Here is a 57,671-nt window from a genome sequence, read left to right on the forward strand (position 1 = left end):
CCTCGTTCTCGCTTAATGATACATACTTTTCATCATAGCGGAGCACTATTGATATCTGCCTGATAAGCTTGAATATAACATCCTCAAGTATCATGGATATGTTGTTTCTTACCGTATATACCCTGAAGCTGCGGTTGCGGAAATATCCGGGAAAAACTATACGTCTGAGAGCTTCGATAATTTCAACGATATCGTCATTATCGGGATGATCGAAGGTCTTTACTTCATCTATGGTTCTGTTGTTCTCATAATCCGAAAGGATATTTTTAGTGAGCGAGTTGATACTTTCTTCAAGCTTATGCATTTGCTTCACCTCATTATATATTGTTTATGCGTCTGCTAAGAACTTCATATTAATTATACTGTATTTTTCATACATAGTCAATAGGCTTTATATGTAACTTGTTAAAAATCACTCTGTCTTCTTGACATTATGAGCTTTTCGCTGTATATTTAATATATAATATGCACAGAGTGAGGATCGTTATGAACAGCAGCATAGATAATTCAATCACAGGCGGATTCAGCAAATGTATATGGTCGAAATTCCGCAAAGGCATTGAGGAATACAAGCTCATTGAAAACGGCGACAGGATAGCCGTATGTATCTCCGGCGGCAAGGACTCAATGCTAATGGCAAAGTGCATACAAAGGCTCCGGAAATACAGCGAAATAATCTTTTCCGCCGAATACATCGTTATGGATCCGGGATATGCTCCCGAAAACAGAGAAAAAATAATCAGTAATGCCGAAGAGCTCGGGCTTCCGATACAAATATACGATACACGAATATTCGAGTCAGCTGCGAAAGAAAAAAAGAACCCATGTTTCCTTTGTGCAAGGTTAAGACGAGGCTGGCTGTACAAAAAAGCCGAAGAACTCGGCTGCAACAAGATAGCTCTCGGACATCATTTTGACGATGTCATAGAAACTATTCTAATGGGGATGCTATACGGCTCGCAGATACAGACAATGATGCCGAAGCTTCACAGTGAGAATTATAAAGTCCAGCTTATACGCCCTCTTTATCTTATAAGAGAGAACGATATCATCAGTTGGACTGAGTACAATAAGCTTTCCTTCATACAATGCGCCTGCCAAACCACGAAAGCAGAAGGCAGCTCAAAGCGTGCTGAGATAAAGCAGCTTCTAAAACAGCTGCGTCTGACCAATCCCGCAGTTGATATGAACATTTTCAGGAGCGTTGAAAATGTAAATCTACAGACTCTCATCTCTTACCACAGAGGAGAAAGCTCCCACCATTTCCTGGATGATTTCGATGAGGGGCTAAGTATAAAGGGGACAAACAGGTTCTCAGACAAAAAAGCAGACATATTTTAAAAAAGAAGACCTGCGGCGGCAAATACGCTGTCACAGGTCGTTTCTTATTTATCAGACATTGTAGATTATCTCGGAATATGCAGGTATCGGCCACTTGGCTGACGGCATATTGAGCTCTATCTCATCGGCAATGCTTCTCATTATATCCATTTCAGCAAGAACCACATCATGGAAGAACTCAGCCTGCTTCTGAATGCCCGAAACTGCATTCGCTTCTGTAACGCGGGCTTCAAGGCGCTCGATAGACTCGTAGAAGCGGTCTGAAAGCTCATTGAGCTTCTTTGCTATCTTTTCATCTGTGTTGCAGGTAAAGCCTATCTGCTTCTTTGTAGCTATAGCCTCGCAAAGGGACTGAACATAATCCATTGCTGCGGGAAGGAGCTGCTTTCTTGCCATTTCTATCATGGTACGTGCCTCGATACGAACTGTCTTCGAGTACTTTTCAAGATGTATCTCTTTTCTTGCGGCTACCTCATTCTGATTGTATATCTCAAACTTGCGGAATATGCGTACATTCTTTTCGTCTGTGTAGTGCGGCATACAGTCAACTGTTGAAGCATAGTTGGGAAGACCTCTTCTTTCTGCCTCCTTTACCCACTCCTCGGAATAGCCGTCACCGTTGAAGATGATCCTTCTGTGCTCCTTGATAACAGTCTTGAGAAGCTTTCTTACCTCGGCATCAAAGTTGTCCTTGCCCTTGAAAGGCTCAAGTATCTCGGTAAACTGACTGAGCTCCTCACACATGATGGCATTGAGCAGAACATTCGGGCAGGCAATATTATCGGAAGAGCCCACCATTCTGAACTCAAAACGGTTTCCTGTAAAAGCAAAAGGCGATGTCCTGTTTCTGTCGGTGGAATCCTTGGGGAATGACGGCAGCGCATCAACACCGATCTTGAAAGCACGTGCCTTTGTCTTGTAGACAGCATCATCCTCGATAGCCTGCAAAACAGCTTCAAGCTCTTCGCCGAGGAACATCGAAACGATAGCAGGCGGAGCTTCATCAGCGCCAAGTCTGTGATCGTTGCCTGCGGAAGCGGCTGAAAGTCTCATAAGATCTGCATACTCGTCAACGCCCTTGATAAGAGCGCAGAGTATTGTAAGGAACTGGAGATTATCCATAGGAGTATCGCCGGGATCAAGAAGATTCTGACCGTCATTCGTAGACATAGACCAGTTATTGTGCTTGCCCGAACCGTTAACGCCCTCAAAAGGCTTCTCGTGAAGCAGGCATACAAGACCGTGCTTAAGTGCGACCTTTTCCATTACCTCCATCGCAAGCTCGTTCTGATCCGTTCCGAGGTTGGATGTAGTGAATATAGGAGCCATTTCATGCTGTGCGGGAGCTACCTCGTTATGCTTTGTCTTTGAATAGATGCCCAGCTTCCAAAGCTCCTCGTCGAGATCTGCCATATATGCAGCGATCCTCGGACGGAGATTTGCAAAATACTGATCGTCCAGATCCTGACCCTTCGGAGGCTTTGCACCGAAAAGAGTTCTGCCTGTAAGGATAAGATCCTCACGCTGATCATACATTTTTTTATCTATAAGAAAATATTCCTGTTCAGCTCCAACTGTTGAAGTAACTCTTGTTACCCTGTCGTTTCCGAAAAGCTTGAGGAAACGAACAGCGGTCTTGCTGAGTGCCTGCATCGAACGTAAAAGAGGAGTCTTTTTATCAAGGACTTCTCCTGTATATGATACAAAGACCGTAGGGATATAAAGGCTTCCCTCTTTAACAAAGCAATAGGATGTCGGATCCCATGCTGTATATCCCCTTGCGGAGCTTGTTCTTCTGAGGCCTCCCGAAGGGAAGGATGAAGCGTCAGGTTCACCCTTTACAAGAGCTTTGCCTGAAAATTCCATGATAGCCATACCGTTTGGCGCGGGACTGATAAAACAGTCATGCTTTTCTGCTGTTGAACCGGTCATAGGCTGGAACCAGTGAGTATAATGGGTCGCGCCTCTTTCTATAGCCCATTCTTTAATAGTATTAGCTACAACATCAGCGGTCTCCATATCTGCTAAGGGCTCGTTGTTCTGCATAGTTCTCTTGAGAGCTCTGTAGACATTCTTCGGAAGTTTTGTCTTCATGACATCTTCATTGAACACATTGCAGGCAAAAATCTCGGGAATATTTACTGACATATATTTTCCTCCTCAGAGCTTATAAGCTCATATATACAATACTCCATCATAATTCAAAATTATACCACTGTGCTGATGTTTTGTCAATATAAACCCATTCACGCAAAATGCATTTTTCATCTTGATACAAAATAAAGCATTTATGGTCGGGAAAAAGGTATATTCTGACAATAACAGATATAAAACAGCTGCCGTTCAGATGAACGGCAGCCGACCGATATTCATATATGTTTCTATCATCAAGCGGACTCGACAACACTTTCAAGCTTCTCATTCTTGAGCTCCTTGCTGTTGAATTCATCGGGAGTTGTGAATGTCGGGACCATTGAATGAAGTGCAAATACAGCAAGCTCTTCATCATTTTTAAGTGCAGCGTTGCGAAGAGCATCAAGGCGCATCGGGAATGTTGCTTCGTCTATCTCTATCTGTTTACCGATAAAGATGAGCTTATTTGATGTCTTCTGAAGTCCTTCTTCATTCATAAGAAGCTCTTCCTTTATTTTTTCACCCGGACGAAGTCCTGTAAACTTGATCTCAACATCCTTGTACGGCTCCTTACCGTACATACGTATGAGATTTTCGGCAAGAGTCACTATCTTAACAGGCTCGCCCATATCAAGAACGAATATCTCACCGCCGTTTGCGATAGCAGCAGCCTCCATTACAAGATTGACTGCTTCGGGGATCGTCATGAAGTAGCGGATTATATCAGGATGAGTAACAGTTACAGGCTTTCCCTGCTCTATCTGCCTCTTGAAAAGCGGTATTACAGAACCGTTGGAGCCGAGAACATTTCCGAAACGGGTAGTAACGAACTCTGTTCTGCCCTCATTCTGCTGTGCAAGATACTGAACGATCATTTCACAGCATCTCTTTGATGCTCCCATAACATTAGTCGGGTTTACAGCCTTATCGGTCGATATCATCACGAACTTTTCAGCATTGTGGAACTGTGCAAGAGACGCAACATTGAAGGTGCCGATGATATTGTTCTTTATAGCTTCCATAGGCGAGGACTCCATAAGAGGAACGTGCTTATGAGCAGCTGCGTGGAAAACTACATCGGGCTTATATGTATCAAATATCTGATTCATTCGGAAATAATCTCTTACAGAAGCAATAAGAGTTACCAGTGAAAGCTCATCACCATACTCCATTCTGAGTTCCTGCTCGATATCATATGCGTTATTCTCGTAAATATCAACAATAATGATACGGCTCGGATCGTACTTTGCAATCTGTCTTACAAGCTCTGAGCCTATGCTTCCGCCGCCGCCTGTGACCATACATACTTTTCCGCTGATAAAGCTCCTTATTTCAGTATTGTCAAATCTGATAGGATCACGGCCAAGCAGATCCTCGACCTTTATGTCGCGAATCTGATTAATGATAGTCTTGTTTTCGTCATCGAATACAAGATTTCCGATGAAAGGAACAACCTTTACGGGAACGTCTGTTTCCGTGCATATATCAAGAATCCTCTTGCGTTCGTCTTCAAGGCATGACGGGATAGCAAACAATATCTGCTCGATCCTTTTCTCTTTGACGAATTTACCGATCTCAGCGGTAGTTCCTATGACCTCAACGCCTTCGATCTCGCTGCCTATCTTGTCGCTGTCATCGTCAATGATACAGACAGGATCAAATGCGGTGACCTGCTTATCATCGGAATAAGGAGAATGTTTTGCGTTATAGATCTCTTTAAGGATAGTCTTGCAGGCCTGTCCGCCGCCAATGACCATTGTGCGCTTGCCGTTAAGGGATACGCTTTCCGATATGGTTATCATAGTAGTCTTGAACAGATAGCGGAACAAGCAGACAGAACATATGAGGATGATCATATGCAAAACAGAAAAAGCAGGATATAATGAATTATCAATAATGTATACTATTGCAGATGAAGCTGCGATACCTATTATTACGCCGTATACACAGCTGAGGTAATCCTTTCTGTTGAAATACCTCCAGAGCTTGCTGTATGCACCCGCAATTATAAGGCCGCCGATACAGCACATAGAGCTCACAGCTATAAGAATGACCAGTGTTGATTCATCGACGCCATGGCTTCGGAATGAAAGCAAAAAATTGGCAATAAGTGCCGAAACCCCAACAAAAAACAAGTCAGCTCCTGCAAGAATAACCTTTCTGATCTTAAAAATACCCAAAAGATTCTTCATAGTATAATCCCTCCGAAATCACAAAAATAAGTGATAAATAATACTTCGTACCGTGGAACGATCATAGCTACAAACAGAACTAAAATTATAATAAATATACGAAATATTTTATGCGTATATAACGCCCTTCTATGTTTATATGATTTTATTATACTTACTGTTCCTTTAAAAATCAATACAAAAAAAACAATCAATAAAAATCACAAACAAAAATCAGCAGAATTAACAAAACGAATACATCATTTAAGTTGTTTATGCATTAATATGTTCTGTCACAATTTTATCACAAGTATAACACGTTTAATTTATTACGTTCGGTTAATGTTTAAAAGGAAATCATAAAGTATTTAAATTGCTTAAAGCTTTTTATGTATAGCTAAACTATATCATCTATTTACTATTATACTGCCTTAAATGACTTTTTTCAATATATATCGTTCATTTGGCTGAAACTTCCATAAGGCGCCCCCACAAAAAAAGTGACAAATGTCACTGTGAAAGTGACGAAACTCACCTTACAATCCTTCGGATAAAATGCTATGATGTAATCAAAGAAAAACCAGCATAATCATTCAGAAAGGATGAAATATATGTTAAGAATAACCCTTTTGATCACTTTTCTTATCGCTGTTCCTTTTGCAGTCCCGTTCATTGTTATCGGACTTGTAAAGCAGTCAGATCTGAAAAAAGACGGGCAGAACGGCGGGAATGCCGTTCCTATCGTACCGAAACAATGTCCCAAGCACGATATGACAGTTTCAAATGTACTGTTCCTGATAGGTACTATCTTTGTAGTTCTTTCGGGACTTGCATTCGGAGTTGCAAGCTGGGTGCACACTTCTCACACAGGCAGAGCAGCAATTATCGCTGCCGCAGCTGCTATATCATACATACTGAGCTGTGTTATCGGAAAATTCCTCAGGCTCTCGGGAACTTCCATATCGTTTTTTATGCTCGGTACGGGATTTACCGCAACGATGATACTCACGGCAGGATATTACAAGCTTATGGGCGATTGGTTATCATTCAGCGGCGGCGGTCTCTATGCACTTCTTGCAATAGCGTCACTTGTCACAGCTGCACTTCTTTTTGTGAGCTGCGTTATCTTCAGAAAGATCGGTCTTGTTTATGCCGCACTTTCCGCAGCAGCATACACGGTTTACTGCACAGTTTTCCAGTTCTGCGGCACATCAGAGAGCAGAGGCATGGCTTTTATTATCATTTCCTCAGCGATACTTGCATTTATCAACGAAACTAAAATGCTGAACGGAATAAAATACGAGCTTCCCGTTAAAGTGATAGGCTATATATCAGCGTCTGTTTTCAGCTCGATATCTGTAATATATGTCTTTTCAAGCCTGCATCACCCAACAATAGCAAGCTTCTCTATAGTCGTTATAATAATTGCACAGCTCATTATCTACGGTTTCAAATACAATAATATAGTTCTTATTGCCAGCGAATCCATCACATCTGTATTATTTGCTTATATGATAACCATGAGTGTGCTTGAAACAGCCGATGACAGATACGGCGCAATAGTTTTCGGTATCCTTTCCGTGACCATCTATCTCATTCACCGCTTTGCAAAGCCATTAAACAATATCGCAGCAGAAATAATCACTCTTGCAAACATGATAATCGCTGCTCTGATCGCAGTTTTCTCATTATCAAGAGAGGGCTTTATCCCCGAGATCGCCATAGGGATTATTGTATCACTCCTTATCACAGACTATGTCCTTCACAGCAATAAAACTATACAGATCATCTCCGGCATAGCAGCACCCGTACTCCCCTGCTGTATAGCTTTTTCAGTCCTGAATATCATGCCGTCAGACTCAGATCACTCGGAAACCATCGTATTCTCAGTATTCATTTCTATCATTTTGGCAGTTACAGCTCTATTCATCTTCCTTCCCAAAATAGCGTTCGGTTTTCACGCAAAATACCTGCGCAGAAGCGATGCTGTACTTTACGCTAATCTCATAATATCAGGAATTTTCCTCATTGCGGCGGCATCAAACGATACGCTCCTTATCCTGCCTGTTATTCTTTGCATTTTACATTTTGCACTTTCAAACAGAGTAAAAAACAATATGACTGCTCTTATTTCCGCAATAACAGTAATAATCTCGGTTTATGAAAAGCTCTCGGCTAACTTTGAAAAGAACAGTCTTTCATTCATACTTTGCATGACAGCATTAACAGTAGCTTATCTTGCAGTTTCAAGATTTATCTACCACGACGGTGTCGGAGTACAAAAAAACGATAAGTTTGTCATCGACCCGATGCTTCTTACGGTATGGCTCGCAATAGCTTATATGTATCAGCCCGAAAGGATCAATATTTTCTTTGTACTTATCACTTCAGCAGCTTTCATAGCTTCATTCATAAAGAAGAACACTTCAAAAACAATGGCAGCCGTCCTCCTTACATCATCGGCAGTCCTCTCAGCATTCGCTCTCATGGCAAGACCCTGCCTCATTCCGGACTCAAAGGCAGTTTCAAGCAAGATCAATATTGCGATTATCGCCCTTCTCGGTATAGCCTGCCGCTTTATCTGGAGAGAGTTCAAGAGCGCTTCAAAGATATCTTCCGAAAGTATATTTATCATTTCGGTCACAGCATTGCTTTTTGATACTTTCTATTTCGATACGGCCGCAAATACAATATTCTCAATGTCAGTAATGCTTACGATCCTGATACTCTCTGTCAGCACAAGATCAAAAACATGGTTCATCACTTCTTCAATATCACTTTTCACGATCACCGTCTACGCAACAAGAGACTATCTCATGGCACTTAACTGGTGGATATACCTGTTTATGGCAGGAATACTTCTCATTGGCATCGCCGCAGGCAATGAATACTGCAAAAAGAATAATGAAACTATCAAGTCCTCCGTCATAAAGAAATTCAGCGGCTGGACATGGTAAAACATTCTGCGCTCCGCAGCTGCGGAGCGCTTCTTTTATTAAATAAGTGCAAATACCGATCACTGCATATTATTAAAATTACGTTAATTTTTTATATTAATGTTGCATTCTGACAAATTATATGCTATAATTAATGCAAAACATTAATTATATTTTATCTTAATGCCCTTGCAGATACGCAAATCGGAGATTTTCTCCCTGCATATCGGGCAATTATAGCATATCGCTCAGTTTATATGCTATAATTGTTAAGTACATTTATACTGTGAGGTGTATCATGACGGCGAATATTGTTTCAGCTATTTTTCTTACTCTCGGTCTGTGCGGTATGCTTGGCTCTGTCACATGGATACTAAGACGCGGAAACAGCAACAGACTGACTCATCTGTTTATCAGCTGTCAGTTATCCATTGTACTCTGGCTCATATCGGAGCTGCTGATACTTTGCTCCATCAACACCGAACAGCTCTGGGGCAGTTACCTGATAGGAAATTTCGGTATCAGCTTTTTCGGACCTCTCTGGCTCATGCTTTCGGCTGAATATGTAAGCGCGAGCAAAAAGCTCGAAAAGCTCATGCATTTTCTGCCGCTGATATCGGTCATTTCAATATTTCTTATTATCACCAATCCGCAGCATCATATGTATTACGCGGAATTTGACATAATCAAGGTCACATACGGTCCGCTTTTCTATGTATTCCAGGCCATATACTACATATGCATTATTACGGGAATAACTATGATATGCCTTAAACATACAAGAAGACAGGATCAGATAAGCAAGCAGTCTTTTTTGCTGATACTTTCTGCGGCAATACCTCTTGCCATAAATACTCTCACTCTTACGGGAGTTTTCAAGACATCAGTAACGCTCACTCCCCTGTTTTTCGTTTTTTCAAGCCTGCTTATCCTTATTGCGCTGGGAAAATACGGACTTCTCAATATAAACAGCATTGCTATCCGCGATACTATACAGAATATAAACAGCGGAGTCGTAATTTTCGATATAAACGGTACTGTTTCATATAAAAACAAATTTGCGGAAAGCCTTCCGTTCATAAAGAATATCATGACGCTTGGCGACTTCCTTAAAGAAATAGAAAAGATAACAAATGAGTCGTTTGATAACGATTTTGAGTCGATAGAGCTCGTAAACGGCAGTGAATTCTATAATCTGAAGCAGTCTTTCTGCGAAAACAAAACCGGAAACAAGGTGGCAAGAGTAATCACCATAAGCGATGTCACCGAATATCACGAGCTTGTCTCTGCCGAGAAAAAGCTCAGCCTCGAACAGGAACGCAACCGTATAGCACAGGAAATGCACGATTCGGCAGGACATACCTTTACAATGATAAGCTCACTTGCAAAGCTGATAAAGTTTGAGGCTCAGCAGGAAAAGCCTTCATTTGACAAAATGCTCGATAATATCTCGGAGATAGACGGTCTCTCACGAAGCGGCGTTACTCAGCTAAGATGTACTATCAACAATTTGCGGGATGACGAATTCATGACAACTATAACAAAGGCTGTGCAGACCGTCACAACTGCCGTCCGAGGCGTAGATATCGACCTGTGCATACAGGGCGAAGAGGATAAACGCTACAAATTCTGTATAAAGGAAATGTACGATAACTGCCGTGAGACCGTTACAAATGCCCTGAGATATTCGGAAGCTTCAAGAATAGATATCATTCTCAAGTTTCTCGGCGACCGTGTTGAAATGTATATTCTCGACAACGGCAAGGGCTGTGAACATATATCCGAGCACAACGGACTCAGAGGGATCCGTGAAAGGGCCGAAGCCCTCGGCGGTACGGCGAAATTCAGTTCCATAAAGGGAGAAGGCTTCAATACGATCATTAAAATACCCGTAAAAGAGGTGCAGATATGATAAAAGTTATATTGGCAGACGATGTTCAGATACTGCGTGCAGGTCTCAGTACCGTACTCGCAGGGGACAGTGATATCAAGGTTGTCGGTCAGGCATCAGACGGTAAAGAAGCCTATGAAATGAGTGTAAGGCTCAAGCCGGATGTTGTACTCATGGATATGAGGATGCCCGACTATGACGGAGGATACGGCACAAGAAAAATAAAGGATACGCTTCCCGATGTAAAGGTTCTCGTCCTGACTACGTTTGACGACAAGGAAACTGTGGAAAAAGCCATTTCTAGCGGCGCGGACGGTTACATACTAAAGGAAATGGACAATGATAAAATAATAAATTCCATAAAAGCTGTTGCGGGAGGTATAAATGTTTTCTGCGACAACATATTCAGATCCATCAAAAAGGATGTTTTTGTACAGCAGGACGCAAGAAATTACGACCTTACAGACCGTGAGATAGATTTTCTCAGACTTATATGCGAGGGAGCTGACAATAAGGAGATCGCTTCAAAGCTTTTCCTTGCGGAAGGAACGGTCAGAAACGGCATATCACGTCTGCTTGAAAAGCTCGGACTTAAGGACCGTACTCAGCTTGCAGTCTTTGCTATAAAAAATAATATACTGTAACGAAAAGCGGAAGCAAATTGCTTCCGCTTTTATATTTATGATCCCTTTTAATTCCCTATTTTTTCAATATCAGAGATTTTCGTTCTTAAGTGCGTCTATAGTATTGTCTTTTTTGATCTTTCTCATGGAATACATCATTGTAACGAATACTACAAGGAAAACGCTGAGGACTGCAATGGCTACAGCCTTCCACGGCATGGTAAACGGTGTATCTACTCCCCTGTTGACAACATGGTATATAAGGTAAGTAACGCCTGCGGAAGCTGGGATACCGTACAGCAGAGCCTTAGAACCGTAAAGAAGACATTCGAAATTAAGCATTCTCTTCATTCCCTTTGCGGTCATGCCAACTGATCTGAGCATTGCAAATTCTCTTCTGCGAAGATTGATATTTGTCGTGATGGTATTGAAAACATTTGCCGCCGCAATAAGCGAGATAAGCACGATAAATCCGTATGCGAATACCTTTACGATAAGTACGGTGTTTCGGTCGTCTTCAATATTTTTTGCATAATTGGAGAAATACTGACTTTCTATACCGTTTTCGTTCATTACATTGCGGAGAGCTTCGTATCCCTTGTCGGTATCATCAGAGAGCATGAGGTACTCCATACCGTATTCCTTTTCAAAATTACCTATTCTCATAGCTTCCCTGAAGCTGTACGGAAATACCAAAGGATTATCGACCATTCCAATAAAATAAGGCCTGTCATACAGAACTTTTCCTATATTTAGCTCTGCTTCGGTGGTACAATCATTAATATATATATCCTTTTCATCCATTGAACTGTAATATATTACGATATCGTCTTCATTTCTTAAATACGGGTAGCCGTCTATCTTGTCATAAGCATAATAAATCATGGAAACATTGTCTTTATTGAAGATATTAAAGCGAATCATCTTATCCTTTTCTTCATCCCATGCCATGCCGTCATCAAATGCCACGCCAAGGGGAGCTTCCCTGTTATAGAACTTATCCTCCGAAAGGCCGTATTTATGGAGCATATCAAGATATGCCCCGTCGTCAATAAACAATACAGGCATATATATCGCTTTATAGCCTTCACGAACGGGCTGACTGCTCACACTGTCCTCAAACAATGAAGAATGTTCTTCAAGCATTTTTTTATTTATGTCATCTTCGGGTACATAAACAGTCTGATATACCCTGAACATATATGCAGCCTCGGTTATATGATCGGTATTTCTGATAACTTTCAGAACATCGTCCTCATTCAAATTATCATCTGCCTGATTGTGCCAGTAAAGCATATAGTCGTAACTTGCACTGTCAAAGGCATCCACCGTAGCTCCCGTAAGATAATTGGTAAAAGCTGACGCTGAAACAAAAAGCACTATGCTCATAAACAGGCTTATTATAGTCGCCCTGTACTTCTTTTTATTGCGCTTGAAGTACTTATGTGCCAGCACTCCCGGAAGTCCGAAAAGCCTGAATACAAGATTCGGAGTTTTAATATGCTTTTTCTGCTTTATGTCTTCATTCTGTCTGATTGCTTCAACAGCCGACACCTTTGTGGCTCTTTTGGACGGTATCCATGCAGATATCCTGATAGTCACAAAGGCTATCAGCGCAGCTGCAGCAAGAGCTGCGGGTGATATGCATATACGCAGCGGTTCGGGATAATCAGGGTCTGAAAAGACCGAGAACCTGCTTCCTATTGAAAGGAATGTTACCCACATACCTGCAATTCCGAGAAGTATTCCAAGTGGAATACCGATCAGACTGAGAGCTGTAGCCTCAAATCTTACCATACGGCGAAGCTGCTTTTTTGTCGCACCGATAGATGAAAGAAGTCCGAACTGCTTTGTCCTCTCGGAGACCGATATTGCAAAAGCGTTATATATTAGCATTATCGAACCAAACATGATAAGTCCGACAACAATGCCCATAAGTCCGAATATAACACTGTAAAAAGAATTATGCCTCGAAATGCCGAGGAATAAAAGCAGCTCTGTGTTATTTTCTCCCGAAAGCCCGTTTTCTTTCCTGAAGTCATAAATATCACTTGCATTTTTCATACAGTAGAAAACATCATAATCAGTATTCTCATTGTATGCATCGGGAACTGTGAAAGCTGTATATCCCGGAGCAGAATAATCCTCAAGATTCAAACGCTTGTAAATTCCGACGACCGTATACTCCCTTTCTTCTCTTATATCAAGATATTCGGCTGAAAGTACATTCCCTTCGTCGTCATCCTTTGCTCTGAAAGGATTATTCTGGGTAAGGAGCATATCATTCATTTCAGGAGAATAACCGTCTGCTTCAGCAGCGGTAATAATGCCGTATTTGATAAGTTTGCCGATATCAAGCTTTCTGTCACCTATACCAAGAGTGATCTTATCACCCTCTTTTAATTTGACTTCGCCGTTTTTAGAAAGATGATCGGGAATAATGATCTCATTTTTGTTCTCAGGCATTCTTCCCGTCACCAAATGTACAGGGATCATGCCTTTCTCGTCCTCGTCAAGTCCCGAAATATAAAGATAGGGTTTATACTCGTTTGAGCTTCCTATATCAGCATAGCCGATATAGGTAAGTACTCCCACAGACTCTATCTTATCGGAATCATTGAGCTTACTGTAGGTATTATAGTCTGCATCGGCTTCATGACTGTGCCACTTTCCGTTGCTATACTCCAAAAAATTGATCGCATATTGTCTTACAGAAGCAAAAGACGTGGTAACAGCGCAGATAAGAGCTGTTGAAAGCATTATTCCAATGATCGTGACAAGAGTACGCATCTTGTTCTTTTTAAGAGATTTGACTGTTACCTTATCGAATATGCTCATTTGCGTATCACCTCGTCACGAATTATCCTTCCGTCCTCAATGGCAAGTATCCTGTCAGCCTGCAATGCTATGTTTTCATCATGAGTTATTATGATAAGCGTCTGATTATACTTCTGATTTGAAAGCTTTAACAGCTCGACTATCTCCTGGCTGTTCCTGCTGTCAAGATTTCCCGTAGGCTCGTCGGCAAGAACTATCGCAGGTGCATTCATCAGCGCCCTTCCAATGGATACTCTCTGCTGCTGACCGCCCGAGAGCTGATTGGGAAGATGTTTTTCGCGGCCCTTGAGTTTTAATATGTCAAGAAGCTCGTTCAGACGGTCATTGTTCACCTGCTGCCCGTCCATAAGCACGGGCAGCGTGATGTTCTCGGTAACATCAAGCACAGGGATAAGATTATAGAACTGATATATCAGGCCGACCTGTCTGCGGCGGAAAACAGCTAACTGTTCATCGTTCTGTGCATATACGTCACTTCCGTCCATATATACCTTGCCCGAGGTAGGCGTATCTACACCGCCAAGGATATGAAGCAATGTGGATTTTCCCGAGCCAGAAGGACCGATGATCGCTATAAATTCGCCTTTTGTCACCGAAAAGCTCACATTGTCCAGAGCGTGAACTTCATTCTCACCGCATCCGTATGTCTTGCATAAATTTTCAACTTTTAAGATCTCCATAGCAACTGCTCCTTTTTGAGTTTCTAAGATAATTATAATCAGTCAATATGACTTTACGGTGACTTAAAAATAACAAATATGTCACAAAAGAAAAGCGGAGATATTTCTCCGCTCAGACTGTGCTTTCATAAAATCTGACAGTAAACAGCGCTCCGCCGTCAGAAGAATTCTCTGCCTTGAGAGTGCCGTTCTGTTCGTTTATTATCATTCTTGCAAGAGCAAGACCGATTCCGAATCCGCCCTTGTCCCCCGAATCTCTGCCCTTATAGAACCTTTCAAATATATGGGGAAGATCCTCTTCGGAGATGCCGCTGCCGCTGTCACTTATCCTTATTTCGGAATACAAAGGATTGTGTGTTCCCGCAACGGTTATCCTTCCGCCTTCGGGAGTCTGCTCCATACAGTTTTTTACAATGTTGCCTATAGCCTCACAGCTCCAAGCTACATCACAGAACAGCTCACCGTCAGCTTCGATCTCAAGCTTCTGATCGCGAAGCTCTATGGGTATTCGGACAGGCATACAGGCTTTATCAAGAAGCTCCTGCATAGATATGCTTTCCTTGTTGAATCTTACTGTTCTCGCGTCAAGCTTTGAGAGCTTCAAAAGTGCGGTAATAAGCCAGTCTATACGTGAAAGCAGACCGTACAGCTTCTGAACTGTCTGTTCCCTCTTTTCGTATGTCAGATCAGGCTCCGAAAGCATAGATACAAGTATATTTATAGATGTGAGCGGAGTACGTATCTGATGAGAGATATCTGCCAGCAGGTCCGCAAGATATACCTTGTCGTCCATAAGCTTCGACTGCTGCTCCCTGAGTCTCACGGTCATCTTGTAGACCTCACTGCTGAGAAGCGCAAGCTCTCCTTCCGAGCAGCTTTCTATACTTACGCCGTCATCACCGTGCAATATGCAGTTTATTTTCTCGGACAGCTCCGATATCTTCCTGTATCTGAACCTATTCGTCATATAATGTATAATGCAGAAAAGAACACATACGCATAAAACAGGTATTACTATCCGCTTATCATATATCCACGCTGCTATGACCGAGGCAGCAGAAATAAACGCAAACAGCTTCAGTGAATCAAGTATCTCTTTGTTTCTCAGCAGCTTCATCACGCATCCACCTTATATCCGAGACCTCTTACGGTTTTTATAATATTCGGCTTCTGAGGATCGTCCTCTATCTTTTCACGAAGCCGCTTTATATATACCGTAAGTGTATTATCATTGACAAAATCACCTGCAATGTCCCAGATCGACTCAAGGAGCTTGGTTCTCGTCATTACAGCCCCTCTGTTGTTGATAAATACAAGAAGCAGCCTGTACTCAAGAGCTGAAAGGAAAAGATCCTTTCCGTTCTTGCTTGCGGTTCCTTTTACGGTATCCACCGTAACGTCCCCGATCTGTGTGATGTTACCTGCCGTTCCCGTCAGTCTCAGCACATTTTTTATGCGTGATATGAGTTCACGGGGGCGGAAAGGCTTTGCTATATAGTCATCAGCTCCGAGGTCGAAGCCTGTGACGGTACTGAACTCATCTCCTGACGCCGTAAGAAAAATAACAGGAAGACAGGTGCTCGCCTTTATGGCAGAGCATACCGCAAAACCGTTCCCGTCTGCAAGCGATACATCAAGCAGCACAAGATCAAAGCTCTCCTTTTCCACAAGCTCTATAGCCGAAGTCTGACCTTTTGCGTTTTTTACGCTGAATCCCTCTTTAGACAGGAATTCTATCAGATTGTCTATTATTTCCTTATCATCTTCAACAAGTAATATCCTGTACAATTACGATCGTCTCCTCTCAAGCCAAACAGGTAAAATCATCCCCTTATGCATTATAATATCACAAGTCGGAACAAAATGCAACGAAAAAATAAAAGCAGTTCATTCAGACTGCTTTTCAGAGAGATCATTCCCCTTTTCCGCAAAAGGTAAATTGACGATTATTATTCCTGCCGCTACAAGTATCAGTGCCGCAGATGTACCGATAATTCCCGACGGACTTTTCTCCGAAAGTATAAGATAAGACAATATAACTCCGAAAACAGGGTTCATAAAACCGAATACCGAGACTGTCGATACATTATTATACTTTATCAGCGTTCCCCATACGGAAAAAGCGACAGCAGATACGAGTGCAAGATATATTAGCATCAGTATACCCTCTATATTTACAACAATTATCCTGCCGCCAAATAAAAATCCGACATTCGTCATGAAAGCTCCGCCGATAATGAACTGCCAGCCGCTGAGCATGACAGGGTCTTCATCACGGGAATAACGCTTTATAAGTGCAGACGAAAATGCATACGAAAGAGCTGAAAGAAATACAAAGCCTTCTCCTGTCAGTCTGAAACCGCCCCTCAGACCGCTTATATTCATAAGGATAATACCTGAAAATCCGACTATACAGCCGCATATTTTCCGCAAAGCGAGCTTTTCCGTCCTGAAAACAAGTGCTGCCACCATTATGGACAAAAATACATTTGACGCTGTTATAACAGAGCTTTTCATACCCGTGCTTCGGGACAGACCGATATAAAAGAAGGTATATTGCAGTATTGTCTGAAAAAGCGAAAGCTTCAAAGCCTTATGGACTGAACCGACTCTGATGATAAGCGGTCTGCGGGATATAAAGCTGCCGATAACAAGTGCAATTATACCTGCAAGTATAAACCGCAGTCCTGCATAGAATATCTGTGAAAATGTATCGTCAGCAGCAATATGCGAGAACCTGCATCCAAGCTTTATACACGGGAATGCGCTTCCCCACAGCAGACAGCAAAGCATTGCAAGCAGAAAGACTGCTGCTCTGTTTTTGAGTATTTCCTTAGTTTTCATTGAAAGCTCCTTCAATAAGCTTACCTTCTCTTTTAGCTTTGTTCAAAAGCTCCTGACACAGCCTGTTCATTTCTCCGAATTTTTCGGCAGCACATATGACCGTATCACAGGAATCCATAAGTTTTAGCGCTTTTTTATAATTCTCGTCGGATACGGGTTCAAAAGCCTTTTCGGAGATCAATTCCGCTGCAAGTGCAGAAGCAGCAGGATATTCTATATCATTTTCATGTATTACACCTGCCGCAAAAGGTATTCTGAGCCTTCTGAGCTTGCGGTAAACAGCTATGCCGCTTCCTCCGCCGCCAATGACAAATACTTTGGGTGCGCCGTGGAGCTTCAATAGTTCGGGAGTACCGTAATACGCGCACAGGCTTCCTTTTTTAATGCCGTACAGCTCCTCGATATAACCGCCTGTGAATATTTCCTCGGGAGTTCCGAATCTGTCGGGGCGCTCCCCTTTTATGCACAGTATCTTATCTGAAACGCGCTGAGCAAGGTCAAGTTCATGGAGTGACATTATTATGGCAGTATTGTTTTCGTGAGCAAGCTTTTTCAGTATATCCATAAGCTCAAGCTTGTACTTTATATCGAGAAACGTCGCAGGCTCATCAAGTATCAGTATCTTAGGCTCACGGCAGACAGCTCCTGCAATGAGCACTCTCTGCCGCTGACCGTCGCTCACTCTGTCAAAATCACAGTCCGCTATACTTTCTGTATCCGTCTTCTTAATGGCTTCATCGACTTTCTTCTTATCATCAGCGGACAATACTCCGAGCCTGCCTGTATAGGGATATCTTCCCATTTCCACGACATCTCTGCACCGCATATATTCTGTTCTTACCCTGCCTGTGAGAAGAACGGCAGCAGACCTTGCAAGCTCGTTCCCGCTGAGCTCCTCCAGTTTGTTTTCTCCGATATATACGGCTCCGCCGAGAGGGGCGAGCTGTCGGCAAAGAGTTTTAAGTATCGTTGATTTTCCTGCGCCGTTAGGCCCGATCAGCGTTAGTATCTTTCCGCACTCCGCCGTTATCTCAATGCCGCTTATAACAAGCTTTTTCCCGTAGCCTACCGAAAGATCATGCGTACTAAGTCCTATTTCAGCCATTTTCCTTCCACCTCTCTCTGTTCAGGAGCATATATATGACCACAGGTGCGCCGAAAACAGATGTGACCGTACTTATACTGAGCTCCGCAGGTGCAAATAAAGTTCTTGTTATGAGGTCGCAGAACAGACAGAAAACCGCTCCGCCAAGAAAACTTGCAGGTATTATAAAAACAGGTCTGGCAGTCCTGAAAATGCTTTTTATAAGGTGAGGAACAGCTACTCCGACGAAGGAAACAGGTCCTGCAAAAGCTGTAACGCAAGCCGAAAGCAGACTTGAAAGAAGTATCAGTGATATTCTGAACGCTCTGATATGTACTCCCGAATTGCGGGCGTATTCTTCACCGAGCTGATATGCGCTCATGGGCTTTGAAAGCATGAATGCAAAAATACATACGGGAACGGTTATGCAGGCAGAGGTCATAACTTCCGGGCTGCCTATACCCGAAAAGCTTCCCATTGACCAGTTGTGGAGATTAACTATATTGGAATCATCGGAAAAATTCACAACAAGGTCTGTCACAGCCGAGCAGATATAGCCTATCATAACTCCGCAGACGATAAGTACGGACATACGCCTCACCCTTGCGGAAATAAGGAGTATGATCCCCATGGAAAGGAGCGAGCCCGCAAATGCCGCCAAGACCATTTCAGCAGAATTGGCTGCAAATCCGTGTGAAAGCGATATCACCATAAGCAAAGCTACCGACAGCTTTGCTCCCGAGGATATGCCGAGTATATACGGACCAGCGATGGGATTTGCAAAGAAGTTTTGCAGAAGGAATCCTGCCACCGCAAGCGCTCCGCCAAGTATCGAAGCCGCCGCAGTACGCGGTATACGCAGTCCCGTTATGATATTATAGGCTATTTTGTCATTTTCGGGGAAACGCAGAGCAGACCACAATCTCCGGAGCGATATATCGGCGCTTCCGATGCATATATTCAGAATAATGAGCACAATAAGAAGAACTGCCAGTACAAGATAGCTTATCACAATACGTTGACGCCGTGTATCCATTACTGCTCCTCCAGACGATACAAATAAGTCATTTTATCCTCAGCTTCACCGACAAAAATGCTGTGAAGCTCCTTTATCATATCAGCAGCACCTGTGGTCTGCTGAAACATATTCTTTTCAGTACACCATACATCGCCAGTTTTTACTGCCTTGAACTCACTGAGCATAGGATATTTTTCCATAAGCTCGTTCAGGGAGGCTATCTCCCCAAGGATCGTGCTGTTGTATATAAGGATATCCGCATCCCACGCTTTTTCGCAGAATACTTCGGGCTGGACCGTCATGGTCGACAACGCGTTTTCATCCGTACCAAGATCATTGCTGTCAAATATGTACTCTCCGCCTGCCATTCTCATCATTTCGGGAACATAATCATTAGGCTTTCGTATGACAACTCCGCCTGAGGAGTTGATGTAAAAGAAAGCAGCCTTTTTATCTGTCTTTTCAGATGAAAGTATCTCTTCTATCTGCGATATCTTACTGTTGAAAAGCTCGTTTGCCCTTTCCTCGCAGCCGAAAAGTATACCGTAAAGCTTTATCCACTCCATTCGTCCGAGAGGATCCGTTTCATAGCTTGAACGCTCCACAAGAACAGGTATTCCCAGTTCTTCAAGCTTTTCCTTGACCTCGGGACTGTGATATATCATTGTGGATTCTATAGCAAGGGAGCAGTCAGCCTCCATAAGCGCCTCATAATCGGGAGCACTGTACTTGCCGACGTAATACATTTCACCCTTGTCTATAGCCTCTTTAACAGACGGCAGCGCCCAGTCATCGTATTTTGTTGATGTCATCATGACACTGCCGAGAGCTCCTGCTCCGTCTATGAGGTCCATAGCCGAGGAAGCGGCGTTATATACATTTTCAACAGGCTGTCTGATAACAGCCGAGCCGCCGGTATCCGAGGGTATTGCAGCATTTTCGGGAACTACTGTATAGCGGTCTGCGCCTATAGTAACGGAAATACAGCCGTTATCAAGATATTCCGCCGAAAATTCCTTTGCATACCTGAGTTCGAGCTTGTTAAGGGCAGTATTATCATCTTTTTCAGCGTTCAGCCTTGTACAGCCGCATAAAAACAATACGGCAAAAGTATATATCAGCCTTTTCATTTCACTTGTTCACGGAAGCAGAGTCAAAGAAAAGCGTATACTCTATCTCGTGGGGAGTGCTCATAGCAGTCGTATCAGCCGAAATTTTCATTTTATAGTCAAAGCCCTCAACAGGTATCTCAAATACAGAGAACTCATCAGTGCTGACAGGCATGATCTTGTCGCCGCCGACTACCATATAATCATATTTGTTGCTGCTCCATACTATTTCAGCAAAAGCCTTTCCGTCCTTTATGGTAAGCTTTGCAGGTGACTGCACCGACGCCTTGCCCGACCCCCCTTCCAGCTTTACATCTACCATGTATTCACCGTCTTCAAGTGAAAGGGAGTCAACAGTTACGAACATATCCTCTGAAAAAGCTTCCTTGGGGAGCGAATCTGCACGAAATACCAGCTTTCTTCCATACCACTGCTCCTTGCGCCTGCTGAACGCGGCGCAGTCGATCTCCTTGTCAAGAGCTTCCACAGGAACAGTAAATGATACAACATCATCTGCCGTTTCAGCAGCTATTCTGTCGCTTTCGACAGCTTTTCCCGCTTCTTCCTCAGTACCCATGTAAAGATATTCGTAGCCGCTGCCGCTCATTGTCATTTTCGCCGTCATTTTTCCGTCTGCAACGACGAGCTTGCAGGCAGTTATCTTAAACATTGACGAGCTTGAATCAACTTTTATGTCATATTCTCCAGATTTAACTGAATCGGCATATACTGCTTCCATGCCCTCAAAGCCTACTTCAATCTGAGCAGCTGTTACTTTCTCGGCAGTTGTTTCGGTTGTTGGTTCACTTGCTGTTGTCTGCGGAGCTGTTGTGGTTTTGATCTCGGCAGTATAATCTGAATTGTCCGAGCATGAACCGAACAGAGAAGTAATAAGAATTGCGGCTGATAATATAGCAACTTTTTTCATAATATCACCTTTTACAAAATCAGCCGACGCATGGTCGGCTGTATTTTTTTACTTTAATGAATCTATAGCTTTCTGAGTATGCTCAGTATAAAGTGTTCTGATATCCTCATTCTCACCAAGGCCTCTGAGCAGACATTTTACTTCAAAGCCTTCAGCTTCAAATGCAGACTTCCACGAATACTCATCATCGCCTGCCATATCGTTATTTGCATGATCTCCGGCAACTACCATGAGAGGTTCAAGAACCACCTTCTTGTAGCCGCCCTCTTTTACCTTTGCAAGTACATCTTCAAGAGAAGGCTCGGCTTCAACCGTGCCTACATAATAATTCTTGAAGCCGTCATTTGTAAGAAGATCCTGCATTTTCTGATATACAGCATTTGAGTCAGCCCCTGTACCATGTCCCATGAAGCAGATCGCTGTTTCGCCGTCGTCATATTCCTTTGTCCAGTCGGTGATAGCTGTTTCAACTCTCTTGAAGTCATCATCGCTTGTAAGGAGAGGCTCACCGATAACTACCTTTTCAAAGGCATCGGAGTAATTAGCGACCTTGCTTGTGATCTCCTCATATTCGATACCGTTCATAAGGTGAGTAGGCTGAACTACAAGATTCTTTACATTGTTGTCAACAGCTCTTTTGAGAGCAGCGTCGATATCGTCGATAAGGATACCGTCACGCTTGTTTACATGGTCGATAACAATATTTGCTGTAAATCCTCTGCGAACGGCATAATCGGGGAAAGCCTTCTCAACAGCATCTTCGATAGCACCTATCGTAAGTCTGCGGCTGTCGTTAAAGCTTGTTCCGAAGCTGACAACAAGTATCTCGTTATCGCCTATCTCATCCTGATTGCGGATATTATCAAGAGAAGCATCTCCTGTATCGTAATTTTCCTCATCATCTTCTTCCTCTGCCTCAGTCGTAGTCTCAGCTTCGGTAGTGATCTCCTCTGTAGTAGTTGCCTCGGCTGTTGTTGCTTCGGTAGCCTTTTCGGAAGAAGTGTCCTTCTTTTCATTTCCGCACGAGTAAGCGCAGGCTGTCAGAGCAAGAGCGGAAACAGCTGCAACGATCCTTTTCATATTCATTTTCTATTCCTCCTGTCTTTCGGAGACATCATATCGTGCACAAAAAACACCTTCCGCAAAGCTTGAGGAAGGCATGACAAAAAAGCCCGTATAGAGCTATGGTACGATCAATGCCTCGTGATCTGAGCTTACGCTCTGTACCGATAAACGGCAGGTTTCCTGACTCACGGATAATAACGCAGCATCACGCCTTCCCGATATTCTCAGTGGCTGCATTGAATGCACGGATACCGCTCTCCGCTTACAGTGACGAGATCGTGCAGGACTTTCACCCGCTTCCCTTTTACCTTTCATCTGTATATACAGAAGAAAGCACCGCTTACCTTATTTAATTATGTTATTCATGAATACATGGAATATTATAGCACAGATTTCCGAAAATTCAAATAGTCAGGCATAAAATCGGAGAATTTTACAAATTAGCATTTACAAATGAGGACAAATATGTATATTCGCTTTAACAAACGTAAAATTGATACGATATGTAACAGTAAAAGCACTTTATTGCACTCTCCTCACATTGACACAATGCACAAAAAGAGGTATAATAATATCAACAATGTTCTACAGGAGGTCATAAAAATGAATTTCAAAAAGCTTATCTCAGCTGCCCTCTCATGCTGTCTTATGCTTTCGGCGTTCAGCAGTGCAAATATATCCGCCGCAGGCTCACGGGTATCCGTACACGATCCCTCTATCGTAAAGGCAGACGGAAAATACTACGTTTTCGGTTCTCATATCGAAGCGGCAAGCTCCTCTGACCTGATAAACTGGAGAAGCTTCGCTAACGGCTATGCTAAAACCAATAATGTTGAGTTCGGAAATCTCTCTCAGAATCTGAAAAAAGCCTTCGACTGGGCAGGCGAAGACCTTGAGGACTGTGCAGGCGGATTTGCCGTATGGGCGCCCGATGTGGTATGGGACGGTGATTTTGTCAACAGTGACGGCAGCAAAGGCGCTTATCTTATGTATTTCTGCACTTCCTCTACTTATATGCGCTCAGTTATCGCATATGCTGCCTCAAAGAGCATCGGAGGACCTTATACATTCGTCGATACACTTATTTACTCCGGCTTCACAAACAACGACAGCTATGCGAAAAGCAGTACCAAAAACGTCAACCGAAAATATACTTCGACCAATATCGACGAGCTTATAGCGGAAGGAAAAGTATCTTTCAACAGCAGCTGGTTCAGGAACGATAACTTCAATAATCAGCTCTACCCCAATGCTATTGATCCTACTATATATTTCGATACCGACGGTAAGATGTATATGTGCTACGGTTCATGGTCGGGCGGTATCTTCTCGCTTGAGATAGATAAGCAGACAGGTCAGTGTATCCATCCGCGCACAGGTCAGACCTCTGACGGAAGAATTGTCGACAGCTATTTCGGCACAAAGATATCGGGCGGCTACGGAAAATCAGGTGAAGGTCCGTTCATAGAATACAACGCCGACACGGGATACTATTACCTGTGGGTGACTTACGGAGGACTTACCTCGTCAGGCGGTTATAATATGCGTGTTTTCAGATCGCTGTCTCCTCTCGGTCCATTCACCGATCCCGCAGGACGTCAGGCTGTACTTCCGACTGATCCAAATCTTGACTCAGTCGGTCTTAAGGTCATGGGAAATTATAAATTCAGTTCGCTTAGCAAAGCATATATGGCCTGCGGTCACAACTCCGTTCTGCGTGACGATGACGGTAAATGGTATCTGATATACCACACCCGCTTTGACGACGGCGCTGAATATCACGAGGTCCGCGTACATTCGATGTACTTCAATGAAAAGGGCTGGCCAGTGGTCGCTCCTTACGAATATTCGGGCGATACGCTTTCCGATAGCGGTTACAGCGAGGAGGATATAGTCGGAGAATATGAATTCATCAATCACGGCAGTTCGACCGACGGAAAGATAATCAATTACAGTACAATAAAGCTCGGCTCCGACGGAAGTATCAGCGGAAACGCTTCGGGAAAATGGATGCAGTCCAAGGGCAGCGCAGCTGCTGAGATAACTGTCGGCGGTCAGCTTTATTCGGGATATTTCCTTGCAGCAAAGGATGAAAACGGAAAAAAAGTAATGTCATTTACCGCTGTCGGCAGCAATAATCAGACGATTTGGGGCGTACAGACCAAAAGCTTTACAGGTTCCGAACGCACAGGGATAGCTGATTTTACGGAGAAGAATTCTCAGCTTATAAATAAAGCGGAAACGGTTTCGGGTACGGGAAACGCTCTTAAGCTCAGCGGTACGGAGCTTCTCAGTGGTATATCATACTTCATAATAAACCAGAACAGCGGTATGGCTGTAGATATCCCCAACGGCAAGCTTGAAGAAGGAACAAATATACAGCAGTGGGAACGCAACGGAAGCTGGGCTCAGCAATGGCGTATTATCTCCGTGGAAAAAGATTACTGCCGAATAGTATCATCAGGTGATGAGACAATGTGCATCGCTGTTGCAGAAAGCTCTGCCGACGACGGTATCAATATCGAGCTCCAAAAATATACGGGGAAGGACAATCAGTTGTTCAGGCTGAAAAAGTGCGGCTCTGACTACGGTATAGTCTCGAAATGCTCAAACGACACAGGCGGACTTGACGTTTATGAATGGTCTAAGGAAAACGGCGGCAATATCAATCAGTGGAACTACTGGGAAGGTGGCTGTCAGCTCTGGAGCTTATCCCCTGTTCACCCGACTGTTACCGACGGATGCTATATGGCACGCAGTGTAAACAGCGGACTTTATTTGTGCGATATGGACGGCAGGGCTGTACAGTCCGATATGAACAGCCTTGCTTTTGAATACGATCCCACAGGCGCTCCGCCTCCGTACAATATCAACGATCAGATATGGACTTTCAATAAGGATACAGACGGAAGCTATTTTATAAAAAATCAGAAGGGTCAGGCTCTGACAGCCGACAATGATGATCTGACTATCAGGGAATTCAGCGGTTCAGATGAACAGAAATTCAATATAATATGCAATAAGGACGGTTCGTATTCTTTTATGAAGTCGGGGAAATACATTGACAACGGAAAGAGCGAAAAATTTAAAGCGGCATTTGGCCTTACCAATCTGTCGGAAGAAAACAGCAATAAATTCGTTCTGGAGCCGTCTGTCCCCGAAGGGATAGTTCTTCCCATTATCGGCGACGTCAATGACGACGGCGAGATAAATACTTCCGACCTTGTAATGCTGCAAAAGTACCTTCTCAAGTCCGGTGAACTTAAAAAGTCATACATGGCAGATGTAAACAAGGACGGAACAGTTGATATATTTGACAGCGTAGCCCTAAGAAAGCTTCTGATTAAATAATGATATTAAAAGTGCAGCCTTAAAGCTGCACTTTTTTGATAAAAAACCAATTTGTAACCGCTTTTAACTTGACATTCTCTGTTAAAATGTGTAAAATGTAAATGTATGCAGAAATATAACTCTGCTAAATACATCTATTATGGAGGTAAATATGGATCCTAATCAGAACAGGCCGCAGGGCAGACGTAAAAACGTCACATCAGGCGGCAGCGGAGCACATAGAAGAGGCGACGGCCTCGGTACAGGACCTGTAGGTTCCGGAAGCTACTCGGGAGGTTCGACAGGCGGCGGTGGCGGCGCAAAAAGAGCAGCTGCAGGCGGCGGCGGTCTTATCACAATTATTATAATTGTCTTTCTTATAATGAAGTTTATGGGCGGCGGCGCCGGTCTCGGAGGTGCCGGAAACGGCGGTGGAAGTACAGGCGGTGGTCTCGGCGATCTTCTCGGCTCGCTTACAGGCGGTTCAGCCCCTTCGGGATTTGATTTCAGCACGGAGGATACCGCAGTCGGAAACGACACAAGTGACAGCACGGTAGATACATCTGTTGCGACAGGCTCCCGTGAAAAGCGTACAGTTATCAAGGGCAACGGTGAAGATGTCGTTACTCTTATGGTATATATGTGCGGTACCGACCTTGAATCAAAGTACGGCATGGCTTCTTCCGATATGGAAGAAATGAGAAGTGCGACCTTCGGTGATAATGTTAATGTCATTATCTTCACAGGTGGATGCTCACAGTGGAAAGTCAGCGGTATCAGCAACAAGGTAAATCAGATCTATCAGATAAAGAACGGTCAGATCGGCAGGATCGTTGAGGACGCAGGCAGCAAGCCAATGACTGATCCTAACAATCTTGCTTCATTCATACAGTTCTGTGCAAAGAACTTCCCCGCAAACAGAAACGAACTCATTCTCTGGGATCACGGCGGCGGATCAGTAACAGGCTACGGCTACGACGAAAAGAACAAAAACAGCGGTTCCATGTCTCTTGCGGGAGTTAATCAGGCTCTCAAGGCAGGCGGAGTAAAATTCGATTTCATCGGCTTTGACGCTTGTCTTATGGCAACAGCAGAAACAGCACTCATGCTCAATGAGCACGCTGACTACCTCATTGCTTCCGAAGAAACAGAACCCGGTATCGGCTGGTACTACACAAACTGGCTCTCAAAGCTCGGCAGCAATACATCAGCTCCTACTCTTGACATAGGCAAGAATATCGTTGATGATTTTGTAACAGAGTGTGCTAAGAAGTGCAGAGGTCAGAAAACAACTCTTTCTGTCATCGACCTTGCGGAATTCTCAAACACGGTTCCAAAGGATCTCACAGCATTCTCAAAGTCTATCAGCGAAAAGATCGCAAAGGACGATTATAAAGACATCTCGAACGCAAGATACGCTACACGCGAGTTTGCTGAAAGCACACGCATAGATCAGGTCGATCTTGTAAATCTTGCGGAAAATATCGGAACTCCCGAGGCAAAGGCTCTTGCTTCATCACTCAAAAATGCAATAAAGTATAACCGTACATCGACTAATATGACAAACGCTTACGGTGTATCTATCTATTTCCCGTATCAGCGTACTTCCTATGTAGATAAGGCTTGCAGCACCTATTCTCAGATAGGTATGGACTCAGAGTATTCAAAGTGCATCAAGCAGTTCGCAAAGGTCGAAACAGGCGGTCAGATTGCAGCAGGCGGTACAGGTTCAGTACTGAGCTCGCTCTTCGGCGGCGCAGCTTCATCGGGATCGTCAGGCAGCTCTGATATGATCGGTTCGCTCCTTACTTCGTTCCTTGGCGGAGGCGGCAGAAGTATTGAAGGTCTTGATGCTTCCAATACAGAGTTCATGGAAGACACGGATGTCAACGATACAGCTCAGTACCTTTCAACGCATTACTTTGATTCATCAAAGCTTACATGGGAAGAAAAGAACGGCACATATACCATGAAGCTTCCCGAATCACAGTGGGAAATGGTACATAGCCTCGACCTCAATATGTTCTACGACGACGGAGAGGGTTATATTGATCTTGGTCTTGACAATATCTACTACTTTGACGATAACGGCAACCTCGTTGCAGACACTGACAAGAACTGGCTCTCTATCAACGGAAATGTAGTTGCTTACTACCACACCGATACAACAAAGAGCGGTAACGATACAATAATCACAGGTTATGTTCCTGCGTTCCTTAACGGTGAAAGAGTAAATCTCATAATCCAGTTTACAAACGACGATAACGGAATCATTGCAGGCGCTTCAACTGACTATGTCGGTGGTGAAACAGAAGCAGTTGCAAAGAATCTCACCGAGATCAAAGCCGGTGATACTCTCGATTTCATATGCGATTACTACAACTATGACCAGGAGTATCAGGACAGCTACCTCATAGGTGAACAGGTCATTGTTACAGATAATATGACTATCAGCAATACACCTGTCGGCGATGGCAAATGCCTCCTTCTCTACCGTTTCTCTGATATCTACAATCAGAATTACTGGTCAGAGCCTATTACTATCAAGTAAATATTGAAGGGCAGCTTTACAGCTGCCCTTTTTATATATTGTAAAAAAATAAAAATAATTACACAAAAAATATTTACACTTGACAATACTCCCCATTTGTAGTATAATATTATTGCTGTCGAGGTGTGGCTCAGTTTGGTAGAGTACTACGTTCGGGACGTAGGGGCCGCAGGTTCGAATCCTGTCACCTCGACCAATATACAAGACGGTATACCGTCAATTCGGTATACCTTTTTTAATGCCGCTGTGGTGGAATTGGCAGACACAAGGGACTTAAAATCCCTCGGTAGCAATATCGTACCGGTTCAAGTCCGGTCAGCGGCACTGTTAAATAAAGGCACGAGTAAAACTCGTGCCTTTATTTTTACATATTATATAATTCCGCTACTTTTCCATAGCTTACATTTTTGCTGCAAGGCTCACAGATACTCATATCTGTCAGCTCCAATCTTTTAACCACTTCTTTTAAGTTCCCTTTTTCAATTTTATTGCTTTCGGGAACAGATTCACCGCTTCCGCCTGTATCGTATGTTATAACAGGCGTGCCGCATGACTGTGCTTCCAGATTAACGGTCGGATAATTATCCTCATAAGTAAGATTGAGGAATAGATCAGCCGCAGTGTATATCTCTGCAAGCTCCTTTACACTGTTTGTCCTTGTTATACCAATTATTCCTTCAGGCAGAGTTTTCAACTGATTATCTGACAATCCTACAAGAACTATTCTGTAACTGTCATCTATCATTTCTGACAGCTTTATAAAATCATCAAGTCCTTTTCGCTTTTCCCAAACACTTGCCACACCAAGAAGTATCTTTTTTTCTTCAAGATGATAGCGCTCTCTAAAATCACCATAAGTTGGCTTGAAAACATCCGTGTCGATGCCGTTGTTTATTACCTCGACGTTGTATTCACCCAAATAGGAGTCCTTAACAAGCTCGGCAAGCCATTTTGACGGAGTAATTATCGTCATATCGGGAACACCTGTCATGATCTCTTTTTTTCGTCTCCAGTTATTCGATGAATCGTCAGTATATGCTATGGGATATTCCTTAAGATTCGGGCAGTTGCCGCATCCGTTCTTCCATTTTGTACAGCCGGCAGCATCACAGTATGCACTGTGTCCCGTAAAAGCCCAGCAATCATGAAGTGTCCATAAAATACGCTTTCCACAGCTTTTCAGATAATCAAACAATATCTCAATATTCATATAATAGCCGTGTATGTTGTGCAAGTGTATAACATCAGGATCATATTCCCTGACCCATTCAATAAACTTCTTTGTTGCTTTCACTGAGCCAAATCCAACTTTATCAAACATTCTTGCCTTTAAACCGTGAAGTTTAACATCGAGGTCTGTTCCGATCCTGTAAGAATCTTTCCTGTACTTTTCAGGTGAAGTGTTCCTGCCGTATGCGATCCTGACCTCATGTCCCTGACCTGTCAGTATGTCATATATATCGGTACATATTCTACCTGTGCTTCCCGAACCGCAGAAGCTGTTTATCAATAAAATTTTCATTTTAACCACCAAAATAATTATAAAAGACTATTAATGTCTTTTTGACAGATCATGAGTTTCTCTCTGACAAACTCATGATTCTGTTTATCTCATTTGCAGTTTTTCTTTCTGATAAAAGAGTCAGATATTTTTCTAATTTGTCGATAACAACCTTTTTATCAAAATTGCTTTCAAAATATCTTTTAGCTCTCTCTCCGCAATCCGAATACTTTTCTTTGTGCTCAATAAATTCTGTGATAGCTCTTGCGTATCCGTCAACGTCATCAGCATTGACTGCAAGTCCGCATCTGCATTCTTCTATTATTTCCTTTGCACCGCCGTCCACCGCAGCTATGATCGGTTTTCCTGCCGACATATAGCCCTGCAGCTTGGCAGGAACTGTATTCGCCGCATATCCTATTTTAGACTCTGAGCAAAGCGTCAATAAAAATGCGTCCATCTTGGGGTATACTTCGTTGAGTGTTTCTTTTGGAACACGACCGTAAAATGTTACAGTATCGCTTATACCGAGTTCTTTTGACAGCTCAACACATGAATCATAGCTTGTACCGTTTCCGTATATATGTACACGAAATGGTTTATCTGTTTTGATCTTCGCAACAGCCTTCAGAATACACTCGATATTTTGCTGCTGACCTATATTTCCTGCGAAGATAAGATCTGTCTCCTCCTTGATTTTATCAGCAATGCAGTCGGAAATTTGCATCTTATCAGAATGCTGTGGAATATACACTATCTTGTCTTCATCGACCTTATTGACCGAAACAAGGTATTTCTTAAACGGCTTCGAGGTTATTCCCACAAGATCACCGCTTCCGTAAGCGTACTGACAATACTTTTTTACCAAGTAAAAAAGCGGATTCTTGTTGCCTACGCCCCATATCTTCATCTGATCGGGCCAGATGTCTATACAATAAAAAAGCAGAGGCTTTTTCAGTTTCTTTTTCAGAACTATACCGCCGGCACCCATGAAAATGGGGGCTGTCTGATACGAAAGAATTACATCTGCTTCATATTTATGAAAACGAGCGTACGTAGTCGAAGAAATCCAGAATGACAAATAATTCAGAACTCTGAAAAGAAATCCACGTCTTCTTGCTATAATAGGAACTCGGTGGATTTTAACCCCGTTCCTGACCTCGTCTCTGTTCTTACCGTGTTTATATTCTTCGGGGACTACACTTGTGGCATAGTCAGGCAGACCTGTAAGGACAGTAACATCATGCCCTCTTTTTACAAGTTCCTCTGCAATATCATTGATCAGAAAGTTTTCCGGCCAATAATACTGCCCAACAATTACAATTTTAATATAAAACGCCTCTCTTCAATGCCGTATTCCCAAGTACATCAGCAGTTTTTCGCACCAATAACGCAAAATACCGTTTTCCATAATATTTTTATATCTGTTTTTACAGAACGCTCTCTTATGTACTTTCTGTCAAGTTCGATCTGTTCTTCTTTTGTAAGATCGTTTTTTCCGAATATCTGCCAGTAGCATGACAAGCCCGGCTTCACAAGCAGCCTGTCGTCAGGGAGTTCAACCTGCTCTTCGGCGATGAACGGCCTTGGTCCGATAATTGACATATCTGATTTTAAAATATTGAACAGCTGTAAGAGTTCATCTATAGAGTATTTGCGAAGAAATGCTCCGATCCTTGTTACACGCGGGTCATCTGACATTTTAAAATTTGCCCCCTGATCCTCATTTCTCTCTTTCAGCTCTTCTCTGAGGCTGTCAGAGTTTGCACCCATTGTTCTGAATTTATAGATATTAAAGGTTTTTCCGTTTAAACCGACTCTGCTTTGTACATAAAAAGGAGAATGTCTGTCTTCTATCATGATAAGCAATGAAATGATAAGAAGAAACGGAGACAGCAAAATCAGAGCAGTCAATGATAAAACAATATCCCCCAAACGCTTTAAAACGCTGTAGACGGGCTTAGTTTCCAACTCGATTTTCTCGTCGTTAGTGTTTTTAAACTCAATTTCCCTCAGATTATTTTCTAAAACCCCAACCCTTGCCATAAATAACCGACCTTATTAGACACAATTTTCGCATAGTCTAAACTGCTGACTCAGTGATAACAAACTATGAATAATTTAATGAAAAAATTACAGCACGTTCCCGTAAAACGATGTAGATATTAAGCAGATCTTGTCCGTTTTTAGTGCTCTCAATTGAAAATAATATCATAAACGGAATTGCCTGTCAAGTATTATTTTGCTATAATTATACCGCAAGTTTTAGCAGTAGTTGGTCATCATATTTTTGCATAGATTATACATAAATATCCCCCCGTGACGAAGCCACAGGGGGAAAAGCTGTTTTTATATGTCCAATTGCAAAACTTTACATAACATAATAAAGCAAATAATCAGAAATTATTTATCTTTTTCATTTTTTATCAATAAATGTACTCGTTCAAAGCTTTCATCCATAAATCTTTTGAGTCATCATTTAAGTGGACTCCATCCACAGTATATTCAGGGTTCATTTCGCCAGAAAGCACATAAGCAGAATGTGTATCAATATAGGTTATACCATGTCTTTTCGCTATATCCTGTAGCTTTGAATTAAACCTGACTATATTCTCATTTGTTAATCCTCTTTTTTGTTTTTTATTTGAAATAGGAAGAACGCTTTGAATAAAAAGCTCCGCATCGGGATTATCTTCCGCTATCTCGCTGACCATTATCTCATACTCTTCAGCCAAATTATCTACACTGCATGAACCAAGACTGTTGACTCCGCCTTCAATAAAAATCTTTTCAGGTGAAAGATGACTGATCATAGCCGATCTCTTATGTATACCCGATAAAAAATCACCTGATAAGCCCAGATTAACTATTTTTTTATCTTTGTAATATCCCTGAAAGTTTTCATCGGTCGTCAGACTGTCACCAATAAAAACAATATCTGCATCATATTCCAGCTGATTTAAAGAACTTTCCCAACTTAAAAGAGTATAGTCGATCTCTTCAGATATCGGTAACCCTATTTTGGCAAGCATTCTCTGCGGCGTCATTTGTTTGACAAAAAGAAATCCTATAAAAGCGGATAATAGAATGCATAATATAAACAGTATCACTGTGAGACATAAAATTTTTTTATTTAAATCACATCTGTTTTTCATAAAAAAACTCCTCATTAATAACATACTCACTGATTATATCACAAATGCTCATGCACGTCAATTGTTTTTCGGTCATTAAAACATAAACATTATTTTTTAATATTGTTTGCAGGCGATAACCAATTATTTTTCTATTTTAAGCGGTTTATTGAAAAAATACTCTTGACATTACTGCAATAATATAGTATAATAAGGAACGGTAATCACTTTATTAATTTAAAGCTTTACAGATTTATAACTAAAAAACCGTAAAGCAACAGAAAGGTCGAGATATCAATGCAATCCCAAAGCGCTACAACCGCTACATTCGTCATACTTGCCATTTATGTCACTATTATGGTATGTATCGGAATCTATATGTCAAGGCGGACAAAATCCACCGAGGACTTCATGCTCGGAGGCAGAAGCGTAGGCTCCTGGCTAACAGCTTTTTCCTACGGTACTACTTATTTCTCAGCAGTCGTATTCATAGGCTATGCAGGTCAGTTCGGCTGGATGTATGGTGCTTCCGCTTCATGGATAGGATTAGGCAACGCAATTATAGGAAGCCTTATCCCCTTCTTCCTTATAGGAAAAAGAACTCGTCTTATGACGAATCACCTCGGTGCAAAAACTATGCCCGAATATTTTGAGCGCAGATTTGACTCCAAGTCTCTCAAAACAGCATCAGCTCTTATCGTTTTCATCTTCCTTATCCCTTATACCGCTTCGGTCTATAACGGTCTTTCACGTCTTTTCGGTATGGTATTTGACCTCGGAGACAACGGCGCGACCTACATAATCATCGCAATGGCTGTTCTTTCAGCTGTTTATGTAACACTCGGCGGCTATAAGGCAACAGCTCTCAACGACTTCTTCCAGGGAATAATCATGCTTATCGGAATCGGAACCGTTGTAGCACTTACAGTTCAGAAAAAAGACGGCCTTTCAGCTGCACTCAGCGCTCTGAACGATATTTCCGACGCAAAGACTCCAAAGGGTACACTCGGTTCGCTCTTCGGACCTGATCCCATTAACCTGCTCGGAGTTGTTATCCTCACATCACTCGGTACATGGGGACTTCCTCAGATGGTCCAGAAGTTCTACGCTATAAAGGACGAACAGGCTATCAAGAAGGGCGCTGTCATCTCCACAATTTTCGCTGTCGTTGTTGCAGGCGGCTCATACTTCATGGGCGGATTTGTAAGACTTTACTGTACACTCGGCGGTGATCTTGACAAGACACACATTGAAGAAGTCAATGGCAAGCCTGTATACGATACAATGGTGCCTGCACTTCTTGATCAGGCTCTCCCGAATATCCTTATCGGACTTGTTGTAGTACTTGTTCTTTCTGCTTCACTTTCAACTCTCTCATCGCTTGTTCTCACATCAAGCTCAACTCTTACGAACGATCTTATCAAGCCTCGTATCAAGAACTTTGACGACAAGCATCAGGTTATGTTCATGCGAATATTTATTGCGGTCTTCCTTCTTATCTCCGTAATAATCGCCTGCAACAAGAACGCTTCCATATCCACTCTCATGTCATACTCATGGGGAGCACTTTCAGGCGCATTCCTCGGACCATTCCTCTACGGTCTTTTCATGAAGAAGGTCTCAAAGGCTGCCTGCTGGACAAGCTTCATCACAGGCGTGGGCATCAGCGTTATTCATATGGTACTCTTCAGCCTTAACATAGAAGCATTCAGCGGCATCAAGCAGTCGATCATTGATCTTAACTGTCCGCTTTCACTGTTATCACCTATCAACGCAGGTGCATTTTCTATGATACTTTCACTTATCATCGTACCTGTTGTAAGCTTATTTACAGCAGCTCCCGATAAAAAGACAGTTGACAACGCATTCAGCAGTCTTACTACAAGCAAATAAGATGAATTGAAATTACCAAAGCCCTTGATGCGGAATAGTTAATTATTCCGTATCAAGGGCTTTTTATTTATCAGTTCGCTGTCAGTCTTGAATTGCTTTCAAAACCTTTTTTCTGATTTCCGTAAATGAATGTGTCCTCCTGAAGTGTGAGCTTCATTCTTATATCCTGTCCGTTTCGCGCTACAGTTATCGAAATGGTATCCCCTGCCTTGAACTTGTTTTTGATATCATTGAGTTCCTGTGCAGTTGATACAGCATTGCCGTCGATGTCGATTATTATATCGCCCACTTTTATTCCTGCAAGCTCGGCTGCACCGCCCTCCTGAAGGGACATAACATAAACTCCGACAGGGATATTCCAGTACCTTGACTGAGCTTCAGTAATATCTCTCGTACTTACAATACCATGATTCGGTCTTCCTGTAACGTATCTGTAGTTTATGAGGTCGTCAATTATGACCTTTGCTTCCTTTATCGGTATAGCAAAGCATAATCCCTCAACACTTGCAGAGCTGCTGTAGCTTGAAGACATTTTTGCGGAATTGATGCCGATGACTTGTCCGCAGCTGTTTAGAAGAGGTCCGCCGGAATTTCCGTTATTAATGGCAGCATCCGTCTGAATAAGGTTCATTTTCTTTTCGTTTATATCAATTTTTCTGTTAAGGGCAGAAACTATTCCGCTTGTTACAGTTCCGAAAAGATCAAATCCAAGCGGATTTCCCACCGCTATAACAAGCTCGCCGACTCTGAGATCATCACTGTCACCGAGAACAGCAGGCTTAAGCTTTGTTTCATTGACCTTCAGTACAGCTATATCGGTTTCGGGGTCAAAGGCGATTATATTGGCTTCATGTTCGGTCTCATCGCTGAAAAGCACCTTTACATCAACAGCTTCGCCTGCATCATAAGTCTCGTCATAGACTACATGAGCATTCGTAACGATATAACCGTCATCGGTTATAATGAAACCAGTACCTGTTTTCCTCATGATCTCCGTTTGCGGCTCATCGTTCCAGCCCCATATACTGAACGTCTGGCGGGGGGTATACTCAAATGACGAAGCAACTCCGACAACAGACGGCATTATTGAATCGACAATATCAGGCAGCGGCTTTGCATCAGATCTTGCAGCCAGTTCAATAAGGCTCGGCATCTCTTTATCATCTGAAGGCTTTTCGTTTTCGGCAGTATCTACAGGTATATCCCTTGAAACGCTCTTAACGCTGTCCCCTGAGAACTCCTTAAGTTCGTTCTTTGATGCATTCAAAAATTTATACATCTTTACAACTCCGAAGCTCAAGGCTGCGAAAATAATAACGGTCGCAGCACATTTAAGAACAAGACCTGCCTTTCTCTTACCTGCGGAAGTGGTTACATTCTCTGTATTCTCCGAAGCATATGAATATGACCTCGAATCATACCTGTTTTCATTTATATCAGGATCATCGGAAGTTTCATTATCAGCGCTGCTATAATTAACTTCATAATCGCTTTTTTCGCTGAATAGCTCATCCGAGCGATAATTATCATCACTGTTGTAATTATCCTTCATCCTGTTCATCCTTTCAGATACAATACTCTATAATATATTATAAGCATTTTTGTGATAATTATATGATAAAGCTGGGAAAAATATATTTTCCTATCCGTTTTTATAATATAAAGTATTCTTAAGAAATGAGCAGATATATTATAAACAAAACCCCGACAAACGTCGGGGCTGTTTGTTACTATTTAATTTTTAAAGCGACTTTCATCACTTAGCTAAATTACCCTTTGGACTCACCCTTTCGGATCAGATTTTAAATGTGTACCTCTTTTTCAATGTACATCATTCCTTTATATAAAGTAATCAAGCAATTCAAAAATTACTCCATCGGAATCACCTATAAAATTGTATTTGTCCGAAAATGCCGAACATCATGCAAGTTCATAAAGTAATAACCTATTTTCTCATTGGACTCAACCTTTACTAAAAGATTTTTTCGCAATATATCTAAAGACTTATTGTCGAAATTTCAGATAACTCTGTATCTAAATTTTTCACATGAAGCCGTTTAGATCAGCAAACGTCAGCTTCATAATTGAATTGTTAAGCCTTTTTGAGCTCTTTTCAATGGAACAAGCCCGAAGCCTATATTCCCTCTTAATGAAATCCAATTACTCAGCAAGCCCGCCGGCTTCACGCTGCTGTGCGAACTTTCCTTCCATTGGACTCACTCTCCCTTCCGCGTATATTCATTTACATTGAGGTCTCCCTCAGTCCAAGTAAATGCAGCTCGGATCACTCTCATGAGCTTTCCTTTTCCTTGATTATATATTACCACACTTTGTGTGAAAAGTCAATAGAAATAATAGCTCTATCACATATTTTTCATGCAAATCGGCATATATAACAAAGAATCAAGCTATCAACTGTTTAATATCACAATGAATTCTTCATGTAACTTCCTCTTGATTTTTAAGCGATATTAGTGTATAATATAGCTATAAAAAAAGGCTTTCGCCGGATTGGAGAATGATTATGTCAGAAATGAATGAGTATACTCCCGACTTATTTGAGCTTATAGATGAGGAAGGAAACAAAAAACAGTTTGAGCTTTTCGATGCTGCCGAGATCGAAGGCGAACAGTACTATGCAATGCTTCCCGCTGTTGAGGATGAAGATTTCCTTGATTCAGACTGTGATCTTGTTATACTTAAGTCCATCGAAGAAGACGGAGAAGAGATACTTGCATCTATAGATGACGACGATGAATTTGAAATGGTATCGCGTTTCTTCCTTGAACGTCTTGACGACACCATGGATGACTCTTTTGATGATTGAATTTTACCAATTTTTTACCATTTTACATAATTTTGCTATTGATTTTTCCGAATGATTGTGCTATAATATATATAGAAAAGAAAAAGCAAAATTTCTGCCTTGTGCGAGTAATTATAGTTTTTATAATCCAACACATAATTCAAGGGAATTCGTCTCCGTATGTGGACTGCAGACCTCCCGCCCTGCGGAAGAAGGGAGCGAGAAGCATAAGGGCGTTTACCCACCTGCTTAGTGCGGGTTTTATGCACTATATGACGGCAAGGCGGATTTTTATACTCAACGAAAAACGGTCTCCGATTTCGGAGACCGTTTTTTTATTGCTGATAATTATGACTTTGCTTTAAAACCATATCCTTTACTTTCATGAGCGAAGTCGTTGTGCTTCTCTCATTCTCTGAGAGCTTCATGGTTATAAACTTTATGGTCTCCTCATAATCGGGGATCATTATATGTTCAAGTGCGTTTACACGGCGGCGTGTCTTTTCGATCTCGTCAGCCATGAGCTGGCACGACTTTTCTATTTCCGCAAGCCGTATCATTTTCGGAAAGACCGCACTGAGAGAGCTTACCGCACCGTCAAGGTCTATAGATGTGAACGCCATACCGTATGAATAGATATCGTTTGAATCTCCCGAACGATATTTCGTCTTGAATTCGGGGATATAAACGCTCATTACGTTTTTTTCGCTCACCTCAAGCTCTACTTCCTGCTTTGGAAGCATAAGGGCTGTTTCAAGCACCTCACGCTGCATGACAGAGCCTGCAACTGCCATATATCGGTTTGCGTCCTTTATGGCAGCTTCCACCTCTGTACGAAGCTGACGGTTTTCCCTTATAAGGTTCATGAACTGCCTCATAAGTTCATCACGCTTGTCCTTCAGCAGCTTGTGTCCCCTTCTTGCGGAGACAAGCTTCTTTTTTAGCTTGCTGAGCTCCATTCTGGTCGGATTAACATTCAGTCTTGCCAATCAAACCACCTCATTTCTGAGTATCATAATACTTAACGAGGTACTCCTCACGTATTCTTCTGAGCTCGCTCCTCGGGAGCATTCTGAGCAGCTCCCAGCCGATAGCAAGCGTATCTTCGATACTTCTGTTGTTCTCAAAGCCCTGTGAAACATACTTTTTCTCGAATTCATCCGCAAACTTTGCGTATATAAGGTCTGTGGGAGTAAGAGCTGCCTCACCGAGAACGACCATGAGCTCCTTTGCGTCCTTTCCTCTTGCGTATGCAGAGAAAAGCTGATTCATGGTGTCGGAATGATCTGCTCTTGTCTTGCCCTCGCCTATACCCTTATCCTTAAGACGGGAAAGCGACGGAAGTACGTCAACAGGCGGGTTTACTCCCTTTCTGTAGAGCTCACGTGAAAGAATTATCTGTCCCTCTGTGATATATCCCGTAAGGTCAGGGATCGGGTGAGTCTTATCGTCCTCGGGCATCGTAAGGATAGGTATCATGGTGATACTACCCTCTTTGCCGTTCTGACGGCCTGCGCGCTCATATATAGTCGCAAGATCGGTATACATATATCCGGGATAGCCTCTTCTTCCCGGAACCTCCTTACGTGCTGCCGAAACTTCACGAAGTGCGTCGGCATAGTTGGTGATATCCGTAAGGATAACAAGTACGTGCATCCCCTTCTCAAATGCAAGATACTCAGCCGCAGTAAGAGCCATTTTAGGCGTTGCAAGACGCTCGATAGCCGAATCGTTAGCAAGATTTATAAAAAGTACCGTTCTGTCAAGCGAACCTGTGCTCCTGAAGCTCTGTACAAAGTACTCGGATTCCTCAAAGGTGATACCCATTGCAGCGAATACAACAGCAAACTGCTCGTCTTTTCCGCGTACCTTTGCCTGACGTGCTATCTGTGCCGCAAGCTGTGCATGGGGCAGACCACTTGCTGAGAAGATAGGGAGCTTCTGACCTCTTACAAGAGTGTTAAGTCCGTCTATGGCAGAAACACCGGTCTGTATGAACTCCTGAGGATATCTTCTGGCAACGGGATTCATAGGAAGTCCGTTTACGTCAAGGCGCATTTCGGGGATTATCTCGGGACCATCATCAATAGGTCTGCCGAGGCCGTCGAAAACTCGACCCAGCATATCCTCGGATACTCCGAGCTCCATCTGATGACCCGTGAAAACAACGCTGCTGTCCTGCAAGTTTATACCTGCCGCATTCTCAAAAAGCTGAACAAGGGCATTCGTACCGTTTATCTCAAGTACACGGCATCTTCTCTTTTCGCCGTTTTTGAGCCTTATCTCAGCAAGCTCGCCATAGGTTACGTTCTCAACATCCTTTACAAGCAGCAGAGGACCTGCCGCTTCTTCGATGGTTCTGTATTCTCTTGGCATCAGTCTTCCTCCTTGTCAAGCAGCTCATTGAGCTCTGAGGAGATCTCCACTGAGAGCTTTTCAAATTCTGCATCTGTATTTTTTTCTTCGATATACTTGAAACGGCCTATTTTTTCTCTGACCGCAAGATTTGCAACAGCTTCTATATCCGCGCCTTTTTGTATGCTTTCAAAAGCTTCATCATTGAAATTAAGGATTAGCTTCATCATATAAAGCTGCTTTTTCAGGCTCGTATACGTATCCACCTCATGGAAAGCAAGCTGATGCAGGAAGTCCTCACGTATAGAACGTGCTGTTTCCATTTTCAGTCTGTCATTAGGTGAAAGCGCGTCCATACCGACAAGCTTTACTATCTCCTTGAGCTCCGATTCGTCATGGAGTATCTCCATAAAACGCGCTCTGCACTTCATCCAGTCCTTGGATACATTGTTATTGTACCAGTTCGCAAGTGAATCAGCATAGAGAGAATAGCTCGTCAGCCAGTTTATCGCAGGGAAATGTCTCTGATATGCAAGGTTGGAATCAAGTCCCCAGAACACTTTTACGATACGCAGAGTAGCCTGCGAAACAGGCTCGGATATATCACCGCCCGGAGGCGAAACTGCTCCGATAACAGAAAGAGCTCCCTCTCTTCCGTCGGAACCGTTGGATATAACTCTTCCCGCACGCTCATAGAACTGTGCAAGACGGCTTCCGAGGTATGCAGGATAACCTTCGTCACCGGGCATTTCCTCAAGACGTCCCGACATCTCACGGAGAGCCTCAGCCCATCGTGAGGTGGAGTCAGCCATAAGAGCTACGGAATAGCCCATATCACGGTAATACTCCGCAATAGTGATACCTGTATATACCGAAGCCTCACGGGCTGCAACAGGCATATCCGATGTATTTGCAATGAGAACTGTACGTTCCATAAGGGATTTTCCCGTATTAGGGTCAATGAGCTCGGGGAATTCGTTAAGAACGTCCGTCATTTCGTTGCCGCGCTCTCCGCAGCCGATGTATACGATTATGTCTGCCTCTGCCCACTTTGCGAGCTGATGCTGAGTAACAGTCTTGCCGCTTCCGAAAGGTCCGGGGATAGCCGCAACTCCTCCCTTTGCTATCGGGAAAAGACAGTCTACGACTCTCTGACCTGTTACAAGAGGCATATCGGGAGAGAGCTTTTTCTGATAGGGTCTTCCGCGGCGTACAGGCCATTTCTGAATAAGTGAAAGCTCCCTGTCACCTTTTGCGGTCTCAATCACACAAACGGTATCATCTGCATGGAATTCGCCCTCGGATATGGACTTTACGGTTCCTTCAACTCCGTTCGGCACCATTATCCTGTGAAGAACGATGTCTGTCTCGGGAACGGTTCCGATGATATCACCGCCAATGACCTTATCTCCTTTTTTCACTGAAGGAGTGAATTTCCAGAGCGGTTCTCTTTTAAGTGACGGAACTTCAACGCCTCTTTGCAGATTGTTTCCGCAGACCTTTCTGATCTCATCAAGAGGACGCTGTATACCGTCGAAAATGCTTCCGATAAGACCGGGTCCGAGCTCAACGCTCATGGGCTCGCCCGTTGATTCAACGTTCTCGCCTGTTCCGAGACCCGAAGTCTCCTCGTATACCTGTATTGAAGCACGGTCACCGTGCATTTCGATTATCTCGCCTATAAGACGTTTATCACTAACACGGACAACGTCGAACATATTGGCATCTCTCATGCCTTCGGCAACTACAAGAGGTCCTGATATTTTTACGATAGTACCTTTACTGTTCATTTCTGCTTATCCGCCTCTTTCTTAATTTAATATATCTGAACCGACAGCCTTTTCAACTGCCTCGTGGAGCGCTCTCATGCCTTCGCCCGTATTTCCCTCTATTGCAGGGATAAGAACGATGGATGGCAGCTTGCTGCTCCTGTATTTATTTATCGTATCCTTTACAAGTGCCGCAGCAGGTTCTGTAATGTATATCACAGCAAAATCATTGGCTGCAAGTCTTGATATGAGCTTTGTTATCTTTTCGGGTTCAGTCTCACGGAAAACCGAAAGCCCGAGAGCTGCAAAGCCCGAAACACTGGCACTGTCACCGATCACAGCAGCTTTATACATACAGCTTTCTCATCCTTTCCGTGATAGTTTCCTTATCTGCACCGAACTCCTTGCATACGGAAAGTATCCTGATATTCTTGATCTCGGCTTCCTTTGCAATATAATATGCAGCAAGAGGATCCGAACCGAACGCCTGCATCCTTGCAGTTTCGGCAAGCTCCATGATAACGTCATCGCACCACTTTTCATACTTTGCGGCAGAGTCCCTTAGCAATGCTGCCACGCTGCTGTAAGGCGTACCTTCGAGAAATGTAAAAAGGGATTCCGTTCCGCCAAGTGCAGCTTTGAGGAGCGGCTCCTTTTCGAGGTCGCTGCTTCCGCAGATAGCGTTTTCCATAAACTGTGCCGACTTGTTCAGTATACTGCATCTGTAGGCAGTCTTTATATCCGCACAGGCTGTAACAAGCTGAGAGTACTTCTGCATAAACTCGCTCCCGAAATCAGCTGCGCTCTTCTGCATTGCCTGCATAGACGCCTTGTCTATCAGAGAATCCGAAAGCTGGCCGTCAAGGGTATTGGTCACCAGCTCATAGGCTTCCTCGGCAGCTTTCCGCATATACTCCGGCAAAAGGCTGTAATCCTTTTTGCTTATAGCTTCAGTGAGCACGGAAAGCTCCACATTAGACGGTGAGATATAATAATCTGACGGGTCTCTGTTCGATATCACAGCTTTCAGGACAGCTTTCAGATTATGGAAATCGTTCTTATAAAGAAGTATTTCGAGCTCTTTGCAGTCAGGAGCATATTCATGGAGCATCTCCCATACAGAGACCAGTGTCTCACCGCTTGAAGAACCGACCTTTGAAGCTATGACAGCCTCCATCTCAGCTCTGCTCTTTGAGTTTATAAGCTGGTCGATATCATTTTTCGAGAGAAGAGTGTTCTCCATAGCTCTTACAGCTCCGACAGCATTTGCATACTTTGTTCCGCTCATAGTATCACCTACCCGAACAGCACTCTTGCAGCCGTGTCACGCACAGCTTCTTTTTCGGATTCTATTATGGAACAGAAGCTGCAATTCTCTGATATCAGTCCGTATGTGAGAATAAAGCCGTCCTCGATATCGGCAGCTTCTTTTGATACCGTGATCTCTCCGCCCTTTTTCTTTGCAAGCTCATTCAGCTTGCTTTCATAATCGGCTGGAAGTCTCGAAAGGTCCTTGCCCCCGAAAGAGATCACTCCCTTATCTGCCCTGATATGGCGTTCTGCAAGTTTGGTCATAAGCTCAAAGTACTCTTTATCCGAAAGCGACCTGAGCTTGCTCACGGTTTTTTCAACAGCCTGATCTATAAGCTCCACCTTGCAGGCAAGTATTCGGCGCTTCATTGCAGCATCTGCAGAATTGCAGGAATTTTCAAAGTCCTTTTCCGCCTGAGCAGTGGATCTGTTCATGAAATCTTCGTATGCCTTCTGCGCTTTCTTGTCACCCTCTGCTTTTATTGCGTTTGCTTTGCTTACAGCTGCTTTTATAAGAGAATCTTCTGTCTGTTTCTGCTGAGCGTCAATGAGGTTAAGGATCTCGTCAAGTCCTGACATATCTCCACCTCCATTATACACTGATCTTCATTATTATAAGTACTGATACAAGAAGTGCAAGGATAGCATAGGTCTCGACCATAGCAGCCATGATGATAGCCTTGCCGTTATGCTCGGGCTTCTTTGCGGTAATGCTTACACCTGCCGCAGCAGCTCTTCCCTGCATGATACCCGAGATGAGACCAACAACTGCTATAGGGAGAGAAGCTGCAAGAAATGCAAGACCCTGCTGTACAGTAAGTTCAGCTGCATTTCCGCTGAGTACATTTGTACGGATAAGGATGAACATTGCAGCGATAAGTCCGTAAAGTCCCTGAGTACCCGGAAGGAGCTCAAGAAGAAGGACCTTGCTGAATTTTGAAGGATCGACAGAAACAACTCCTGAAGCCGCTTCACCTACAAGGCTTACTCCCTTTGCAGAACCTATTCCTGCAAGAAGTGCTGCAAGCGCAGCTCCTATTAAAGCTAATACTAATCCGTTAGTCATTTGAATTTTCCTCCTTGAATTTTATATACTTTGTATTTACCGTAAGCGGTGAGAATTCACGTCCGCCTCCGGTATAGAATTTACTGAAAAGCTCAACGAACTGAAGTCTGTCCGTATGGACATATGCACCAAGCAGATTTATCGCAAGGTTCGCTATATGACCTACCACAAATACAATTATCAGTACAATAAGCTTTACTATTTTGTTCTCGGGCATCGTGCCGATAAGGTTTATAACGCTCGCTATGGAACCTGTTGCAAGTCCGAGAGCAAGCAGACGGGAATAGGAAAGTATGTCTCCGAAATAGCCTGTAGCCGTATTATACAGCGCATACAGACCGCCAAAGAACTTTCCGAATACTGATTTTGAAGTCCTTCCCGCAGTAAGTACAAGGATTATCACGCCTGCGATAAGCATATACAATCCTATCGTGCTGAGCGCCTCCGGGACCGTCACGAACATTCCCGCACCCACAGGTGCTATGCCAAGTACTATAAGATATATCGGCAGTGCGTCCAATACTGCATCAAGCTTTTTGCCTGTATCCCATGTCATCTTGAACGCGACAGCCACACCGAGCAAAAGATGCAGTATTCCGAGTCCGAAGGATACCAGCAGCAGCTTTACAGGATCCGTAATAGGCTCAAACCATAAGGCAGTGCTGCCTATCTCCTTATCAAAGAACTCCCTCGCAACTACCTGTACGATATCTCCGAACCAGCTTCCGAAAAGAGCTCCCCAGAATATAGTGGATACGCCGCAGTTTCGGAACATAGTCAGCGTCTTCTTCATAGTGGTCTCAAGCTTGAATTTCCTGAGCGCTATGGTAGTTCCTATTACCATAAGAAGTCCGTAGCCTGCATCGGAAAGCATCATTCCGAAGAAAAGATAATAGAAAAACGACATTATGGGAGTAGGATCAATATCGCCCTTTCCCGGCATTGCGTACATTTTTGTTATCTCTTCTATAGGCGTTGAAAATCTGCTGTTTTCAAGCAGAACAGGTACATCATCGTCGTCTGACGGATCGGTGAATGTTATCGCAGCAGTATATTTGGCTTCTATTTCGTTTTTTAGGCTATCCGCATACTTTTCGGGAATATAGCCGTTAAGAACAAAAGTGTTCTCGGTAAAGCCAAGGTCGCTCAGGGCGTCGTACTTTTCCTTTCTCATTTGCAGGTAATCTATGACAAATCTGAGCTTCTGCCTGTTTTCCGCAAGCTTTGTGATATTCTCCTTAGCTTTTTCAGACTCATCGTTAAGATTGTCTATCTCGGCAGTGTATTCCGCAATAAGCTCCTTCGGAGTCATGCTCTCGGGCTCGGAAACATGAGCAAAAGCAAGCCTGCGGAGTATATCCTCCGCTTCATCATAAACATCCTTGCTGCAAATGATGAATACATTTGTCTGATCCTTAGTCGAGCTTATTACCTCAACACTGCAATTCTCGGGAAGCTTTTCCTCAAGCTCCTCAGAAGCTGTCAGATAAGGCAGGGTTCCGATAAACGCTGAGGTCGTTGCAGTACCTTTGAAATTCAAAGGAACGTCAAGGTTCTTCCAGCGCTCGAGCATATCACACTTTATTTGCAGCTGGGATGCCGAATTTGCAGAATCGGTAATATAACGCTGATTTTTTATTATCTCGCCGGCAGCTCCCATGACCTGTTCCATATGCATGGCTTCTTTTCCGAATTCATGCTTTTCGACCTCGGTCCTTCCGCCGAGAAGGTCGTTTAAGGAAGCTTTCTCAGGAGCATAATTGTCAATTATCTCCAGTGCCTGCGCCGCTGTATTTCTGAACTTGTCAAACTCACCCACAACAGCAGTGACATTGGTATTTTCAAGCTCCTCGTCGTTGTTTTCCGTTATCTCAACAACACCGCGGCGCTGAAGGAGCTCAATTATCTTCTTGCTGTCTGTCAGCATAGCTATGAGCTCTATCTTCTTCATTTTTAACTTCGCCATTTATTGCATCACTCTCCTTTACAAGGTCGGATCTCAGAAATAGCGTTCGATTATCTCGTCAACAGCCCTGTTCATGTTTTTTTCGGCCTGCTGTCTTATACTGTCAATCTTTTTCTGACATTCAGCTTCGGCGCTTTTACTGTATTCCTCAAGCTTTTTATCATAATCCGATTTAAGCTTTGATAGCTCCGAATGTGCATCACTCAGCCTTTTCTGTACAGCAAGCTGCGACTTGCCCGAAGCGGAATTAATTATTTCGTCTCGCTGCCTGCGGGCTTCTGCATTCTTTTTATCAGAAAGAGCTTCGGCTTCAAGGATCTTCTTTACAGCTTCCGATGCCATAGATACGCCTCCTTAAAAATGACCATCGGTCATTTGATGATCTAATTATAGCATTTCCTCTTCAAATAGTCAATAGCTATATAGTTAATAAAGCCTAACAAAAAGACATAGGGAGCTAACCTACAGACAGCTCCCTACAAAATTATTAAACCTACAGTTAATATTATACTCCTTTTTAAGAAAAAAGTCAATAAAAATCTTCGAAATATTTTGATTTTTTAGTATGATCAAACACCAAATATCTCATATTCCCCTGTTTTTAGAGAAATAGACTTATAATCGCCTTTTTCAAGAGTATTCTCCCGTGCGTTAATATACGCATTCAGTATCGCACGGCTCATATTCGTGATATCGGTGCGCTTTACAGCTTCCTCAGGAGTAAGCAGCAGTACCTCACTGTTTTCGTACCCATCGGAATGAGGCTCGCCCGAAATATATTTAAGGCGGAACACTATTATCCACTGTTCTGCACGGAACTGCACGGCAAAAACCGACTCTGCCGCTGCATTGACGCCTGTTTCTTCGAACAATTCCCTTTTGACGGCGTCTGACGGAAGCTCGCCTTCCTTTACATATCCGCCGGGAATAAGTATACGCTCCTTTGCGGGACCATATGTGTGCCTTACAAAGAGTATCTTACCGCCGATATCAACGATACCGCATACAGCGTAAAAGCGATTACTCATCTTCTTTTTTCACTACACTTATGCCGAGCACTTCAAGGCTTTCATCATCAACGGAAGAAGGACATTCTGACATAAGCTCACTTGCGTTCTGTACCTTCGGGAATGCGGTTACGTCTCTCAGACTGTCAGCCTTGCACATTATCATTGCAAGACGGTCAAGACCGATTCCCATACCACCGTGAGGCGGAGCGCCATAGCGGTAAGCATCAACAAGGAAGCCGAACTTTGCCTGTATCTCTTCGTCAGTCATACCAAGAGCTTCAAACATCTTCTGCTGGAGCTCAAAATCGGTTATACGCATAGAGCCGCTTGAAAGCTCTGTTCCGTTAAGGACGAGATCCCATGCCTTTGCGCGTACATTGGCAGGATCGGTATCAAGGTACCCGAGGCACTCTTCCATAGGCATAGTAAACGGATGATGTGCAGCTACCCACGTGTTGTTCTCATCGTCATGCTCAAAGAACGGCATTTCCGTGATCCAGAGGAAATTATACTGATCCTCGGGGATAACTTCCATTCTCTTTCCGCAGATAAGTCTGATCGCACCGAGAGTTGCAAGTACGGTCTTGGTCTTGTCTGCACAGATAAGCACAAGGTCTCCCTCATGTGCATCAACAGCAGCGCATATCTTTTCAAGCTCGCCGTCAGCAATGAACTTCTTGAACGAACAGTTAGGCTCGTCTGCCCAGCGGATGTATGCAAGTCCCTTTGCACCTATTCCCTTTGCGTGTTCAACGAGCTTGTCGATCTCCTTGCGAGTATAAGTCGCAGCGCCGTTCTTTACGTTGATTGCACGTACAGAACCGCCCTCCTCGATGGCATTTCTGAACACAACAAAGTCGATATCCTTTACAGTGTCTGTGATATCCTGTATCTCAAATCCGAAACGTGTATCCGGCTTGTCCGAGCCGTAACGGTTCATAGCGTCTGCAAATGTAAGTCTCTGAAGAGGAAGCTGAACATCAACATTTATTACTTCCTTGAAAACTCTCTTGATAAAGCCTTCAACGCACTCCTGAATATCCTCTGCGTCAACAAATGACATCTCAAGGTCTATCTGAGTAAATTCAGGCTGTCGGTCAGCTCTCAGATCCTCGTCACGGAAGCAGCGTGCAAGCTGTATGTATCTGTCATATCCCGATACCATAAGGAGCTGCTTATAGATTTGCGGAGACTGAGGAAGAGCGTAGAACTTGCCCTGATGAACTCTCGAAGGGATAAGGTAGTCTCTTGCGCCCTCGGGAGTCGATTTCATCATCATGGGAGTTTCTATCTCAAGGAAACCGTTTTCGTAGAAATACTCACGTGTTACCTTTGCGATCTCATGACGCATAATGATATTCTGCTGGAGCGGTGCGCGTCTGAGATCGAGATAACGGTACTTCAGACGAAGCTCGTCATTAACCTTTGTTTCGTTAACGATCTCAAAAGGAGGAGTCTGAGCCTTTGCAAGTATCCTTAAATCCGTTACGAATATCTCAACATTGCCTGTTTTCAGCTTGTCGTTCTTGCTTTCACGCTCGCGTACCTCGCCCTTTGCCATAAGAACGTACTCGCTCTTGCATGAAGCTGCCTTTTCAAACAGTTCACGGTCAGTCTCGTCGTTAAAGAGCAGCTGAACAACGCCTGTTCTGTCTCTGAGAACTATGAATATAACGCCGCCTTTATCTCTTATCCTGTCTACAAATCCGCCTACTACGACTTCTTTTCCAGCTTCGGTCACTTCTCCGCAGTAATGTGTGCGCTTGAGACCTTTCATACTGTCTGCCATTTTTATTTGTCCTCCCCTGTGAATGAAAATAATGAACCTGACTCGTCATCCATTGTATCGAGCATTTTATTAAAGTATTCGTTCTCAAAATTAGCGGTGAATTTATCATTAAGGAGGAGTTCAATCTCCTTTCCGCTTTCCATTTCCTTAAGCTTTGCCTTTCCGCATTCAAGCTCGTTATCGCCGAGTACCATTGTGTAAACAGCGCCTATCTTGTTTGCGTACTTCATCTGAGCCTTTATCCCTCTGCCCATAAGATCGTATTCGGCACGGTAGCCGAACTCACGAAGTCCCTTGACAAGCTCCATAGCCTTGACCAGTGAAGCTTCGCCCATTGTAGCGAAATATATATCGCAGGTCTTGGGAGTGAGATAATCGCAGCCCTGCTTGTCCATAACGAGCAGAAGTCTCTCAAATCCCATACCAAAGCCAAGAGCGGGGACGTGCTGTCCGCCCAGCTGTTCGATAAGGCCGTCATATCTGCCGCCTGCACAAACAGTTCCCTGTGCGCCGATCTCTGTCGTGATAAACTCAAATACGGACTTTGTATAATAATCAAGTCCGCGAACTATCTTCGGATCGACAATATACTCTATATCAAAGCCTGTAAGATACTTTTTAAACGCTTCAAAATGCTCCCTGCATTCATCACACAGATAATCGAGTATGAGCGGAGCATCCTTGCCGATCCCCTTGCATATGGGGCTCTTGCAGTCAAGAAGCCTCATTGGATTCTTGACAAGTCTTTCCTTGCAGGTATCACAGAGCTCTTCCTTATGCGGCTCAAAATAAGCACGGAGAGCCTCATGATACTTTGCACGGCATGACGGGCATCCGATAGAGTTTATGTGGAGCTCTATATTCTTAAGTCCCAGCCTGTCGAGGATGGTCTTTGCAAGAAGTATCACCTCTGCATCTGCGGAGGGTGCGGGACTTCCTGCCATTTCAACGCCGAACTGGTGGAACTCGCGAAGTCTTCCTGCCTGCGGACGCTCATGACGGAAGCATGAGAGCATATAGTATACCTTCTGTGGCAGTGCCTCGTTCAAAAGGCCGTTCTGGAGCATTGCGCGTATAGTGCCTGCCGTACCCTCGGGACGGAGAGTAAATTCGGTCTCCTTGGCCTTGACGGTGTACATTTCCTTCTGAACTACATCAGTTGTTTCACCGACAGAACGAAGGAAAAGATCCGTATTTTCAAAGGTTGGTATCCTGATCTCGGAAAATCCGAAGCTTTCGGCGGTCTCACGGGCTATTTTTTCAATAGTGTGCCATTTGTAGACATCCTTCGGCAGAACGTCCTCTGTTCCGTTGGGGCGTTTGATATTAATTGCCATATATTTCAAGCCTTTCCTGTTTGTTTTTACATGAAAATTGTCCCTTTGAAAGGGACAATTGAAGTTTTAGATACTCGGATTACCGACTTCACGCCAATCGAGATCGCCTCTTTCGAGAGCAAGGATGAGCGCTTCTGCGGTAGCGATGTTTGTTGCAACAGGCACGTTATGAACATCACAGAGTCTGAGAAGATTCATGCCGTGAACGTCTGCTGCCTTTGGATTTATAGGATCGCGGAAGAAGAGAAGAACGTCAACTTCATTGCATGAAAGGAGTGCAAGTATCTGCTCTGCTCCTCCCTGACCGCTGAGATACCTCTTGATAGGGAGCCCTGTAGCTTCACTTACCTGCTTGCCTGTTGTATTTGTAGCAATAAGAGTATGCTTTGAGAGGATTCCGCAGTAAGCGCTGCAGAATTGTACCATAAGCTCTTTTTTCGCATCATGTGCTATAATTGCGATTTTCATTTTTATACCCTTTCCCCGCTGAGCGGAATATATTTCATGTTTTTATACAGTTTTTACTGTGAGCGGAACAAATTCTCCGCCAAGACGTTTTGAGATAGCATCGAAAGCCCTGAGAGCTTCGCTGTCGGTAGGGATCGGATTACCCTTTCCTGTAGCTACCGTCATTTTGAAGTCATCGGGAATTACTCCGATAAGCTGAACTCCGACCTTATCAATGATCTCATCGAGATTCGAGATAAGCTCCGCGCCAATTATTTTTTTGCTTATCTTATTGATTATAAGACGCTGGCTCTTGTTTCCCCTGTTATAGAACTCGTCAGACATCAGACTTGCGTCTCTGATACAAACAGGATCGGGAGTGGATATCACAAGTATAAGGTTTGCCTGTTCAACGATATCGAATACGTGCGAGTTGATACCTGCGCCTGTATCGATAATGATATACTCGAAATATTTCTTTACAGAACGGCATATCTCTACGATCTGCTCGGCACTTACAGCGGTAAGTGTCTTGGGGGCGCAGAGGATATTAAGGTTTGAAGCCATAGGTATCTGTGCAACGGCTTCAAGGGCAGTCTTTTTCCCGCTGAGAACATCGCCGAGATCATATCTGATATTATCTTCGACACCGAAAATGATATCGAGACACCTCAAGCCGAAATCCAGCTCGATAATGAGCGTTCTGTGTCCCTGTTTTGCAAGAGTATAGCCAATTCCTGCACAGACGGTAGATTTACCGGTTCCGCCTTTTCCTGAAGTAACAGCAATTATTTTAGACATTTTGATTCCTTTCCGATATCCGAAAGCCAGAGCAGCACAGCTGCACAGAGGGCGCGGAAGTCTTATAATTACTTATAATATTAATCCTATTGTACATTATAACACACAATCTACTAAAAGTCAAAGCCATTTTTAAAGCAAAATATAAAATTGTGCAAAAAGGACTTTTTATCAGTCGTTGATTATGCATTGTTCACAAATAATTGTTAAGTTCATCGATAATTTTATTTATTGTTTTCTCAACATTGCAGCCGTTCTCATCTATGATGATATCGGAATATTTCTCGTATAAAGGCATTCTTTCCCTGTACAGACCGCTTAGAGACTGTCCGTCTTTAATGACTACTCCCCTGTTTTTGATATTTCCGAGTCTGTATTTAAGCTTGCCGTAATCCAGCTTGAGATAAACGATGATGCCGTTTTCTGAGAGATTTTTCATAGCGCCGCCGCCGTAAACGACGCTTCCGCCCGTAGCAATAACAGCTTTTTCAGCTTTCAGGCTGCTCAGAATATGATTTTCGGTCTGTATGAAGCCGTTTATACCCTTCTCTTCAATTATTTCCTTCAGCAGCTTATTTTCATGCTCCTGAATAACAATATCAGTATCAATAAATCTGTAGCCCAGAAGCTTTGCAAGGATAACTCCCACGGTACTTTTCCCGACGCCCGGCATACCGATCAGAATAATATTTTTATCCATATCGTTTACCTCTTTTTCATTACCCTTATATTTTAACTCAATTTGTGCAAAATGTCAATAGATAATTCAGCCATATATTGCTATATTATTTTTTGTACACTGATTATTGACAATTATTGATGGATATGATAACATAATTTCACAAGGAGAGATGCTATGAACAGAAGTCCGTTCAAATATTCCGATGATAACAAGCGTTATCACACACTTAACTATTATAATAAGTCGCATTACAGCGAAAAAATATATAAAGCCGTTCTTGACTGCGGTTTTTCATGTCCTAATATCGACGGTACAAAGGGAACAGGAGGCTGCATATTCTGCGACGGCGGAAGCGGCTACTTCACACACGGAGGCTTGGATATCACATCGCAGCTCATGAAGGAAACGGACAGGATATGCGGCAAATACGGAGAACATGCCAGATTTACCGCTTATTTTCAGGCAAACACCAACACCTACGCTCCCGTTGATGTGCTTAAAAGGCTTTATTACTCCGTTCTTGATTTTCCGAATGTATGCGGAATTTCCATCGGAACTCGAGCTGACTGCCTTTCCGATGAAATAGTGGGATTACTTGAGGAATTGAACTCAAAAACCGATCTTACCGTTGAACTCGGTATGCAGAGCTGCCACGAAAGTACATTAAAGCTCATAAACCGCTGCTATTCTCACGAAGAGTTCTGCGAGGGCTTTTACAGACTGAGATCAGGCGGGATACGCACCTGTATACATATTATCAATGGGCTTCCTAATGAAACTCCCGAAATGATGATAAGAACAGCAGAAGAAGCCGCAAGACTTGCTCCCGAAGCGGTAAAGCTCCAGATGCTTCACGTTATAAAAGGAACAGTTCTTGCCGATATGTATGGGAAAAAAGAGTTCCGTCTCCTTGAACGCAGCGAATACATTGATATTATCGTAAAACAGCTCGAACTTCTGCCGCCCGAAACAGTCATAGAGCGTATCACGGGCGACGGAGACAAATCAAAGCTCATAGCTCCCATGTGGAGCGCAGACAAGATCGCGGTCCTCGGCGGCATAGACAAAAGACTCGCCGAGCTTGATACATGGCAGGGCAGATCATACAGCAAAAGGGCGTGAAAAGCAGATAGCTTTTCACGCCTTAATTTTCATATATCGTTTCGGATGATGTCGTCAAGTGTTTCTCTCTTGACAGCGATCCTCGATTTTCCGTTGTTTACAAAAACAACAGCAGGCTTCTGAAGTCTGTTGTAATTCGATGACATAGAGTAGTTATATGCTCCTGTTGCACAAACAGCGATGATATCACCTGACTCTGCGTGCTGAAGAGGCATATTCTCACCGATAAGGTCGCCGCTCTCGCAGCACTTTCCCGCGATGGTGACTTTTTCATTCCTCTCTTCACCCGCCTTATTGGCAACGACTGCATCATACTCGGAACCGTAAAGGATATACCTCGGATTATCGGCCATACCGCCGTCAACAGATACATATGTCCTTATATTAGGTATCACCTTGCGTGCACCTACTGTATAAAGGGTTATACCCGCAGGACCTGCGATCGAACGTCCGGGCTCGATAAACATTTTCGGGAGCTTTAATCCAAGCTTTTCACATTCAGCTTTTACCGCCTCAGACACCTTTTCAAGATAGACCTCAAAGGGCTTCGGATCATTTTCGTCTACGTACTTGATGCCGAATCCGCCGCCAAGATTGAGACCTTCGATCTCATAACCCAGTTCATTCTTTATCTTTGCGATAAATCCGAGCATCACCTTTGCAGCTTCCTCAAAAGGAGCAATATCAAAGATCTGCGAACCTATATGACAGTGAAGTCCGAAAAGACTTACATTTTTGCAGCTTACAGCTTCCTTTACAGCTTCAAAGGCTTCTCCTGTTTCAAGAGCAAAGCCGAATTTGCTGTCGATCTGTCCTGTCCTAACGAAATCATGGGTATGAGCGTCTATTCCGGGCTTGATGCGGAACATTATCTTAGGCTGAGCGTTCTTCTTCGCAGCTATTTTTTCAAGTCTGTGAAGCTCACTGATATTATCGACTATGATATGTCCGACACCGACCTCAACGGCATATTCCAGTTCCTCATTGGTCTTGTTGTTGCCGTGGAAGCCGACTTTTTCCATAGGAAATCCTGCTTTTACAGCAGTATAAAGCTCTCCTATAGATACAGCGTCAAGTCCGTCGCCTTCGCTTGCAACTATCCTGCACATCTCCATGCAGGAAAAAGCCTTGCTTGCGTAGTGAACTTCTCCCCTGCCGCCGTAGTGCTTGTTCATGCTGTCATGGAAGAGCCTGAGGCTTTTTCTGACGACCTGTTCATCCATGACATAAAGCGGAGTGCCATACTCTTTGGCAAGCTCCACCGTGTCAACCCCGCCGACAGCAAGATGTCCTGCGGCATTGACGCTCAGATTTTCGGATACAAACATTTTTAACATCCTTTCAGGTTTGTTTTATTATGCAACGACGTCATTGTCGTCAGCAATATCTTCAACTATCTGCCTGAGCTCCTCTACTCCTTCAAAGGTCTGCGACGAAAAGGGGATGGAATGGATATCATCAAAGCAGGGTATCTCGCTCCTGAAAGCTTCCATGCGCTTTTCACGCTCCGTTTTATTGAGCTTGTCAGCCTTTGTCAGTACAAGCACAAAAGGCATTTCCGTATCTATAAGGAAATTTATCATGTGAACATCATCGCTCGTGGGAGCATGGCGCATATCAACAAGCATGAACACAAGCCGTATATCCCTGTCAGAACCGAGATATCCCTCTATAAGTCCTGCCCAGCGCTCTTTTTCCGACTTTGCCACCTTCGCGTATCCGTATCCCGGAAGATCGACAAAGTAGATGTTGTCAAGCCCGTAAAAGTTTATGGTAGCCGTTTTTCCGGGAACAGAGCTTACTCTTGCAAGGTTCTTGCGGTTAAAGAGCTTGTTTATCAGCGTTGATTTGCCCACGTTGGAATGTCCCGCAAAGGCTATCTCTATCCTGTCAGACGTAGGAAGCTGCGAAAACTTTCCGTATGCAGCTGTAAATTCAGCCTTATTGTAATTAAGCCTCACTCAGACTTCCTCCTTGGTCACTTTATAAGAGCAGCATCAAAAACGTCCTTGAGTTCCGATGCGAAAACAAATTCGACAGCATCCTTGACTGCCTGATCCACTTCTTCAAGATCTGGCTTGTTTTCAACAGGGATTATAACTTTCTTTATGCCTGCCTTGTAAGCAGCCATTGTCTTTTCACGAAGTCCGCCGATAGGAAGTACCTTTCCGTGAAGAGTTATCTCACCTGTCATAGCCACATCAGCTCTTACCTTTATACCAGAAAGAGCCGACAGCAGAGCTGTCGTCATGGTAACGCCTGCCGACGGTCCGTCCTTAGGAACAGCTCCCTCGGGGGCGTGTATGTGGATATCCTTGTTTTTATAAAAATCAGGATCTATCTTGTACTTGTCGGCAATACTTCTCACATAGCTTACAGCTATCTTTGAACTTTCCTTCATAACATCGCCCAGTGAACCTGTCACTTCGATCTTTCCCGTACCCTGCATTATCAAAACTTCTATGGGCATGAGAACGCCGCCTACGGATGTCCACGCAAGTCCGTTCACAACGCCGACCTGATCCTTCTTTGATGAGAGGTCTCCGATATACTTTCTGATTCCGAGAAGATCATTAAGATCCTTGGCTTTGACAGTTGCCTTCTTTATCTCGTCCGCAGCTATCTTCTTGGCAGTCTTTCTGCAAAGTGAAGCTATGCACCTTTCAAGGGAACGCACGCCCGCTTCCTTGGTATAATACTGTATGAGCTCATTGATGGCGTCATCAGCTATTTTCAGCTGTGAAGCCTTGAGACCGTGCTCCTTGATCTGCTTGGGGATAAGATGCTCCTTGGCGATATGGAACTTTTCCTCAGCCGTATAGCTCGGGAGCTCTATCACTTCCATTCTGTCGAGCAGAGGCGCAGGGATAGCGCTGACATTGTTGGCAGTCGTAATAAATACTGCCTTGCTCAGATCGAAAGGAACTTCTATAAAATGATCCCTGAATGCATAGTTCTGCTCAGCGTCAAGTACTTCGAGCATTGCCGACGACGGATCGCCCTTTATATCGCTGCAAAGCTTGTCGATCTCGTCAAAAAGTATGAGCGGATTTGCAGAGCCTGCCTGTGTTATAGCAGTAATGACACGTCCGGGCATAGCTCCGACGTACGTTTTTCTGTGGCCTCTGATATCGGCTTCATCACGAACGCCTCCGAGAGAAACTCTGGCATACTTTCTGCCCATTGCCTTGGCGATAGACTTGGCAATGGAGGTCTTTCCTATACCGGGAGGGCCTGCGAGACAGATGATCTGTCCCTTTATCTCGGGATTGAGCATATGTACGGCAAGGAATTCAAGTATACGTTCCTTGACCTTTTTCAGACCGTAATGATCCTTTTCGAGAACAGCCTCCGCCTTGTCCATTGAGAGCTTGGCTTTTGTATACTTGCCCCACGGCAGATCGAGGACTGTATCAAGATAATTCTTGATAACAAAGGCTTCCTGGGACGCAGGCGGCAGCTTTGTGAGCTTATCAGCTTCCTTGAGGAGCTTTTCCTTGCCCTTTTCGTCCATTTTGAGATCCATAATATCATTGATATAGCCGAAGGCTTCCTCAGCCTCGTCCTCACCGAGCTGCTCCTGAATAACTCTGAGCTGCTCACGGAGATAGAACTCCTTCTGCCCTTTATCTATGCTGTTTTTGGTCTGCTCGTTGATAAGATTTTCAAGCTCGAGTATCTCCACCTCTGATGTAAGGCAGGCAAAAAGCACTGAAAGCTTGTTGATTATATTAGTCTCCTCGAGCAGAGTCTGCTTGTCACGGTAATTAAGATTACAGTTGAAGGTCACAGTCTCAAAAAGCTTCAGCGGAGAATCCTGTGTCATTATTGAGTTGAGAAGCTCCTTCGGCATCTTCGGGAAAAATGAAGCATATCTCTCAAAAACGTCCTTTATCGAACGCATGAGCGCTTCCGATTCGACCTCGTCGAACTTTGCCCTTGAATACGTAGGGGTGCGCTTTACTTCCGCCTTTAAAACTTCACCGTCGTCGATGAGCCTTACAAGATTAGCCTTGTATATGCCCTCAACAAGGACCTTCATTACATTATCCGGCAGCTTGAGCACCTGCTTGATCTCGGCTACCACGCCGACTTTATAAAGATCGGACGCCTTGGGATTATCTATATAAGCCTCATGCT

At 43.5% G+C, this 57,671-nt stretch carries 44 protein-coding genes, 2 tRNA genes, 1 other RNA gene, 1 pseudogene and 1 riboswitch (1 of these 49 running past the window's edge); of the genes and pseudogenes, 12 read left to right on the forward strand and 36 right to left on the reverse strand.

The genetic code is table 11. The features are described from left to right. A pseudogene (locus Q0R37_RS02845) lies at positions 1-304 on the reverse strand (serine acetyltransferase); the annotation flags it as partial. 182 nt (positions 305-486) lie between these two features. Here Q0R37_RS02845 and Q0R37_RS02850 point away from each other — a divergent pair. Then, entirely contained in the window at positions 487-1,341 is an 855-nt protein-coding gene (locus tag Q0R37_RS02850) for an ATP-binding protein (RefSeq protein ID WP_294750912.1), read from the forward strand. A gap of 51 nt (positions 1,342-1,392) precedes the next feature. On the opposite strand, the gene Q0R37_RS02855 is transcribed toward Q0R37_RS02850, so the two are convergent. Together Q0R37_RS02855 and Q0R37_RS02860 are read right to left on the reverse strand one after the other, a co-directional pair. Continuing rightward, positions 1,393-3,489, reverse strand: a complete 2,097-nt coding sequence (locus Q0R37_RS02855; RefSeq protein WP_294750915.1) for a glutamine synthetase III — start codon at positions 3,487-3,489, stop codon at positions 1,393-1,395. Positions 3,490-3,728: 239 nt separating this feature from the next. Then, positions 3,729-5,666, reverse strand: a complete 1,938-nt coding sequence (locus tag Q0R37_RS02860) for a nucleoside-diphosphate sugar epimerase/dehydratase (protein ID WP_294750917.1) — start codon at positions 5,664-5,666, stop codon at positions 3,729-3,731. Between the two features lie 590 nt (positions 5,667-6,256). On the opposite strand from Q0R37_RS02860, the gene Q0R37_RS02865 reads away from it, so the two are divergent. From Q0R37_RS02865 to Q0R37_RS02875, 3 genes are all read left to right on the forward strand, one after another. Further along, entirely contained in the window at positions 6,257-8,602 is a 2,346-nt protein-coding gene (locus tag Q0R37_RS02865; protein ID WP_294750920.1) for a hypothetical protein, read from the forward strand. A gap of 277 nt (positions 8,603-8,879) precedes the next feature. Next, complete coding sequence (locus Q0R37_RS02870) at positions 8,880-10,493, forward strand: histidine kinase N-terminal 7TM domain-containing protein (RefSeq protein ID WP_294750922.1); 1,614 nt, start codon at positions 8,880-8,882, stop codon at positions 10,491-10,493. Continuing rightward, positions 10,490-11,116: a response regulator transcription factor gene (locus Q0R37_RS02875; protein ID WP_294750925.1), complete on the forward strand. Its 627-nt coding sequence runs from the start codon at positions 10,490-10,492 to the stop codon at positions 11,114-11,116. The genes Q0R37_RS02870 and Q0R37_RS02875 overlap by 4 nt, the downstream gene beginning before the upstream one ends. 69 nt (positions 11,117-11,185) lie before the next feature. Here the strand turns inward: Q0R37_RS02875 and Q0R37_RS02880 are convergent, their stop codons facing one another. The 10 genes from Q0R37_RS02880 to Q0R37_RS02925 form a co-directional block, all read right to left on the reverse strand. Further along, entirely contained in the window at positions 11,186-13,933 is a 2,748-nt protein-coding gene (locus Q0R37_RS02880; RefSeq protein ID WP_294750928.1) for an ABC transporter permease, read from the reverse strand. Further along, positions 13,930-14,613 (reverse strand): ABC transporter ATP-binding protein, encoded by a 684-nt coding sequence (locus Q0R37_RS02885; RefSeq protein ID WP_294750931.1) that lies wholly within the window; start codon positions 14,611-14,613, stop codon positions 13,930-13,932. The genes Q0R37_RS02880 and Q0R37_RS02885 overlap by 4 nt, the downstream gene beginning before the upstream one ends. Before the next feature lie 112 nt (positions 14,614-14,725). Next, on the reverse strand, positions 14,726-15,730 hold the full coding sequence (locus Q0R37_RS02890; protein ID WP_294750933.1) for a HAMP domain-containing sensor histidine kinase: 1,005 nt from the start codon (positions 15,728-15,730) through the stop codon (positions 14,726-14,728). Then, positions 15,730-16,401, reverse strand: a complete 672-nt coding sequence (locus Q0R37_RS02895) for a response regulator transcription factor (RefSeq protein ID WP_294750936.1) — start codon at positions 16,399-16,401, stop codon at positions 15,730-15,732. Before Q0R37_RS02895 ends, Q0R37_RS02890 begins: the two co-directional genes overlap by 1 nt. 99 nt (positions 16,402-16,500) lie before the next feature. Next, positions 16,501-17,457, reverse strand: a complete 957-nt coding sequence (locus Q0R37_RS02900; protein ID WP_294750940.1) for a DMT family transporter — start codon at positions 17,455-17,457, stop codon at positions 16,501-16,503. Next, on the reverse strand, positions 17,447-18,562 hold the full coding sequence (locus Q0R37_RS02905) for an ABC transporter ATP-binding protein (RefSeq protein WP_294750943.1): 1,116 nt from the start codon (positions 18,560-18,562) through the stop codon (positions 17,447-17,449). Before Q0R37_RS02905 ends, Q0R37_RS02900 begins: the two co-directional genes overlap by 11 nt. After that, on the reverse strand, positions 18,555-19,577 hold the full coding sequence (locus tag Q0R37_RS02910; RefSeq protein WP_294750946.1) for an iron ABC transporter permease: 1,023 nt from the start codon (positions 19,575-19,577) through the stop codon (positions 18,555-18,557). Before Q0R37_RS02910 ends, Q0R37_RS02905 begins: the two co-directional genes overlap by 8 nt. After that, complete coding sequence (locus Q0R37_RS02915; protein ID WP_294750948.1) at positions 19,577-20,689, reverse strand: ABC transporter substrate-binding protein; 1,113 nt, start codon at positions 20,687-20,689, stop codon at positions 19,577-19,579. The genes Q0R37_RS02910 and Q0R37_RS02915 overlap by 1 nt, the downstream gene beginning before the upstream one ends. A gap of 1 nt (position 20,690) precedes the next feature. Further along, positions 20,691-21,596: a hypothetical protein gene (locus Q0R37_RS02920; protein WP_294750950.1), complete on the reverse strand. Its 906-nt coding sequence runs from the start codon at positions 21,594-21,596 to the stop codon at positions 20,691-20,693. A gap of 48 nt (positions 21,597-21,644) precedes the next feature. Beyond that, positions 21,645-22,676 carry a sirohydrochlorin cobaltochelatase gene (locus Q0R37_RS02925; RefSeq protein ID WP_366517391.1) on the reverse strand — a complete coding sequence of 344 codons (1,032 nt, stop codon included), beginning with the start codon at positions 22,674-22,676 and terminating at the stop codon, positions 21,645-21,647. A gap of 137 nt (positions 22,677-22,813) precedes the next feature. Further along, positions 22,814-23,017, reverse strand: a riboswitch (cobalamin riboswitch). Positions 23,018-23,264: 247 nt separating this feature from the next. Here Q0R37_RS02925 and Q0R37_RS02930 point away from each other — a divergent pair. The 4 genes from Q0R37_RS02930 to Q0R37_RS02945 all read left to right on the forward strand — a co-directional run bounded on the left by Q0R37_RS02930 (position 23,265) and on the right by Q0R37_RS02945 (position 28,866). Beyond that, positions 23,265-26,012: an RICIN domain-containing protein gene (locus Q0R37_RS02930; RefSeq protein WP_294750955.1), complete on the forward strand. Its 2,748-nt coding sequence runs from the start codon at positions 23,265-23,267 to the stop codon at positions 26,010-26,012. Positions 26,013-26,163: 151 nt separating this feature from the next. After that, complete coding sequence (locus Q0R37_RS02935; protein WP_294750958.1) at positions 26,164-28,542, forward strand: clostripain-related cysteine peptidase; 2,379 nt, start codon at positions 26,164-26,166, stop codon at positions 28,540-28,542. Positions 28,543-28,661: 119 nt separating this feature from the next. Continuing rightward, positions 28,662-28,738 (forward strand) — tRNA-Pro (locus Q0R37_RS02940). A gap of 44 nt (positions 28,739-28,782) precedes the next feature. Next, positions 28,783-28,866 (forward strand) — tRNA-Leu (locus tag Q0R37_RS02945). A gap of 40 nt (positions 28,867-28,906) precedes the next feature. On the opposite strand, the gene Q0R37_RS02950 is transcribed toward Q0R37_RS02945, so the two are convergent. The 4 genes from Q0R37_RS02950 to Q0R37_RS02965 form a co-directional block, all read right to left on the reverse strand. Further along, the gene (locus Q0R37_RS02950; RefSeq protein ID WP_294750961.1) at positions 28,907-30,064 is read right to left on the reverse strand and encodes a glycosyltransferase; all 1,158 of its coding nucleotides are present in this window, start codon (positions 30,062-30,064) and stop codon (positions 28,907-28,909) included. Between the two features lie 49 nt (positions 30,065-30,113). Next, a complete protein-coding gene (locus Q0R37_RS02955; RefSeq protein ID WP_366517392.1) occupies positions 30,114-31,373 on the reverse strand; it encodes a glycosyltransferase family 4 protein in 1,260 nt (419 codons plus the stop codon). Positions 31,374-31,411: 38 nt separating this feature from the next. Further along, on the reverse strand, positions 31,412-32,089 hold the full coding sequence (locus Q0R37_RS02960; RefSeq protein ID WP_294750964.1) for a sugar transferase: 678 nt from the start codon (positions 32,087-32,089) through the stop codon (positions 31,412-31,414). A 380-nt stretch (positions 32,090-32,469) separates the two neighbouring features. Further along, complete coding sequence (locus Q0R37_RS02965; RefSeq protein ID WP_294750967.1) at positions 32,470-33,198, reverse strand: GDSL-type esterase/lipase family protein; 729 nt, start codon at positions 33,196-33,198, stop codon at positions 32,470-32,472. Positions 33,199-33,474: 276 nt separating this feature from the next. Here Q0R37_RS02965 and Q0R37_RS02970 point away from each other — a divergent pair, with 276 nt between their 5' ends. Next, complete coding sequence (locus tag Q0R37_RS02970; protein ID WP_294750969.1) at positions 33,475-35,070, forward strand: sodium/solute symporter; 1,596 nt, start codon at positions 33,475-33,477, stop codon at positions 35,068-35,070. A 70-nt stretch (positions 35,071-35,140) separates the two neighbouring features. On the opposite strand, the gene Q0R37_RS02975 is transcribed toward Q0R37_RS02970, so the two are convergent. Beyond that, complete coding sequence (locus Q0R37_RS02975) at positions 35,141-36,622, reverse strand: trypsin-like peptidase domain-containing protein (RefSeq protein ID WP_294750972.1); 1,482 nt, start codon at positions 36,620-36,622, stop codon at positions 35,141-35,143. Positions 36,623-37,594: 972 nt separating this feature from the next. Between Q0R37_RS02975 and Q0R37_RS02980 the strand changes: the two genes are divergently transcribed. After that, on the forward strand, positions 37,595-37,897 hold the full coding sequence (locus Q0R37_RS02980) for a DUF1292 domain-containing protein (protein WP_294750975.1): 303 nt from the start codon (positions 37,595-37,597) through the stop codon (positions 37,895-37,897). Positions 37,898-37,985: 88 nt separating this feature from the next. Then, a non-coding RNA gene (gene ssrS, locus Q0R37_RS02985) (6S RNA) lies at positions 37,986-38,170 on the forward strand. 41 nt (positions 38,171-38,211) lie between these two features. On the opposite strand, the gene Q0R37_RS02990 is transcribed toward ssrS, so the two are convergent. The 15 genes from Q0R37_RS02990 to Q0R37_RS03060 all read right to left on the reverse strand — a co-directional run bounded on the left by Q0R37_RS02990 (position 38,212) and on the right by Q0R37_RS03060 (position 52,427). After that, positions 38,212-38,865 carry a V-type ATP synthase subunit D gene (locus tag Q0R37_RS02990; RefSeq protein ID WP_294750977.1) on the reverse strand — a complete coding sequence of 218 codons (654 nt, stop codon included), beginning with the start codon at positions 38,863-38,865 and terminating at the stop codon, positions 38,212-38,214. A gap of 10 nt (positions 38,866-38,875) precedes the next feature. Continuing rightward, the gene (locus Q0R37_RS02995; RefSeq protein WP_294750980.1) at positions 38,876-40,252 is read right to left on the reverse strand and encodes a V-type ATP synthase subunit B; all 1,377 of its coding nucleotides are present in this window, start codon (positions 40,250-40,252) and stop codon (positions 38,876-38,878) included. Further along, positions 40,252-42,021, reverse strand: a complete 1,770-nt coding sequence (locus tag Q0R37_RS03000; protein ID WP_294750983.1) for a V-type ATP synthase subunit A — start codon at positions 42,019-42,021, stop codon at positions 40,252-40,254. The genes Q0R37_RS02995 and Q0R37_RS03000 overlap by 1 nt, the downstream gene beginning before the upstream one ends. 21 nt (positions 42,022-42,042) lie before the next feature. Beyond that, positions 42,043-42,354 carry a V-type ATP synthase subunit F gene (locus Q0R37_RS03005; RefSeq protein WP_294750985.1) on the reverse strand — a complete coding sequence of 104 codons (312 nt, stop codon included), beginning with the start codon at positions 42,352-42,354 and terminating at the stop codon, positions 42,043-42,045. Continuing rightward, positions 42,347-43,288 carry a V-type ATPase subunit gene (locus tag Q0R37_RS03010; RefSeq protein ID WP_294750988.1) on the reverse strand — a complete coding sequence of 314 codons (942 nt, stop codon included), beginning with the start codon at positions 43,286-43,288 and terminating at the stop codon, positions 42,347-42,349. Before Q0R37_RS03010 ends, Q0R37_RS03005 begins: the two co-directional genes overlap by 8 nt. A gap of 8 nt (positions 43,289-43,296) precedes the next feature. Next, positions 43,297-43,890, reverse strand: a complete 594-nt coding sequence (locus Q0R37_RS03015) for a H(+)-transporting ATPase (protein ID WP_294750991.1) — start codon at positions 43,888-43,890, stop codon at positions 43,297-43,299. 13 nt (positions 43,891-43,903) lie between these two features. After that, positions 43,904-44,377: a V-type ATP synthase subunit K gene (locus Q0R37_RS03020; protein WP_294750994.1), complete on the reverse strand. Its 474-nt coding sequence runs from the start codon at positions 44,375-44,377 to the stop codon at positions 43,904-43,906. After that, positions 44,370-46,343 carry a V-type ATP synthase subunit I gene (locus Q0R37_RS03025; RefSeq protein ID WP_294750997.1) on the reverse strand — a complete coding sequence of 658 codons (1,974 nt, stop codon included), beginning with the start codon at positions 46,341-46,343 and terminating at the stop codon, positions 44,370-44,372. Before Q0R37_RS03025 ends, Q0R37_RS03020 begins: the two co-directional genes overlap by 8 nt. Positions 46,344-46,376: 33 nt before the next feature. After that, positions 46,377-46,685 carry a hypothetical protein gene (locus tag Q0R37_RS03030; protein ID WP_294751000.1) on the reverse strand — a complete coding sequence of 103 codons (309 nt, stop codon included), beginning with the start codon at positions 46,683-46,685 and terminating at the stop codon, positions 46,377-46,379. Positions 46,686-46,912: 227 nt separating this feature from the next. Further along, positions 46,913-47,371: an NUDIX hydrolase gene (locus Q0R37_RS03035; protein WP_294751003.1), complete on the reverse strand. Its 459-nt coding sequence runs from the start codon at positions 47,369-47,371 to the stop codon at positions 46,913-46,915. Continuing rightward, positions 47,364-49,142 carry an aspartate--tRNA ligase gene (gene aspS, locus Q0R37_RS03040; protein WP_294751006.1) on the reverse strand — a complete coding sequence of 593 codons (1,779 nt, stop codon included), beginning with the start codon at positions 49,140-49,142 and terminating at the stop codon, positions 47,364-47,366. The genes Q0R37_RS03035 and aspS overlap by 8 nt, the downstream gene beginning before the upstream one ends. 2 nt (positions 49,143-49,144) lie before the next feature. Further along, the gene (gene hisS, locus Q0R37_RS03045) at positions 49,145-50,479 is read right to left on the reverse strand and encodes a histidine--tRNA ligase (RefSeq protein WP_294751008.1); all 1,335 of its coding nucleotides are present in this window, start codon (positions 50,477-50,479) and stop codon (positions 49,145-49,147) included. Between the two features lie 66 nt (positions 50,480-50,545). Beyond that, positions 50,546-50,947, reverse strand: coding sequence for a methylglyoxal synthase (locus Q0R37_RS03050; RefSeq protein ID WP_009984662.1), 402 nt, complete (start codon positions 50,945-50,947; stop codon positions 50,546-50,548). Positions 50,948-50,989: 42 nt separating this feature from the next. Beyond that, positions 50,990-51,727, reverse strand: a complete 738-nt coding sequence (locus Q0R37_RS03055) for an AAA family ATPase (RefSeq protein ID WP_294751012.1) — start codon at positions 51,725-51,727, stop codon at positions 50,990-50,992. A gap of 193 nt (positions 51,728-51,920) precedes the next feature. Next, positions 51,921-52,427: a shikimate kinase gene (locus Q0R37_RS03060; RefSeq protein ID WP_294751015.1), complete on the reverse strand. Its 507-nt coding sequence runs from the start codon at positions 52,425-52,427 to the stop codon at positions 51,921-51,923. A gap of 156 nt (positions 52,428-52,583) precedes the next feature. Between Q0R37_RS03060 and Q0R37_RS03065 the strand changes: the two genes are divergently transcribed. Next, positions 52,584-53,531 carry a TIGR01212 family radical SAM protein gene (locus tag Q0R37_RS03065; protein WP_294751018.1) on the forward strand — a complete coding sequence of 316 codons (948 nt, stop codon included), beginning with the start codon at positions 52,584-52,586 and terminating at the stop codon, positions 53,529-53,531. Between the two features lie 29 nt (positions 53,532-53,560). Here the strand turns inward: Q0R37_RS03065 and lysA are convergent, their stop codons facing one another. The 3 genes in view from lysA to lon are tightly spaced (at most 27 nt apart) and all read right to left on the reverse strand, a layout consistent with a single transcriptional unit that may run on beyond the window. Then, positions 53,561-54,859 carry a diaminopimelate decarboxylase gene (lysA, locus tag Q0R37_RS03070; protein WP_294751021.1) on the reverse strand — a complete coding sequence of 433 codons (1,299 nt, stop codon included), beginning with the start codon at positions 54,857-54,859 and terminating at the stop codon, positions 53,561-53,563. 27 nt (positions 54,860-54,886) lie between these two features. After that, complete coding sequence (yihA, locus tag Q0R37_RS03075; protein ID WP_294751023.1) at positions 54,887-55,492, reverse strand: ribosome biogenesis GTP-binding protein YihA/YsxC; 606 nt, start codon at positions 55,490-55,492, stop codon at positions 54,887-54,889. A 17-nt stretch (positions 55,493-55,509) separates the two neighbouring features. After that, on the reverse strand, positions 55,510-57,671 hold the 3' portion of the coding sequence (lon, locus tag Q0R37_RS03080) for an endopeptidase La (RefSeq protein ID WP_294751025.1). Its footprint extends 181 nt past the window's final position; the window shows 2,162 of its 2,343 coding nt (coding positions 182-2,343); its start codon lies beyond the right edge, outside the window — the gene reads right to left on this strand; the stop codon is at positions 55,510-55,512.

This window comes from uncultured Ruminococcus sp., assembly GCF_946415235.1.
Lineage (GTDB): Bacteria > Bacillota > Clostridia > Oscillospirales > Ruminococcaceae > Ruminococcus.

Excerpts from the sequence above, each read along its gene's own strand:
- Q0R37_RS03000 (WP_294750983.1), bottom strand. The coding sequence starts at position 42,021 with ATGAACAGTAAAGGTACTATCGTAAAAATATCAGGACCTCTTGTAGTT.
- Q0R37_RS02920 (WP_294750950.1), bottom strand. The coding sequence starts at position 21,596 with ATGAAAAAAGTTGCTATATTATCAGCCGCAATTCTTATTACTTCTCTG.
- Q0R37_RS02860 (WP_294750917.1), bottom strand. The coding sequence starts at position 5,666 with ATGAAGAATCTTTTGGGTATTTTTAAGATCAGAAAGGTTATTCTTGCA.
- Q0R37_RS03020 (WP_294750994.1), bottom strand. The coding sequence starts at position 44,377 with ATGACTAACGGATTAGTATTAGCTTTAATAGGAGCTGCGCTTGCAGCA.
- Q0R37_RS02930 (WP_294750955.1), top strand. The coding sequence starts at position 23,265 with ATGAATTTCAAAAAGCTTATCTCAGCTGCCCTCTCATGCTGTCTTATG.
- Q0R37_RS02970 (WP_294750969.1), top strand. The coding sequence starts at position 33,475 with ATGCAATCCCAAAGCGCTACAACCGCTACATTCGTCATACTTGCCATT.
- Q0R37_RS02855 (WP_294750915.1), bottom strand. The coding sequence starts at position 3,489 with ATGTCAGTAAATATTCCCGAGATTTTTGCCTGCAATGTGTTCAATGAA.
- Q0R37_RS02925 (WP_366517391.1), bottom strand. The coding sequence starts at position 22,676 with ATGAAAAGGATCGTTGCAGCTGTTTCCGCTCTTGCTCTGACAGCCTGC.
- Q0R37_RS02915 (WP_294750948.1), bottom strand. The coding sequence starts at position 20,689 with ATGAAAAGGCTGATATATACTTTTGCCGTATTGTTTTTATGCGGCTGT.
- Q0R37_RS02885 (WP_294750931.1), bottom strand. The coding sequence starts at position 14,613 with ATGGAGATCTTAAAAGTTGAAAATTTATGCAAGACATACGGATGCGGT.
- Q0R37_RS02965 (WP_294750967.1), bottom strand. The coding sequence starts at position 33,198 with ATGAAAAACAGATGTGATTTAAATAAAAAAATTTTATGTCTCACAGTG.
- Q0R37_RS02980 (WP_294750975.1), top strand. The coding sequence starts at position 37,595 with ATGTCAGAAATGAATGAGTATACTCCCGACTTATTTGAGCTTATAGAT.
- Q0R37_RS02880 (WP_294750928.1), bottom strand. The coding sequence starts at position 13,933 with ATGAGCATATTCGATAAGGTAACAGTCAAATCTCTTAAAAAGAACAAG.
- Q0R37_RS02870 (WP_294750922.1), top strand. The coding sequence starts at position 8,880 with ATGACGGCGAATATTGTTTCAGCTATTTTTCTTACTCTCGGTCTGTGC.
- Q0R37_RS02890 (WP_294750933.1), bottom strand. The coding sequence starts at position 15,730 with ATGAAGCTGCTGAGAAACAAAGAGATACTTGATTCACTGAAGCTGTTT.
- Q0R37_RS03030 (WP_294751000.1), bottom strand. The coding sequence starts at position 46,685 with ATGGCATCGGAAGCTGTAAAGAAGATCCTTGAAGCCGAAGCTCTTTCT.
- Q0R37_RS02975 (WP_294750972.1), bottom strand. The coding sequence starts at position 36,622 with ATGAAGGATAATTACAACAGTGATGATAATTATCGCTCGGATGAGCTA.
- Q0R37_RS03010 (WP_294750988.1), bottom strand. The coding sequence starts at position 43,288 with ATGAGCGGAACAAAGTATGCAAATGCTGTCGGAGCTGTAAGAGCTATG.
- Q0R37_RS02995 (WP_294750980.1), bottom strand. The coding sequence starts at position 40,252 with ATGCCAAGAGAATACAGAACCATCGAAGAAGCGGCAGGTCCTCTGCTG.
- Q0R37_RS03005 (WP_294750985.1), bottom strand. The coding sequence starts at position 42,354 with ATGTATAAAGCTGCTGTGATCGGTGACAGTGCCAGTGTTTCGGGCTTT.
- Q0R37_RS02865 (WP_294750920.1), top strand. The coding sequence starts at position 6,257 with ATGTTAAGAATAACCCTTTTGATCACTTTTCTTATCGCTGTTCCTTTT.
- Q0R37_RS02905 (WP_294750943.1), bottom strand. The coding sequence starts at position 18,562 with ATGGCTGAAATAGGACTTAGTACGCATGATCTTTCGGTAGGCTACGGG.
- lysA (WP_294751021.1), bottom strand. The coding sequence starts at position 54,859 with ATGTTTGTATCCGAAAATCTGAGCGTCAATGCCGCAGGACATCTTGCT.
- Q0R37_RS02850 (WP_294750912.1), top strand. The coding sequence starts at position 487 with ATGAACAGCAGCATAGATAATTCAATCACAGGCGGATTCAGCAAATGT.
- Q0R37_RS03025 (WP_294750997.1), bottom strand. The coding sequence starts at position 46,343 with ATGGCGAAGTTAAAAATGAAGAAGATAGAGCTCATAGCTATGCTGACA.
- Q0R37_RS03060 (WP_294751015.1), bottom strand. The coding sequence starts at position 52,427 with ATGGATAAAAATATTATTCTGATCGGTATGCCGGGCGTCGGGAAAAGT.
- Q0R37_RS03065 (WP_294751018.1), top strand. The coding sequence starts at position 52,584 with ATGAACAGAAGTCCGTTCAAATATTCCGATGATAACAAGCGTTATCAC.
- Q0R37_RS02960 (WP_294750964.1), bottom strand. The coding sequence starts at position 32,089 with ATGGCAAGGGTTGGGGTTTTAGAAAATAATCTGAGGGAAATTGAGTTT.
- Q0R37_RS03035 (WP_294751003.1), bottom strand. The coding sequence starts at position 47,371 with ATGAGTAATCGCTTTTACGCTGTATGCGGTATCGTTGATATCGGCGGT.
- Q0R37_RS02900 (WP_294750940.1), bottom strand. The coding sequence starts at position 17,457 with ATGAAAACTAAGGAAATACTCAAAAACAGAGCAGCAGTCTTTCTGCTT.
- aspS (WP_294751006.1), bottom strand. The coding sequence starts at position 49,142 with ATGGCAGACAGTATGAAAGGTCTCAAGCGCACACATTACTGCGGAGAA.
- Q0R37_RS03050 (WP_009984662.1), bottom strand. The coding sequence starts at position 50,947 with ATGAAAATCGCAATTATAGCACATGATGCGAAAAAAGAGCTTATGGTA.
- Q0R37_RS02935 (WP_294750958.1), top strand. The coding sequence starts at position 26,164 with ATGGATCCTAATCAGAACAGGCCGCAGGGCAGACGTAAAAACGTCACA.
- hisS (WP_294751008.1), bottom strand. The coding sequence starts at position 50,479 with ATGGCAATTAATATCAAACGCCCCAACGGAACAGAGGACGTTCTGCCG.
- Q0R37_RS03055 (WP_294751012.1), bottom strand. The coding sequence starts at position 51,727 with ATGTCTAAAATAATTGCTGTTACTTCAGGAAAAGGCGGAACCGGTAAA.
- Q0R37_RS03015 (WP_294750991.1), bottom strand. The coding sequence starts at position 43,890 with ATGTCAGGACTTGACGAGATCCTTAACCTCATTGACGCTCAGCAGAAA.
- Q0R37_RS02875 (WP_294750925.1), top strand. The coding sequence starts at position 10,490 with ATGATAAAAGTTATATTGGCAGACGATGTTCAGATACTGCGTGCAGGT.
- Q0R37_RS02950 (WP_294750961.1), bottom strand. The coding sequence starts at position 30,064 with ATGAAAATTTTATTGATAAACAGCTTCTGCGGTTCGGGAAGCACAGGT.
- Q0R37_RS02910 (WP_294750946.1), bottom strand. The coding sequence starts at position 19,577 with ATGGATACACGGCGTCAACGTATTGTGATAAGCTATCTTGTACTGGCA.